Source organism: Brevundimonas pishanensis, from assembly GCF_022750635.1.
Taxonomy (GTDB): Bacteria; Pseudomonadota; Alphaproteobacteria; order Caulobacterales; family Caulobacteraceae; genus Brevundimonas; species Brevundimonas pishanensis.
Genome location: NZ_JAJKBG010000005.1, coordinates 167,417 through 223,388 on the forward strand (window position 1 = coordinate 167,417; position 55,972 = coordinate 223,388).

General features: G+C 62.4%; 54 protein-coding genes (2 of these 54 cut by a window edge). 24 read left to right on the forward strand and 30 right to left on the reverse strand.

Annotated elements, in window-relative coordinates; all coding sequences use genetic code 11:
* The 10 genes from ctaD to LOX95_RS11165 form a co-directional block, all read left to right on the forward strand.
* On the forward strand, positions 1-641 hold the final stretch of the coding sequence (ctaD, locus tag LOX95_RS11120; protein ID WP_242914590.1) for a cytochrome c oxidase subunit I. It extends 1,003 nt beyond the left edge of the window; 641 of the gene's 1,644 nt are visible here — the last part of the coding sequence; its start codon lies beyond the left edge, outside the window; the stop codon is at positions 639-641.
* 68 nt (positions 642-709) lie between these two features.
* The gene (locus LOX95_RS11125; RefSeq protein ID WP_242914592.1) at positions 710-1,678 is read left to right on the forward strand and encodes a heme o synthase; all 969 of its coding nucleotides are present in this window, start codon (positions 710-712) and stop codon (positions 1,676-1,678) included.
* Positions 1,679-1,683: 5 nt separating this feature from the next.
* The gene (locus LOX95_RS11130) at positions 1,684-1,950 is read left to right on the forward strand and encodes a hypothetical protein (protein WP_242914593.1); all 267 of its coding nucleotides are present in this window, start codon (positions 1,684-1,686) and stop codon (positions 1,948-1,950) included.
* Positions 1,950-2,510, forward strand: coding sequence for a cytochrome c oxidase assembly protein (locus LOX95_RS11135; protein WP_242914595.1), 561 nt, complete (start codon positions 1,950-1,952; stop codon positions 2,508-2,510). Before LOX95_RS11130 ends, LOX95_RS11135 begins: the two co-directional genes overlap by 1 nt.
* 84 nt (positions 2,511-2,594) lie before the next feature.
* A complete protein-coding gene (locus tag LOX95_RS11140; protein ID WP_242914597.1) occupies positions 2,595-3,467 on the forward strand; it encodes a cytochrome c oxidase subunit 3 in 873 nt (290 codons plus the stop codon).
* A gap of 72 nt (positions 3,468-3,539) precedes the next feature.
* Positions 3,540-3,908, forward strand: coding sequence for a DUF983 domain-containing protein (locus tag LOX95_RS11145; protein WP_242914599.1), 369 nt, complete (start codon positions 3,540-3,542; stop codon positions 3,906-3,908).
* Positions 3,908-4,651 (forward strand): SURF1 family protein, encoded by a 744-nt coding sequence (locus LOX95_RS11150; RefSeq protein ID WP_242914600.1) that lies wholly within the window; start codon positions 3,908-3,910, stop codon positions 4,649-4,651. The genes LOX95_RS11145 and LOX95_RS11150 overlap by 1 nt, the downstream gene beginning before the upstream one ends.
* Positions 4,648-5,940, forward strand: coding sequence for a M16 family metallopeptidase (locus LOX95_RS11155; RefSeq protein ID WP_242914855.1), 1,293 nt, complete (start codon positions 4,648-4,650; stop codon positions 5,938-5,940). Before LOX95_RS11150 ends, LOX95_RS11155 begins: the two co-directional genes overlap by 4 nt.
* A gap of 18 nt (positions 5,941-5,958) precedes the next feature.
* Positions 5,959-6,567, forward strand: a complete 609-nt coding sequence (locus LOX95_RS11160; RefSeq protein WP_242914602.1) for a GNAT family N-acetyltransferase — start codon at positions 5,959-5,961, stop codon at positions 6,565-6,567.
* A gap of 46 nt (positions 6,568-6,613) precedes the next feature.
* Positions 6,614-8,257 carry a putative bifunctional diguanylate cyclase/phosphodiesterase gene (locus tag LOX95_RS11165; RefSeq protein ID WP_242914857.1) on the forward strand — a complete coding sequence of 548 codons (1,644 nt, stop codon included), beginning with the start codon at positions 6,614-6,616 and terminating at the stop codon, positions 8,255-8,257.
* 4 nt (positions 8,258-8,261) lie between these two features.
* On the opposite strand, the gene LOX95_RS11170 is transcribed toward LOX95_RS11165, so the two are convergent.
* The gene (locus LOX95_RS11170) at positions 8,262-8,867 is read right to left on the reverse strand and encodes a YqgE/AlgH family protein (protein ID WP_242914604.1); all 606 of its coding nucleotides are present in this window, start codon (positions 8,865-8,867) and stop codon (positions 8,262-8,264) included.
* Positions 8,868-9,089: 222 nt separating this feature from the next.
* On the opposite strand from LOX95_RS11170, the gene LOX95_RS11175 reads away from it, so the two are divergent.
* A complete protein-coding gene (locus tag LOX95_RS11175; protein WP_242914605.1) occupies positions 9,090-9,578 on the forward strand; it encodes a peroxiredoxin in 489 nt (162 codons plus the stop codon).
* A gap of 52 nt (positions 9,579-9,630) precedes the next feature.
* Here LOX95_RS11175 and LOX95_RS11180 read toward each other — a convergent pair whose 3' ends face one another.
* From LOX95_RS11180 to LOX95_RS11200, 5 genes are all read right to left on the reverse strand, one after another.
* Positions 9,631-11,547: an ATP-binding response regulator gene (locus LOX95_RS11180; RefSeq protein ID WP_242914607.1), complete on the reverse strand. Its 1,917-nt coding sequence runs from the start codon at positions 11,545-11,547 to the stop codon at positions 9,631-9,633.
* Positions 11,548-11,631: 84 nt separating this feature from the next.
* A complete protein-coding gene (locus LOX95_RS11185) occupies positions 11,632-12,669 on the reverse strand; it encodes a quinone-dependent dihydroorotate dehydrogenase (protein WP_242914609.1) in 1,038 nt (345 codons plus the stop codon).
* Positions 12,670-12,675: 6 nt separating this feature from the next.
* Positions 12,676-13,023: a DUF952 domain-containing protein gene (locus LOX95_RS11190; protein ID WP_242914611.1), complete on the reverse strand. Its 348-nt coding sequence runs from the start codon at positions 13,021-13,023 to the stop codon at positions 12,676-12,678.
* A 23-nt stretch (positions 13,024-13,046) separates the two neighbouring features.
* Positions 13,047-13,544 (reverse strand): SixA phosphatase family protein, encoded by a 498-nt coding sequence (locus LOX95_RS11195; protein WP_242914613.1) that lies wholly within the window; start codon positions 13,542-13,544, stop codon positions 13,047-13,049.
* The gene (locus tag LOX95_RS11200) at positions 13,532-14,335 is read right to left on the reverse strand and encodes a class I SAM-dependent methyltransferase (RefSeq protein ID WP_242914615.1); all 804 of its coding nucleotides are present in this window, start codon (positions 14,333-14,335) and stop codon (positions 13,532-13,534) included. Before LOX95_RS11200 ends, LOX95_RS11195 begins: the two co-directional genes overlap by 13 nt.
* A gap of 46 nt (positions 14,336-14,381) precedes the next feature.
* On the opposite strand from LOX95_RS11200, the gene gloB reads away from it, so the two are divergent.
* The gene (gloB, locus tag LOX95_RS11205; protein ID WP_242914617.1) at positions 14,382-15,107 is read left to right on the forward strand and encodes a hydroxyacylglutathione hydrolase; all 726 of its coding nucleotides are present in this window, start codon (positions 14,382-14,384) and stop codon (positions 15,105-15,107) included.
* Positions 15,108-15,110: 3 nt separating this feature from the next.
* Here gloB and LOX95_RS11210 read toward each other — a convergent pair whose 3' ends face one another.
* The 10 genes from LOX95_RS11210 to LOX95_RS14230 all read right to left on the reverse strand — a co-directional run bounded on the left by LOX95_RS11210 (position 15,111) and on the right by LOX95_RS14230 (position 24,075).
* Entirely contained in the window at positions 15,111-15,974 is an 864-nt protein-coding gene (locus LOX95_RS11210; RefSeq protein ID WP_242914620.1) for a DUF4908 domain-containing protein, read from the reverse strand.
* A gap of 49 nt (positions 15,975-16,023) precedes the next feature.
* Positions 16,024-16,749 (reverse strand): acetoacetyl-CoA reductase, encoded by a 726-nt coding sequence (phbB, locus tag LOX95_RS11215; protein ID WP_242914622.1) that lies wholly within the window; start codon positions 16,747-16,749, stop codon positions 16,024-16,026.
* Between the two features lie 194 nt (positions 16,750-16,943).
* The gene (locus LOX95_RS11220; RefSeq protein ID WP_242914624.1) at positions 16,944-18,305 is read right to left on the reverse strand and encodes a glutamate--cysteine ligase; all 1,362 of its coding nucleotides are present in this window, start codon (positions 18,303-18,305) and stop codon (positions 16,944-16,946) included.
* 66 nt (positions 18,306-18,371) lie between these two features.
* Entirely contained in the window at positions 18,372-19,091 is a 720-nt protein-coding gene (locus LOX95_RS11225; protein WP_242914626.1) for a 16S rRNA (uracil(1498)-N(3))-methyltransferase, read from the reverse strand.
* A 31-nt stretch (positions 19,092-19,122) separates the two neighbouring features.
* On the reverse strand, positions 19,123-19,512 hold the full coding sequence (locus LOX95_RS11230) for a hypothetical protein (protein WP_242914628.1): 390 nt from the start codon (positions 19,510-19,512) through the stop codon (positions 19,123-19,125).
* A 121-nt stretch (positions 19,513-19,633) separates the two neighbouring features.
* A complete protein-coding gene (locus LOX95_RS11235; RefSeq protein ID WP_242914630.1) occupies positions 19,634-19,915 on the reverse strand; it encodes a hypothetical protein in 282 nt (93 codons plus the stop codon).
* 128 nt (positions 19,916-20,043) lie between these two features.
* Positions 20,044-21,207: an acyl-CoA dehydrogenase family protein gene (locus LOX95_RS11240; protein ID WP_242914632.1), complete on the reverse strand. Its 1,164-nt coding sequence runs from the start codon at positions 21,205-21,207 to the stop codon at positions 20,044-20,046.
* Positions 21,208-21,319: 112 nt separating this feature from the next.
* On the reverse strand, positions 21,320-23,101 hold the full coding sequence (locus LOX95_RS11245) for an acyl-CoA dehydrogenase C-terminal domain-containing protein (RefSeq protein ID WP_242914634.1): 1,782 nt from the start codon (positions 23,099-23,101) through the stop codon (positions 21,320-21,322).
* Positions 23,102-23,103: 2 nt separating this feature from the next.
* Entirely contained in the window at positions 23,104-23,592 is a 489-nt protein-coding gene (locus tag LOX95_RS11250) for a MerR family transcriptional regulator (protein WP_242914636.1), read from the reverse strand.
* A 96-nt stretch (positions 23,593-23,688) separates the two neighbouring features.
* Positions 23,689-24,075: a DoxX family protein gene (locus LOX95_RS14230; RefSeq protein WP_242914638.1), complete on the reverse strand. Its 387-nt coding sequence runs from the start codon at positions 24,073-24,075 to the stop codon at positions 23,689-23,691.
* A gap of 524 nt (positions 24,076-24,599) precedes the next feature.
* On the opposite strand from LOX95_RS14230, the gene LOX95_RS11260 reads away from it, so the two are divergent.
* Entirely contained in the window at positions 24,600-25,904 is a 1,305-nt protein-coding gene (locus tag LOX95_RS11260) for a DUF6270 domain-containing protein (protein ID WP_242914640.1), read from the forward strand.
* A gap of 10 nt (positions 25,905-25,914) precedes the next feature.
* Here LOX95_RS11260 and LOX95_RS11265 read toward each other — a convergent pair whose 3' ends face one another.
* Positions 25,915-27,321 carry a protein adenylyltransferase SelO gene (locus LOX95_RS11265; protein WP_242914641.1) on the reverse strand — a complete coding sequence of 469 codons (1,407 nt, stop codon included), beginning with the start codon at positions 27,319-27,321 and terminating at the stop codon, positions 25,915-25,917.
* A 229-nt stretch (positions 27,322-27,550) separates the two neighbouring features.
* Here LOX95_RS11265 and nhaA point away from each other — a divergent pair, with 229 nt between their 5' ends.
* Both nhaA and LOX95_RS11275 read left to right on the forward strand, forming a co-directional pair.
* Complete coding sequence (gene nhaA / locus LOX95_RS11270) at positions 27,551-28,741, forward strand: Na+/H+ antiporter NhaA (RefSeq protein WP_242914643.1); 1,191 nt, start codon at positions 27,551-27,553, stop codon at positions 28,739-28,741.
* 262 nt (positions 28,742-29,003) lie between these two features.
* A complete protein-coding gene (locus LOX95_RS11275) occupies positions 29,004-31,598 on the forward strand; it encodes a TonB-dependent receptor (RefSeq protein ID WP_242914645.1) in 2,595 nt (864 codons plus the stop codon).
* Positions 31,599-31,656: 58 nt separating this feature from the next.
* On the opposite strand, the gene LOX95_RS11280 is transcribed toward LOX95_RS11275, so the two are convergent.
* The 7 genes from LOX95_RS11280 to LOX95_RS11310 form a co-directional block, all read right to left on the reverse strand.
* Complete coding sequence (locus LOX95_RS11280) at positions 31,657-32,109, reverse strand: ASCH domain-containing protein (RefSeq protein ID WP_242914647.1); 453 nt, start codon at positions 32,107-32,109, stop codon at positions 31,657-31,659.
* Positions 32,110-32,177: 68 nt separating this feature from the next.
* Complete coding sequence (locus LOX95_RS11285; RefSeq protein ID WP_242914649.1) at positions 32,178-35,270, reverse strand: efflux RND transporter permease subunit; 3,093 nt, start codon at positions 35,268-35,270, stop codon at positions 32,178-32,180.
* A gap of 12 nt (positions 35,271-35,282) precedes the next feature.
* Positions 35,283-36,344 (reverse strand): efflux RND transporter periplasmic adaptor subunit, encoded by a 1,062-nt coding sequence (locus LOX95_RS11290; RefSeq protein ID WP_242914651.1) that lies wholly within the window; start codon positions 36,342-36,344, stop codon positions 35,283-35,285.
* 253 nt (positions 36,345-36,597) lie between these two features.
* A complete protein-coding gene (gene mnmC2, locus LOX95_RS11295) occupies positions 36,598-38,379 on the reverse strand; it encodes a tRNA (5-methylaminomethyl-2-thiouridine)(34)-methyltransferase MnmC2 (RefSeq protein WP_242914653.1) in 1,782 nt (593 codons plus the stop codon).
* A 107-nt stretch (positions 38,380-38,486) separates the two neighbouring features.
* Positions 38,487-38,750 (reverse strand): hypothetical protein, encoded by a 264-nt coding sequence (locus LOX95_RS11300; protein WP_242914655.1) that lies wholly within the window; start codon positions 38,748-38,750, stop codon positions 38,487-38,489.
* Between the two features lie 336 nt (positions 38,751-39,086).
* Positions 39,087-39,953 (reverse strand): flagellar motor stator protein MotA, encoded by an 867-nt coding sequence (motA, locus tag LOX95_RS11305; RefSeq protein WP_242914657.1) that lies wholly within the window; start codon positions 39,951-39,953, stop codon positions 39,087-39,089.
* 54 nt (positions 39,954-40,007) lie between these two features.
* Complete coding sequence (locus LOX95_RS11310) at positions 40,008-41,138, reverse strand: LysR family transcriptional regulator (RefSeq protein ID WP_345791449.1); 1,131 nt, start codon at positions 41,136-41,138, stop codon at positions 40,008-40,010.
* On the opposite strand from LOX95_RS11310, the gene LOX95_RS11315 reads away from it, so the two are divergent.
* Positions 41,025-41,795, forward strand: coding sequence for an SDR family oxidoreductase (locus LOX95_RS11315; RefSeq protein WP_242914661.1), 771 nt, complete (start codon positions 41,025-41,027; stop codon positions 41,793-41,795). The genes LOX95_RS11310 and LOX95_RS11315 overlap by 114 nt on opposite strands.
* Before the next feature lie 62 nt (positions 41,796-41,857).
* Here the strand turns inward: LOX95_RS11315 and LOX95_RS11320 are convergent, their stop codons facing one another.
* Positions 41,858-43,657, reverse strand: coding sequence for a long-chain-acyl-CoA synthetase (locus LOX95_RS11320; protein WP_242914859.1), 1,800 nt, complete (start codon positions 43,655-43,657; stop codon positions 41,858-41,860).
* A gap of 358 nt (positions 43,658-44,015) precedes the next feature.
* Between LOX95_RS11320 and LOX95_RS11325 the strand changes: the two genes are divergently transcribed.
* Positions 44,016-45,092, forward strand: coding sequence for a hypothetical protein (locus LOX95_RS11325; protein ID WP_242914663.1), 1,077 nt, complete (start codon positions 44,016-44,018; stop codon positions 45,090-45,092).
* Here LOX95_RS11325 and LOX95_RS11330 read toward each other — a convergent pair.
* Positions 45,089-45,487: a hypothetical protein gene (locus LOX95_RS11330; RefSeq protein ID WP_242914665.1), complete on the reverse strand. Its 399-nt coding sequence runs from the start codon at positions 45,485-45,487 to the stop codon at positions 45,089-45,091. The two genes, LOX95_RS11325 and LOX95_RS11330, sit on opposite strands and share 4 nt — an antisense overlap.
* Before the next feature lie 164 nt (positions 45,488-45,651).
* Between LOX95_RS11330 and LOX95_RS11335 the strand changes: the two genes are divergently transcribed.
* Complete coding sequence (locus LOX95_RS11335; RefSeq protein ID WP_242914667.1) at positions 45,652-46,017, forward strand: hypothetical protein; 366 nt, start codon at positions 45,652-45,654, stop codon at positions 46,015-46,017.
* Between the two features lie 15 nt (positions 46,018-46,032).
* On the opposite strand, the gene ppk2 is transcribed toward LOX95_RS11335, so the two are convergent.
* Complete coding sequence (gene ppk2, locus LOX95_RS11340; protein WP_242914669.1) at positions 46,033-46,773, reverse strand: polyphosphate kinase 2; 741 nt, start codon at positions 46,771-46,773, stop codon at positions 46,033-46,035.
* 104 nt (positions 46,774-46,877) lie between these two features.
* Between ppk2 and LOX95_RS11345 the strand changes: the two genes are divergently transcribed.
* Entirely contained in the window at positions 46,878-48,035 is a 1,158-nt protein-coding gene (locus tag LOX95_RS11345; protein WP_242914670.1) for a serine hydrolase domain-containing protein, read from the forward strand.
* Positions 48,036-48,215: 180 nt separating this feature from the next.
* Positions 48,216-48,419 (forward strand): cold-shock protein, encoded by a 204-nt coding sequence (locus LOX95_RS11350; protein ID WP_242914672.1) that lies wholly within the window; start codon positions 48,216-48,218, stop codon positions 48,417-48,419.
* A 75-nt stretch (positions 48,420-48,494) separates the two neighbouring features.
* Here the strand turns inward: LOX95_RS11350 and gluQRS are convergent, their stop codons facing one another.
* Positions 48,495-49,343, reverse strand: coding sequence for a tRNA glutamyl-Q(34) synthetase GluQRS (gluQRS, locus tag LOX95_RS11355; protein ID WP_242914674.1), 849 nt, complete (start codon positions 49,341-49,343; stop codon positions 48,495-48,497).
* A gap of 80 nt (positions 49,344-49,423) precedes the next feature.
* Between gluQRS and LOX95_RS11360 the strand changes: the two genes are divergently transcribed.
* The 3 genes from LOX95_RS11360 to LOX95_RS11370 all read left to right on the forward strand — a co-directional run bounded on the left by LOX95_RS11360 (position 49,424) and on the right by LOX95_RS11370 (position 51,536).
* Positions 49,424-50,086: a DNA-3-methyladenine glycosylase family protein gene (locus tag LOX95_RS11360; protein ID WP_242914676.1), complete on the forward strand. Its 663-nt coding sequence runs from the start codon at positions 49,424-49,426 to the stop codon at positions 50,084-50,086.
* Positions 50,087-50,170: 84 nt separating this feature from the next.
* Positions 50,171-50,824 carry a trimeric intracellular cation channel family protein gene (locus LOX95_RS11365; RefSeq protein ID WP_242914678.1) on the forward strand — a complete coding sequence of 218 codons (654 nt, stop codon included), beginning with the start codon at positions 50,171-50,173 and terminating at the stop codon, positions 50,822-50,824.
* Between the two features lie 142 nt (positions 50,825-50,966).
* Complete coding sequence (locus LOX95_RS11370; RefSeq protein ID WP_242914680.1) at positions 50,967-51,536, forward strand: HNH endonuclease; 570 nt, start codon at positions 50,967-50,969, stop codon at positions 51,534-51,536.
* Here LOX95_RS11370 and LOX95_RS11375 read toward each other — a convergent pair.
* The gene (locus tag LOX95_RS11375; RefSeq protein WP_242914682.1) at positions 51,509-52,684 is read right to left on the reverse strand and encodes a serine hydrolase domain-containing protein; all 1,176 of its coding nucleotides are present in this window, start codon (positions 52,682-52,684) and stop codon (positions 51,509-51,511) included. The genes LOX95_RS11370 and LOX95_RS11375 overlap by 28 nt on opposite strands.
* A gap of 228 nt (positions 52,685-52,912) precedes the next feature.
* Between LOX95_RS11375 and LOX95_RS11380 the strand changes: the two genes are divergently transcribed.
* Positions 52,913-55,255, forward strand: coding sequence for a TonB-dependent receptor (locus LOX95_RS11380; RefSeq protein ID WP_242914684.1), 2,343 nt, complete (start codon positions 52,913-52,915; stop codon positions 55,253-55,255).
* Positions 55,256-55,322: 67 nt separating this feature from the next.
* Here the strand turns inward: LOX95_RS11380 and LOX95_RS11385 are convergent, their stop codons facing one another.
* On the reverse strand, positions 55,323-55,972 hold the final stretch of the coding sequence (locus tag LOX95_RS11385) for a M1 family metallopeptidase (protein ID WP_242914686.1). It continues 1,051 nt past the right edge of the window; the window shows 650 of its 1,701 coding nt (coding positions 1,052-1,701); its start codon lies beyond the right edge, outside the window — the gene reads right to left on this strand; its stop codon occupies positions 55,323-55,325.

A 55,972-nucleotide genomic window follows, 5' to 3' on the forward strand; every position in this document is an offset into this window, starting at 1 on the left:
CTGCGACGATGATCATCGCGGTTCCGACCGGCGTTAAGATCTTCTCGTGGATCGCCACCATGTGGGGCGGCTCGCTGACCTTCAAGACCCCGATGCTTTGGGCTATCGGCTTCATCTTCCTGTTCACCGTCGGTGGTGTGACCGGTGTGGTGCTGTCGAACGCCGGCATGGACTACTCGCTGCACGACACCTACTACGTCGTCGCCCACTTCCACTATGTGCTGTCGCTGGGTGCCGTCTTCTCGATCTTCGCCGGTTTCTACTACTGGTTCGAGAAGATGTTCGGCGTGAAGTACAACGAGTTCCTGGGACAGCTGCACTTCTGGGTCATGTTCGTTGGCGTTAACGTCATCTTCTTCCCGCAGCACTTCCTGGGTCTGCAAGGCATGCCGCGTCGTTACATCGACTATCCGGAAGCCTACACCCTGTGGAACCAGGTCTCGTCCTACGGCTATCTGATCACCATCGTCGGTGTCGGCATCTTCCTGATCATGCTTCTGGAAGCCGCCATCCGTCGTCGTCCGGGTGAAGCCAACCCGTGGGGCGAGGGTGCCACCACGCTGGAATGGACCCTGTCCTCGCCGCCTCCGCACCACCAGTTCAACGAACTGCCGGTGGTGAAGGCGGACGACCACCACTAATCCCTCTCCCGGGATAACAAATGGAGAGGCCGCCCTTTCGAGAACCGGAAGGGCGGCCTTCGCCTTATATGAGTATGACCCAGCACCAAGCCCCCCTCATTTCGACCGCCCAGCCGGAAGACTTCTTCCAGCTTCTGAAGCCGCGCGTCATGTCGCTGGTCGTGTTTACGGCTGTCACCGGTCTGATCGCGGCGCAGGGCCATCTGGCTTTGCTGAACGCTGTCGTGGCGGTGATCTGCATCGCCGTGGGGGCAGGGGCTGCAGGGGCGCTGAATATGGCGCTGGAGGGCGAGACAGACGCCCTGATGCGTCGCACGCGTGGCCGCCCCGTCGCGGCAGGCCGCGTGCGCAAGAACGACGCCATGGCCTTCGGCGTCATCCTGTCGATTTTTTCGGTCATGCTGCTGGGCATGACCACCAACTGGATCGCCGGTGGCCTGTTGGCCCTGACGATCGTCTACTACGCCGTCTTCTATACGCTGATGCTCAAGCGTCGCACGCCCCAGAACATCGTCATCGGCGGTGCCGCCGGGGCCTTCCCGCCGGTGATCGGCTGGGCGGCGGCGACGGGTGATGCACCGTGGCAGGCGTGGTTGCTGTTCCTGATTATCTTCCTGTGGACCCCGCCGCATTCATGGGCGCTGGCGCTGTATTCGGCCGGTGACTATGCCAAGGCCGGTATCCCGATGATGCCGGTGGCACGCGGTGCCAAGTCCACCCGTCTGCAGATCCTGATCTATACCCTGGTCTTCGTGCCCGTAGCGATTGCCCCGACCTTTGTGGGTCTCGGAGGCGTGATCTATGGCGTCGTGTCGATCACGGGCGGTCTTTTCTTCCTTTATCTGGCGCTGCGTCTGTGGCGCTCGCGCGCAGGCGATCAGCCCGACAAGGCCGAGGCCGTGGGGCGAGAAGCCGCATTGTACGACGTGCGCGCCGAGGCCAAGCCTGCCCGCAACCTGTTTGCCTTTTCCATCCTGTATTTGATGGCGCTGTTCTCGGCCCTTCTGGTCGAGCAACTGCCGCTCATCGGAGCCTGAGTGCGATGACCCAGAACGATTCTACGCCGCAGTTCATCAAGCTGACCGACGAACAGGTGCGCGCCCGCAAGCGCCGCAACATTGCCATCGCCTGCGGCCTGCTGCTGTTCATCGCCACGGTCTATTCGATCACCGTGTCGCGGATGCATGCCAACAACGAGGCCCGCAAGGCGGCCGAGGCTGCCGAGAATGCAGCGGTGGGCGCAGTGCCTTCCAGGGCACCGGCTGTTGAAGCCCCAGCCGTCGAGGTCACCCCGGCGGAGCGTCCGTAATGTCGGGTGACGTGAACGCTAAAAAGGCGGCCCGCAAGAACTGGATCGCCATCGCCTGTGTATTCGGTGTGATGGCGATGACGGGCGCAGCGTTTGCCGCTGTACCGCTGTACCGTCTGTTCTGTCAGGTGACCGGCTTTGGCGGCACAGTGTCACAAGCGGTCGAAGCGCCCAAGGAGGTGCTGGACCAGATGGTGACGATCCACTTCGACACCAACGTCCGCAACCTGCCGATGACCTTTGTGCCCGAGCAGACCACCCAGCGCGTGCGTATCGGCGAGACGGGCATGGCCTATTTCAAGGTCAAGAACACTTCGAACGAACCTATCCACGCTACGGCTGCTTACAACGTCGTGCCTGACAAGGCCGGTCCGTACTTCCAAAAGCTGCAGTGCTTCTGTTTCGAAGGGCAGGAGATTGCCCCCGGAGCCGAGGTTGTGTTCCCTGTCCAGTACTTCGTGGCGCCCGAGATGGCGACCGACCGTGAAGGCCGCGGGATCAAGGAAATCACGCTTAGCTACACGTTTTACCCAACCAAAGGTTTCGATCCTGCGGTTTAAGCCTCAATAGGCATTGGCAAAGCCCGACTGGCAACGCTATAGCCCTGCATAACTCGACTCTTGCCTTAATTCAGAGACCCTGGAATGGCCCACGCGAAACCACAACACGACTACCACCTGGTTGACCCCAGCCCCTGGCCGCTCGTCACCTCGATGACCGTTGTGGTCATGCTGACCGGCGCCGTTATCTGGATGAAGGGCATGTTCGGCCTGCCGGAGGGCACCAAGTGGGTGTTCTTCATCGGTCTGGCCGGTGTTCTGTACTCCATGTTCGGCTGGTGGCGTGATGTCATCAAAGAAGGCCAGAAAGGTGACCACACGCCGGTCGTCCAACTGGGTCTTCGCTATGGCATGATCATGTTCATCGCATCGGAAGTCATGCTGTTTGCCAGCATCTTCTGGATGTTCTTCGACATGGCGATCTTCAACGAAGCCCGCACCCTGATCCCTGAATACGGCAACTGGACGGACACGGCTGCGGCCTGGTCGACCTGGCCGCCGAAGGGTGTCGAGGTCCTGGATCCTTGGAGCCTGCCGCTGCTCAACACCGTGATCCTGCTGCTGTCGGGCACGACCGTGACCTGGGCTCACCACGCCATTCTGAAGAACGACCGTCAGGCCGCCAAAATGGGTCTGTGGCTGACCGTTGGTCTGGGTGTCATCTTCTCGGCTGTTCAGGCCTATGAGTACTACCACATCATCCACGGCCACCTGTTCTTCAACGAAGAAGCCCTGAACTCGAAGCTGTATGGCTCGCTGTTCTTCCTGGCCACCGGCTTCCACGGCTTCCACGTTCTGGTCGGCACCATCTTCCTGGCGGTCTGCCTGCTGCGTCTGTATCTGGGTCAAATGACCCCGCAGAAGCACTTCGGCTTCGAAGCTGCCGCCTGGTACTGGCACTTCGTGGACGTGGTCTGGCTGTTCCTGTTCGCCTTCCTGTACGTCGTTTACGGCTGATAGGCGGACACCAAGTCTGATAATCAGGACGGCGCGGAGCTTCGGTTCAGCGCCGTTTTCTTTTGGATGACCATGAGCAGCAGCCATCAACGATTGCAGGGGCGCGCCGCCGTTTGGGCCGGAGTGCGCGGGCGCTGCCCGAACTGCGGGCAGGGGCGTCTGTTCGCGGGCTGGCTGAAGGTGCAGCCGCGCTGCGAGGCGTGCGGCTTTGCACTGAAGGATATCGAGACCGGTGACGGGGCAGCCACCTTCATCATGCAGATTACAGGCGCGACCGTGGGCATGGCCGCCGTGGCGTTCAATCTGGCGGTCCAGCCCCCGCTCTGGCTCAATCTGGTGATCTGGCTGCCGTTGGTGGTTCTTGTCTCGGGGGGCTTGATGCGACCCGGAAAGGGGTTGATGACAGCCCTGAATATGCTGCGTACCCGCAAGGACGGCTGATGTCTGATACCCGCTCCAAATCCAAGCCGCGCTTTCCCGTTGTTTTGACGGCGCTGACGGCGGTCTCGCTTGTGGCCCTGATCAGCCTGGGGGTCTGGCAGGTCGAGCGTCTGCAGTGGAAGGAAGGCCTGATCGCGGCCAGTGCCGAGGCAGAGGCCCAGCCGCCCGCACCGGTGGACGAGGTGCTGGCTTCGGCCGCGCCGGAGTTCCGCAAGGTTTTGGTTCTGTGTCGCGGGCTGAACACTGCCCCGTTTGTCGAGTTGCGCTCGATCGAAGAGGGGCAGCCGGGCTTTCGTTTGATTTCGGCCTGTCCGCTGGCGAACGGGCAGTCGATCCTGATCGATCGCGGCTTTGTCGGTCAGGATGTCACGGCGCGTCCGGTCGTCGGGAACAACGCCGCCATGCCCGTCTCGTTCACGGGGGTGGTGCGTAAGCCGGTCAAACCGTCGGGTATGACGCCGCCGCCCGAGGGCAATGTCTTCTTCGGGCGCGACCCCGCGGCCATGGCCGAGGTGCTGGGTGTGAAGACGCAGGTTTCGCCGTGGATCATCTATGCCGCCACGCCGATCAATCCGGAGATCGAGGGGCTGCACCCCTCGGTGCCGCCTGCGGCCTTCAGCAATAACCACGCCGGATATGCCGCGACATGGTTCGGCCTCGCTGTTGTCCTGATCGGCGTCTATATAGGGCTGCTGCGCCGTCGCCTGATGCGAACGGCCGACCTGCAAGGAAATACCCCCTGACTGTCCGCCTGCACACGCTGTCCAACGGCGTAAGACTGATTTGCGATCCGCTGCCCGGTCGTCGCACCTTTGCCCTGAATGTTGCCGTCGCAGGCGGCGCGCGTATGGAAAGCGAGGCCCAGTCGGGCTGGTCGCACTTCCTGGAGCATCTGGTGTTCAAGGGCGCGGGGGAGATGGGCGCACGCGATATCGTCGAGCGGGTGGAGGCCACGGGCGGCACCATCAATGCAGCCACCGGCTATGAGCGCACCAGCTTTGATATCCGTGGCGTGGACGGCTCGCTGGAGCTGTCGATGCAGGTGCTGTCGGACCTTGTATTCCGACCGGCGCTGGATCCCGTCGAGATCGAGCGCGAGAAGGACGTCGTGGCGCAGGAGATCGCTGAGGCGTTCGACACCCCCGATGACCATGTTTTCGAAATGGCGCAGGCGACGGCTTTCTTTGACCAGTCGCTGGGGCGTCCGATCCTTGGCTCCGTCGAAAGCCTGAAGCCGGTCACGCGCGAACAGATTTCAGCATGGCGTGCGGCGCTCTATTCCCCGGACCGGATGGTCGTGTCCGTGTCGGGCGGGGTGGACGAGGCCGAACTGTTGAAGCTGGCCGAGACATGGTTCGGTTCCGAAGTGGCCGGACCCGCACCGGTCATTGCCGAGGCGCAGTTCATCGGCGGCGAGGCCCGCATGGCCCGCAAGATTGAACAGGCCAATCTGGTATTCCAGATGGTGGCTCCGTCGGCGACGTCGGAAGACCTGCCGACCGCGCGTCTGTTCACCGAGATTCTGGGCGGAGGCATGGCCTCGCGCCTGTTCCAGTCGGCGCGCGAAGAACGCGGGCTGGCCTATGCGATCGACGCCTATATGGAGCCCTATGCCGATGTCGGCCTGCTCGGCATCTATGCGGGTGCGGCTGCCGAACGCTCGCAGGAGCTGGCCGAGGTCTGCGCCCAGCAGGTGGTGCAACTGGCGCTGGACGGGCCGACCGAGGCCGAGATGCAGCGCGCCAAGGCGGTGATGAAGGCCGGTCTGTGGATGTCGGACGAAAGCGCCGCCAGCCGCTCGGCACGCCATGCCACACAAGCACTGGTCTATGGGCATCTGGTTTCGTCGGACGATCTGGCTGATTCGCTTGAGGCGGTTACGACCGAGGGGATGCGCGCCTTTGGCGAGGGGCTGTTGTCCGACGGTCTCACCGCAACGGCGGTTTTGGGTCCCAAGGCGGCCATCAAGGCCGGAAAAGCCTTTGCATCCACAGTTGATGCCGCCCGCACGGGCTATCGCTCGCAGGCTTGAAGCGTTTAGAACAGGCGCATGGCCTTGTTTGACTGGAAATCGGAAAACGAGGGCCCGGTTCTTTACGGGGCCGGGGTCATGTTGCGACCGCCGCGTCCGTCGGACTATCGCGAGTGGGCCGAGATCCGCGAAGCCTCGCGGGACTATCTGCAACCGTGGGAGCCGGCATGGGCCGAGGATGACCTGACCCGCGGGGCCTATAAGCGCCGCTTGGCAGTCTATGCGCGCGAGATGGAACTGGGCACCGCCTATCCGTTCTTTGTGCTGGACCAGCAGACAGGCGGACTGGTCGGAGCGATCACCCTGTCGAACATTCGCCGCGGTGTCGCGGAAACGGGAACGCTTGGTTACTGGATCGGGCGTCCATATGCGGGCGAGGGACGTGCTACGGCGGCCGTCGGGGCGGTTCTGGACTTTGCATTCGGAGGCTTGGCGCTGCACCGCGTGGAAGCGGCATGCGTGCCATCCAATCATGCGTCGCGCCGCGTACTGGAGAAGTCGGGCTTCCGACACGAGGGAATGGCGAAGGCTTATTTGAAAATTAACGGCGTGTGGGCAGATCATCTGCTGTTTGGCGTTTTGGAGGCCGACCTCGGGGGGCGGAAGCAGCCAGAACGTGACCAATGAGGCAATATTGACCCAACGTTCCAGAGCGCATGCGTGGGACCCGACCATGGCCCTCGAGGCCTTGGCGGCCGCAGATTCTGCGTTGTGGGTCTGGACCCCGTCGCAGGACAGCATCAGCTTTAGCGGTGCGACTCCTTCAATCGGACTAGGCCCGTTGGCACCTGAGTGCACGGCGGCGACCTTTGTGGCCATGGCCCTGCCGCAGGACCGCGCCCTTGCGGAGCGGCTGCTGAAGCCCCGCGCAGAAGGTGCCGAGATTTCCGTGCGCCTGAGAATGCGCGGGTCCGAAACCTGCCTGTGGCGCGGGGTCTGGCTTGAGGACGGTTTGCGCGCGGCGGGCATTGTCACGCTGGAACACCGGATGATCGGAACGGGGCGATGCGACCTGACGCATCTGCTGGATCGCCGCTCCTTCCTTGGCCGTGTGAGCGAAGGTCTGGTCCAGCCCGGCGAGTTCGAGATGGTTATCGCCGATCTGGACCGCCTAAAGCGGCTGAACGAGGCGCTTGGGCCGGAGCGGGCGGACCTTGTCCTGTCGACGCTGGGCTCGCGTCTGTCGGCAGCCTTCCCCAATGAAGCCGCTCCCGCACGTATCGGCGAGGACGAGTTTGCTGTTTTCGTGCGACGGGACCGTCAGTCGGGGGCCGGGACGGCATCCACCGCCGAACGGATGCGCGGGGCGCTGGAACTGCCGATGTCGGTGGCCGGCTATGACATCTATCCCAGCGTGTCGATCGGTGCGGCAAGCGCCGAGGGCGGTGCCGATGCGCCTGCCGCAGGCGAGTTGCTGCGTCGGGCTTCCCTGGCGCTGGAGCGGGCCAAGACGGGCGGGCGCGGCGGTGCGGCGGCCTATGGTCGTGCGCTTGAGAATGACAGCCTGTCGCGGCTGGCGCTGGAAAGCGAACTTCGCAACGCCTTCAGCCGCGGCGAGATCGAACCCTTCTATCAGCCCATCGTGAATCTTTCGACGGGGGCTGTGGCCGGCTTTGAGGCGCTGGCGCGCTGGCGTCACCCGCAACGCGGACTGGTGCCGCCCGACGAGTTCCTGTCACTGACCGAAGAGATGGGTCTGATGGCGGAGCTGGGTTTGGTGATGATGCGTCAGGCGGCGCGTCAACTGGCCGAGTGGCTGTCGCGCCATCCGGCGGCGGGCGATCTGTTCTGCAGCGTGAACCTGTCGGTCGGCGAGATCGAGCGTCCGCATCTGGTTCAGGATGTTGCCGACATTATCGCCACGACCGGTCTGCCCAAGGGCGCCCTGAAGCTGGAAGTGACGGAAAGCGACATTATGCGCGATCCGAACAAGGCCGCCGAAGTGCTGGCCTCGCTGCGCGAGGTCGGGGCATCGCTGGCGCTCGATGATTTCGGCACCGGCTTCTCGTCGCTGTCCTATCTGGCGCGACTGCCGTTCGATACGCTCAAGATCGACCGCTATTTCGTTCTGACGATGGACAAGGACGAGGGCTCGGCCAAGATCGTGCGTTCGGTTGTGAACCTCGGGCGCGACCTGTCGCTGGAAGTGGTGGCCGAGGGCGTGGAGAACGCCAGCCTGGCCTATCTGCTGGTGCAGGACGGCTGCCACTATGGTCAGGGCTTCGGCTATGCGCCCGCGCTGCCTGCGCAGGAGGCAGAGGTCTATCTGAACGAGTCGCTGGTGGACGGCGCGGCACCGATCAAGGCGCGCAGCTAGTGCGTCAGGCGGTGCCGCCTTGCGATGACAAGCGGCCCGCATCGATGCCCAGCAGAGCCAGTGCGCGTTGCCATTTGGTGTCATAGGCTTCGTCGAAGATCAGCGACGGGTCGGCATCCATGGTCAGCCAGACGTTCTCGCTCAACTCTTCCTCGAGCTGGCCTTCGTCCCATCCGGCGTAACCGAGAACCAGCGTCGAGCGGGCGGGACCGGTAATCTCGCCCATGGCCGCCAGAGCTTCGCGTGTGCCGGTGACGGCCATGCCGCCAGTGACCCGAAGGCTGGTCTCCTCGCTGAACCAGTCGTCGGTATGAAGCACGAAGCCGCGCTCCTGCTCGACGGGGCCGCCGATGAGGACAGGGCGGCCGACCGCACCGTGGGTCGGGGCGTTCAGCTTTTCAAGTACGAAGGCCAGATCCACACCAGGAGCGGGAAGGTCCAGTCGCAGACCCATAGCGTGGTCGTCATCATGGGTGCAGACCAGAATGACCGCGTGCTCGAAACGCTCGTCATCGATACCCGGCATGGCCACCAACAGGCGACCGGCCAACGAGGGCCACTCCAGCGACGATGGCGGGGTCTGGTCATCGGGGGGTAAAACAGCACTCATAGCTTTATTGTTGGGTTTGGGACCTTCACGCGCAAGGGCCTTTAGGTCGCATATGGCTCCGCCACACCTCCGAGACAGGGCTTTGCGGGCGGCAGACGCAGAAATCGTCCGCTGGATGGTCATTAGGCGGGCGGCAGGGGTTGGCGTCAGGTCGGGTCGCATTATGTTCAAGCCGAACCGTTTTCCGGGTGAGCCGGGGTGCGGTGTCCGGAGGAAACACATATGACCATCAAAACCGGCGAGCGCCTTCCCGACGTCAAGCTGTCGCGCATGACGGCTGACGGCCCGCAACCTGTTCAAGTCGCCGACTTCTTCGGCGGCAAGACTGTCGCGCTGTTCGCTGTTCCGGGGGCTTTCACCCCGACCTGCTCGGCGCGTCACCTGCCGGGTTACAAGGACAATCTGCCGACCCTGTCGGACAAGGGTGTGGACGTTGTGGCTTGCGTATCGGTCAACGACCCGTTCGTCATGGGCGCATGGGCCGAGGCCAACGGCCTCAACGGCAATGACGACATCGTCATGCTGGCCGACGGCAACGGCGAGTTTGCCGAAGCGGTGGGTCTGGCTTTGGACGCAACGGGCTTTGGCATGGGCAAGCGTTCGCAGCGCTATTCCATGCTGGTGAAAGACGGTGTGGTCGAGAAGCTGAATGTCGAGCAGGGCGGCGAGTTCAAAGTCTCGTCGGCAGAACACCTGATCGCAGAACTCTAAGCCTTACACAGGCCGAGTTTTGAAAGGGGCATCCGGTCGGGTGCCCCTTTTGTTATGCGGCAGCCGAGGCCGAAGAAGCTTGGGTTTGCGCGGCGCTTTCCAGTGTGGCCTGTAACGTGGCGATCAGCGAAGCGGGCGTTAGAGGCTTGGCCAGATAGGCGGTCATGCCGGCAGCGGAGCAGGCCATCTGGTCCTCGGGCGCATTGTCGGCGGTGACGGCGATCACTGGCGTGGTGGCGTTCAGCCCGCCACCCAGACGCAGCCGGCGGGTGGTCTCGCGTCCATCCAGTTCCGGCATGCGGACATCCATGAAGATCACATCGAACTGGTTCTGGGAGGCCAGTTCCAGTGCGGTGCAACCATCGGCGGCCATGCTGATATCGCAATCGAACGGCTGAAGGATCAGCTGGATGGCGCGGCGGTTGATCTCGTGATCGTCCACGACCAGCACACGCAGGGGTGCTTCGTCCGGTTGGTTCTGCGGAGCGGCGGCCGCTTCCGGTTCGGGCGCAGGCTCAGAGGCGGGCTTGGGCGTTGTTTCGGCGGGCGCGTACGCTTCGGCGAGGGCCGGGGCGGGGATAGCGATCAGCGAGGGTATGAAGGGCATCGCAGCAGGGGGGCTGGCGACGACAGGGATGTTGTCTGCGGGCGGCAGAGTGACCGCCGCGTTGAATATCGTGCCCTTGCCAGGGCGGCTGCGGGCGGTCAGGCGACCTTCCATCAGGCGCATTAGATCGCGGCAAATCGACAGGCCCAGCCCCGATCCGCCGTGGCGTGCGGTGATGTCGTTCGACATCTGATCAAAGGGCGTGAACAGGCGGGCCAGTTGCGCCTCGGTCATGCCCGAGCCGGTGTCTTCGACCTCGATCATCAGCGAGTGGTTACCCGCATCGTCCAGCCATGTGCGGCAGCGCAGGGTGATGGTGCCCTGCTCGGTGAATTTGAGCGCGTTGGACAGCAGGTTGTTCAGCACCTGACGCAAGCGGACTTCATCGCCGAGGACGGTGCCGGGCAGGTTTCCGCCAGTATCCAGACTAAAGCGCAGACCCTTTGCGCGGATGGGGCCCTGCCACATGCGGACGGTCTGGGCGACCATGCGGCGCAGGTCGAACGCCTGCTCGCAGATGTTCAGACGACCGGCATCGATGCGCGCCTGATCCAGCAGGTCGTTGAGCAGCGAGTTCATCATCCGGCCCGCCTCGCCGATCATCTCCAACTGATGGCGAGCGTGGGCCGGGGTCTCCCCGCGTAGGGTTTCGGCACCGGTCATGATGGCGGTTATCGGAGTGCGCAGGTCGTGGGCGATAGTGGACAGGAAGCTGGTGCGTGCAGCGACGGCGGCCTCGGCCTCGACGCGCTTGCGCTCGGCCAGCTCGAAGGCGCGGCGCTGGTTGCGGTCGGACTGGTAGAGGCGGCGCGCCGCAGAGCCGCAGATACCGAGGAAGACGGCAACGGCGGTGGCTACAGCGACCACGGAGTTGGTGTCGGCACCCATGCGGCTGAGCAGCCATGGCGTGGCGATGAGCGCCAGCGCGCTGGGCATGCAGGTGAGGAGGGTAATGCGGAGCGAGCCCGCGCCGTTGATGATCGACTGCAGCATGCCTGCGGCCAGATACAGCGTCGCGCAAAGCCCGCCGTAGATGCCCGCGACAAACCACAACGGGACGACCACCCATGCAAATGTGGTGGCCGACATGACCAGAACGGCATCGCACAGCATGCCCTTGGCACCGCGCGGACCATAGGAGTCGCTACCCAGATCGGGCGACACCACGATGCGCTCGATGCCGATAATCAGCAGATAGACGGCCAGCCATCCAAGGATCGGGACGATGCCGATGATGGGAGACATGACCACAGCCGCGGCGGCGGCGGCGGCAATCCGGTGCACCATAGTATTATGGCGCGTGGTCATAGACTGTGCCCAGCCACCCGCGTTCGACTGCACCGATTGAACAGGTTCGACCATGTCCCCGCCTTTGTCCTGCCCGGCTGTTTTCCCCCCGGAAAAAGCGGACCGGAATGCCAGTACAGGAAGAGAGCTAATGGACCGTCAACGTAACGTGGGTATGGCGTCACTTAAAGTGACGAAACCGTCAGCGCGCAGATGGGCCAGCAGGTCGCGTTTGATCTCGTGGACCAGACGCGGGCCGCGATAGACGAGGGCGGAATAGAGCTGAACTGCCGAAGCGCCCATCTTGATGCGGTCATAGGCCTCTTGCCCGCTGTCGATACCGCCGACGGCAATCAGCGGCAGGCGACCTTGCGAGGCTTCGGCGGCGGCTTGCAGCGCGCGACGGGCGAAGGGTTTGATGGGTGCGCCGGACAGGCCACCTGCCTCGCCCTTGAATGACGATTTCAGGTGGGCAGGGCGCTCCAGCGTGGTGTTGGAGACGATCAGCGCGTCGATCCTGTGGGCCAGCGAGGCCTCTACGATCATGCCGATCTCTTCGCCGATCAGGTCCGGTGCGATCTTGAGGAAGACCGGAGCGCCGTCGCTCGGGCGGGCCTCGTTGATGCGGCCCAGCAGGTCGTCCAGCGCTTCGCGGCCCTGAAGCGCGCGTAGGCCCGGTGTGTTGGGCGAGGAGATGTTGATGGTGAAATAGTCGGCCAGACCGGCGAGGCGTTTCAGGCCCGCGACATAGTCGGCGGCCTTGTCCTCGGTGTCTTTGTTGGCCCCCAGATTGGCACCGATCGGCACGCTGCGTGGGCGGTCTTTCAGGCGGGCGGCAAATGGCTCCAGCCCGTCATTGTTGAAACCCATGCGGTTGATCACGGCCTGGTCTTCGGTCAGGCGGAACAGGCGCGGCTTGGGATTGCCAGACTGGGCCTTGGGCGTGACAGACCCACATTCGACCGCGCCGAAGCCCATGCGGGCCAGCCCATGCAGAGCCTCGCCATTCTTGTCCAGACCGGCGGCCAGACCGACCGGATTGGGGAAGGTCAGGCCAGCAATCGTGACGGCCAGAGCCGGATCGTCGGCGGCAGGCGTGGGCAGGGGTACAAGTCGGGCGGCCTGAACAGCGGCGCGGTGGGCAACTTCAGGGTCCAGTTGGCGGAACAGGCGCGTGCCCAGATCGGTCAGGGACATACGGGCTCAGCCTTGTTCGGGAAGGATCATCTCGCCGTCGTCGGTGACCGACAGCGGCTGGGGGTTGTTGGTGGCCGATACCGGAAGCGCACCATAGATGTGCGGGAAGAGTGCTCCGCCGCGCGAGGGTTCCCACACCAGAGTGTCGCCCAGCGCTTCGAGATCGACTTCGACGAGCATCAGGTCCGACTGGCCCGCATAATGTTTGGAGGCGGTGTCTTCCAACTGGTCCAGCGTGGACAGGTGGATATAGCCATCGGCCTTGTCGACAGCCGAGCCGTCATACCGGCCCTCGGCCACAGTCAGTTGCCAGTCGGCGACGGACAGGATTTTGAATGCCTTGGTCGGGAGCATGGGGCCGGCCTTTGAACTGGGGTTTACAGGGAGGCGGGGGTCAGCCAGCCTTCGTAGAACGGACGTCCGGCGACATCGACCGTAAATACAGCGCAGCCACCGGTGGGGAAGCCGCCGGAGAAGCGATCGAGCACTGCGGGGGATGCTGCGTTTTCGATCAGATACTCAACGGCCAGTTGGTGGATACCCGGATTGTGGGCGAGCACCAGAATACAGCCCTCACTGTCCTCGTTGATCTCGACCTCGTCGCGCAGGGTGCGGGCGTTGGCGTCATAGAGGTGATCGAGGAACTGGACCTCCACGTCGCCAAAGGCCTCCTGCACCTGTTCCCACGTTTGGCGTGTGCGGGTGGCAACCGATACCAGCGCCATATCAGGGCGGAAACCGCGCTGGGCCAGCGCCTCGCCCATGCGGGCGGCATCGGAGAGGCCTTGAGGCGACAAAGGGCGGTCGATATCGCCTCCACCTTGCGGGGGACGGCCCTCGGCCTCGGCGTGACGCATCAGGATCAGTCGGTGCATGGATCGCCCCCATAGAGGGGTTTGCCGCTTTGGGCCAGATCGGATGTGGTCGCACCCACCAGACGAGAGGCCGGCTTGAGGCTGGGCACTGGCTTGAGATTGGGCGCAGGAGCGAGAACCTTGAGAGTGCCGCGCGCCTTGGGGCGGGCATAGGTCAGACGTCCGGCTTCCAGCAGGATGAGACCCGCCGTACCCGGTGCGACAAGGCGGCCGAACTGTTCGATGCCGTCCGAGAAGGGCAGCATGGGTCGCCACGGCGGCACATAGAGCGCCTGTGACCACGCGCGCGGCTCAAGGCCGCAATGGCGCACGAGGCGTTCAAGCTGTTTGCGCGAGAAGGGGCGGCCATGACCGAAAGGTGTGGCCTCGGTGCGGGCCCACAGGCCACCGCGGGCGGCGGTGACGATGATGATACGGCCTGAGGGTGAAAGGACGCGGCTGACTTCGTTCAGCAGCGCCTGCGGGTCGTCCGCTTCTTCGATGGCGTGGACCAGCAAGACACGGTCGAACGTTCCCGAAGCGAATGGAAGGGCGCGATCATCAACCAGGGTCGTGCGGTTGCGGGCGGCGGCCACCCATTGTTCGGCTCCCTGACCACCGGGCATGGCAGCGATGAGGCGTCGGGCACCGTTGAACTGACCCAGCCACGGCGTGGCATAGCCAAGGCCCAGCACATCGCAGCTATCCGCTGTGCCCCATGCATCGGCCAGCCGTCCCGCCAGAATGCGCCGTACCAGCGCACCCTTGGGGTCGCCGTAGAAGGTCCGAAGCTCGTCGATACTGCGCCGCATGACAGCACTATAGGACGAGGCGGGGGGGATCGGCTAGGATGCGTCTATGACCCTGAGCATTCGACAGTTTCCGTGCCGCAGCGACAACTACGGCTTTCTCGTACGCGACGACGCGACCGGACAGGTTGCGGCGGTCGATACGCCCGATGCGCAAGCCATTCTGGATGATCTGGCGGAATCGGGCTGGGGCCGTCTGGATCTGATCCTGAACACCCATTGGCACCCCGATCACACCGAGGGCAACGAACGGCTGAAGGCCGAGACGGGCTGTGTGATTTATGGACCCGAAGAGGTGAAGCGGGCTGCGCCGCTGGATCGCGTGGTGCACGATGGCAGCGAGGTCAGGCTGGGCGAGACGGTGTTCAAGGTGGCCGAAGCGCCGGGGCATACGCTGGGCCATGTGGTGTTTCATGCCGTTCAGGAGCGGGTGGCTTTCGTGGGCGATGTGATCTTCGCCCTGGGCTGCGGCCGCCTGTTTGAAGGCACACCCGACCAGATGTGGGAGAGCCTGCAGCACATTGCTTCGTGGAAGGACGACACAGTGCTGTACTGCGCCCACGAATATACGGCGTCGAATGCGAGGTTCGCGCTGAGCCTGTCGCAAGAGCCGGAACTGGTGGCGCACTGCGAGGCTATCTTTGCCAAACGCGAGCGGGGCGAGGCAACGGTGCCGACGACAGTGGGCTTGGAGAAGCGGTTCAATCCGTTCCTGACGCCGGACGTCGAGACCTTTGCCGACCGGCGCGCTGCCAAGGACGGCTTTAGCGGCTAGGGATCAGTCCTGAGGGATGATGGCGCGGATGATGCGGGCCGAGGACGGGCGGCCCGCGACTCCGCGCGACGGGTCAACCACGATCCGAAGCTCGCCGCGTGAATAGGTCACCGCCGAGCGGTTGCCTTCAACGACAGTAATCACCCGCAGACGCTCCAGGAACGGTTTGGCGCTGGGCGAGCGGGCGATGCGAATGACGGTGTCGGTCGAAACAATCAGGGCCTCGACGCAAAGGGCCTCTGATTCATCGCCGTAAACATTGATCTGGACCAGACGGCCCACCGCATCACTGATGAGGCCTGAGCGGCGGGTCATCAGGTTGAACAACTGGATCGGGCCCAGCGACTGCGGTTGGAGGTTCGGAACCGTCCCCGACGCCATCGACACAGGCGATCCGCCGGGGCTGCGCGGCGAATACAATGTCATGCCGCCGCCCGAGGTGACGCGCAGTACCTGCTCGCCCGCATCGTTACGGTAGATGGTGTCGCCGCGCGGAGCCGACGACGGACGCAGAACCCACGTCTCGTTCGAGCGGTCAAAGCGCAGCAGCAGTTGCGATCCGGCATTGTCGACCACAAAACCCTGGCCCGTGGCGGCTTGATAGCGACCGGCGGCGGGGGTGGTGCGGGAGACGGACTGGCGACGGATCTGGCGGCTGTAGTCGGTCTGGGCGTTGTTGCGCTCTTGACCGGTGAGAACCTGAGCCTGGGCGGAAGGGGCAGGGGCCAGCGCGACAGCGGCTGCGCAAAGGCAGATCGCAGAAAGCTGGGCGACCCGTAGACGCGCAATATCTACGTCCGTAGCCGTTCGGGCTACGGGCACACTTACCGGCGGATTCTCCGCCATCGGCAGGGCCACGCTGTTCATGCCTGTACTCGTGTTCTCAAGGCGCGGCGGATTTTAGGCAGAGTCGTGGTCACCCTACGAGGTATTGGCCGCCATTGAGCGACAGAGTGCACCCTGTGACATATCCGGCACGCTCACCGGACAGCCAGGCCACCATGTCGGCGATCTCTTCGCCCTTGCCGAGGCGACCGACCGGAATCTGGGCGATGATGCCCTCGAGAACCTTGGGGTCCATCGCATCGACCATGTCGGTGTCGATATAGCCCGGGGCAATACAGTTGACGGTCACGCCTTTACGGGCGTTTTCCAGTGCCAGCGCCTTGGTAAAGCCGATCATGCCGGCCTTGGCGGCGGAGTAGTTGGCTTGGCCGATCTGGCCCTTCTGGCCGTTGATCGAGGAGATGTTGACGATGCGGCCCCAGTTGCGGTCGCGCATGCCGTTGATGACCTGACGGGTCATGTTGAACACGGAATCCATGTTCACGCGGATGACCTCGGACCACTGCTCGGGCTGCATCTTGTGGAAGAAGCCGTCGCGGGTGATGCCGGCGTTGTTGATCAAAACGTCGATGGGGCCCAGTTCGGACTCGACCTCCTGAACGGCGCGGGCGCAGTCCTCGAAGGAGCCGACATTGCCTTTGACCACCATCACGCCCAGTTCGCTGGCGGTTTGGCGTGCAGCTTCGTCATTGCCGGAATAGCCGGCGGCGACGTTGAAGCCGTCTTCCTTAAGGCGTTGGACGATGGCCTTGCCGATGCCTCGGGTGCCTCCGGTTACCAGTGCGGTGCGCGCCATGATCTGCCTCCCAGTGTCCCGTCCAGCTTCGTGCTGGCTCCCACGGGTAAAGACTTAGCGTGAGAACGCGGGTTGGGGAAGCGGCGGAACGCCACAGATCGTCACGGCTCTGATGAAGATGACGTGATGAGCCGCTGAGCGCTCAAGCGGGCAGAAGCGCCACAATATCCGACGCTTAGCCCGCCTGCAGGAAGTCAGTAGGCGAAGTCGCGGTAAAGGCGCGAAAGGTCGCCCTTCCATTCGCCGTTATAGAGGTCGAGCAGGCGTTCGGCGGGGGTAATGCCGCTGTCTGCGATCTCTTCCAGCTCGCCAAGGTAGCCGCGCTCGTCGACCATGCCGGCGGACAGGCGGTTGCGGTTCTTCAAACCTTCCTTGGCGATGGCGACCATATCGATTGCCACGTCGCGGACGCTGCGGCCATTGACCTGCGCCTTCAGGCCCAAACGTGTGACGTCCGAACGCAGGCGCTCGTGGTCCTCGATGGCCCAGTCCTTACACAGGTCCCATGCCGCCGTCAGCGACGGCGCGTCATAGAAAATGCCGGTCCACAGGGCGGGCAGGGCGCAGATACGGCTCCAAGGACCACCATCGGCACCGCGCATTTCGAGGTATTGTTTCAGGCGCACTTCGGGGAAGAGGGTGGTCAGGTGATCTGCCCAGTCCTTGATGTTGGCGCGCTCGCCCGGAAGAGCGTCCAGACCGTCACTCATGAAGGTGCGGAACGATTGGCCCGAAAGGTCGTGATAGGTGTCGCCGCGCTTGGCGAAATACATCGGCGTGTCGAGGGCGTAGTCGACGTAGCGCTCATAGCCAAAGCCGTCTTCGAACACGAAGCCGAGCATGCCCGTGCGGTCGGGATCGGTGTCGGTCCAGACATTGGCGCGGCTCGACAGGAAGCCGCTGGGCTTGCCCTCGATGAAGGGGCTGTTGGCGAACAGGGCCGTGGCGATCGGTTGCAGCGCCAGCGAGGTGCGGAACTTCATCACCATGTCGGCTTCGTCGGAGAAGTCGAGGTTGGCCTGAATGGTCGAGGTGCGCAGCATCATGTCGAGGCCCAGCTTGCCCTTCTTGGGCATGTAGGCGCGCATGATGTTGTAACGGCCCTTGGGCATGACAGGCACGTCTTCACGCTTCCACATCGGATCGAAGCCGACGCCGAGGAAGCCGAGACCGATCTGGTCGGCCACCTGTTTGACTTCCATCAGGTGTTGGCCGGTCTCGTTGCAGATGTCGTGCATCGTCAGCAGCGGTGCGCCCGATAGCTCGAACTGGCCACCCGGTTCGAGGCTGATGGAGGCCGTGAAGCCTTCGGCATTCTTGCGTTCCAGAGCGATGACGTGACCAGCCTCATAGACCGGAGCCCAGCCAAAGCGGGTAAGGCCGTCCAGCATGGCCTTGATGCCGTTCGCACCCTCATAGGCCGGACGGCGCAGGGTCGAACGGTCAAAGCCGAACTTCTCGTGTTCGGCACCGACGCGCCACTGGTCGGCGGGCTTGGCCCCGCGGCTGATGGTTTCGATCAGCTGTTCTTTGGTGAGCGGCGCGTAATCAGCCATGTGTAACCTCTGTTGTTGCAGGCTAGATGCGCAACCGTTGCCCGCTTCACAAGCCCCTTTGGAAACTTATCGTTCCCAATCCCCAACTGCGTACTGCCACAGGGTCATGGCGGATATAGCGGCGGTATCTGCGCGAAGGATGCGTGGGCCAAGCGAGACGGCGGTGGTGAAGGGCAGGGCGCGTAACATCTCGCGCTCTTCGGGCGAGAAACCACCCTCGGGGCCGATCAGGATGGACCATGCGCCGCTGCCTGCTTTGTGCAGGGCGTCAATGGCAGGCTCGCCGCCGGTTTCGTCGCAGAACATCAGCTTACGGCCCTCGGGCCAGTTGGCGATGATGTCGGCCAGCTTTTTGGATTCATGCACGCTCGGCACGTCGAGGCGGCCTGTCTGCTCGGCGGCCTCTTCGACGATGGCGTCGAGGCGGTCGAGGCGGATGCGCTCGGCATTGGTGCGTTGGGTGATCGTTAGTTGCACCGACTTGGCACCCAGTTCGGCGGCCTTTTCCACCACGGTTTCGACGCGGGCCTTCTTGATGCCGGCGAGGATGAGTTCGAGGTCGGGGCCATAGGTTTGCGGGCGGGTCTGTTCGACACAGCGCAGGATGACGCCCTTCTTCAGGACTTCCAGCACCTCGGCACGCCACTCTCCGTCTTCGCCGTTGAACAGCAACAGGTCGTCGCCCTGTTTCAGGCGCATGACCTGCGTCAGATAGCGGGACTGGTCGAGGGTAGGGGCAACGGCATGGCCTTCGGCCAGCGGGGCGGTAACGTGCAGACGGATCATGCGAGCGGTTTAGCGCCGGATGGGCGTTTCGTCACGATGCCGCTTTTTCGCGGAGGATATAGTCGGACACCGCGAGGGTGATTTCCTTTATGTCGTTATACAGGCCCGACTCATAAAGAGTGACGTCGAAGGTTCCGTCCTCATTGGTGACCCGCTTCATCTCCCGAAACCAAAACATTTGGTCGTCGCGTGCGATGACTTCGACGCGGCGGTCCCTGTCGAGCGCCTTGGTCCATATATTTTGGCGGGACTTAGGAAGACGCGAACCCGGAAACGGGGCGGGGGTGCTCAGGTCGGCCAACAGGCCCTTGAGCCAGAGTTTGAACTTCTCGAAGGGGCTGGGTTCGATCAATGCCATTGCAGGGCCGAGGTTAAAGAGCGCAACAGCTTGAAGAACGCGACAGCGCGCGTTCACGTTCAAAACCTGTGTTTTGCACACTGCGCTGCGCGGGCCGAAGAGCGCTCGCGCGGCAATCCGATCAGGCCCTCAGCGCCTTTTCGCGCCGGGGCCGTGATCGTTGCTGCGGTGGTCGTTCTTACGATTATTGTGCAGGCGGGACGGCGCGCTGGGCGGCCTCGCCGACGTTGTCTGCGGCGTTGCCGATACTTTGGGCGGCACCGGCGATAGCGTTGTCTTTAACCTGCTCGCTGCGGTTCATGTTCAGCAGGAAATAACCGATCACGGCGACGGCAATAAGCGCGACGATGATGCCAATGGCACCCGTGCCGCTGCCGCCGCGACGTTCAACCACAGTGGGGGACTCACTGGTGGTGACGTGTTCGACCGTACCGTCGGTGTGTTCTACGCGGCGCTCTGTGGTCATTGGAACCTCCTGATTTCCTAAGAAAAGAAAGCTGCCCCTTTGGGGGCGGGTTCCTAGTGTCCAAAAACAGCCAGACAGAAACGCCCCGCCGGTCCGGCGGGGCGACGTAGGCGGAGAGGATGTCTGGATCAGAGGGTGCGGGCGATCAGCAGCTTCATGATCTCGTTGGTGCCGCCGTAAATGCGCTGCACGCGGGCGTCCTTGTACAGCTGGGCGATCGGGTACTCGTTCATATAGCCATAGCCGCCGAACAGCTGGAGCATCTCGTCGATGGTCTCGCCCTGGATGTCGGACACCCAGTATTTAGCCATGGAGGCGGTGGCCGCATCCAATTCGCCCTTTAGGTGGCGCTCGATGCAGTGGTCGACGAAGACGCGGGCGACGGTAAGCTTGGTTTTGACCTCGGCCAGTTTGAACTGGGTGTTCTGGAAGTCGATCACGCGCTTGCCGAAGGCTTTGCGCTCCTTGACGTAGGCGAGGGTGGCCTCAAGCCCGCGCTCGGCGGCGGCGCAGCCTTGAACGGCGATGTTCAGGCGCTCTTGCGGCAGTTGCTGCATCAGTTGGATGAAGCCTTGGCCTTCGGAGCCGCCGATAGCGTTTTCGAGCGGCACCTTCACATCGTTGAAGAACAGCTCGGAGGTGTCGTTCGCCTCCATGCCGATCTTGTGCAGGTTGCGACCGCGCTCGAAGCCGTCGGCACCATCTGTCTCAAGGCCGATCAGGGTGATGCCCTTGCTGCCTTCTGACGGGTCGGTCTTGGCCACGACGATGATGAAGTTTGCCAACTGACCGTTGGTGATGAAGGTCTTGGAGCCGTTCAGGACGTAGTGGTCGCCATTCTTGATGGCGGTGGTTTTCACGCCTTGCAGGTCCGAACCTGCGCCCGGTTCTGTCATGGCGATGGCACCGACCAGTTCGCCTGTTTGCAGGCGCGGGAGCCAGCGGGCTTTTTGCTCGGCCGTGCCGTAGTGCCAGATGTAGGGCATGACGATGGCGTTGTGCAGCGAGATGCCGAAGTGGTCCGCACCCTGCCAGCCGAGCTGGTTCATCAGCACGACTTCGTGGCGATAGTCGCCGCCGAAACCGCCATCTTCTTCCGGCATGGACAGGCCCAGCAGGCCCGAATCTCCGGCGTCATTCCAGAGTTGGCGCGGGACCGAGCTGTCGGCGATCCACTGACTTACTTTTTCAGGCGGGGCGTGCTCGGCCACCCATTTGGTGACGCTGTCGTTGAACAGGATCAGGTCTTCGTCCTGCATGAAGGACGGGGTCGGAAGGTTCAGCGCTTTCATGTGGCATTCCTCTGGGGTGCTGCCCGCTCTTGTTCTGACGGCGGGCTAGCGGTGTTGGAGATAGAAAAAGGGCCTTTCCGCTGGGAAAGGCCCTTATCAGTTTCGACGAGGCTTAGAAGGCCGAGGCGTCCATATCCATCAGGACGTCTGCGCCGGTCTTCAGCTTGGTCAGGTGAGCCGCGGCATCCGGCAGGATGCGCTCGACGAAGTAACGGCCCGTCTTCAGCTTGTTGGCGTAGAACGGATCGCTTTCACCGGCGTCGATCTTGGCTTGGGCAGCCTTGGCCATCTGCGCCCAGATGTAGGCGTAGGCGGTCAGGCCGAACAGGTGCAGGTAGTCGGTCGAGGCGGCACCGGCGTTGTCCGGGTTGGCCATGCCGTTCTGCATCAGCCACATCGTGCCTTCTTGCAGCTTGGCCTTAGCGTCGGCCAGACCGTCGACATACGACTTGATGGCTTCGTTGCCCGAGTTTTCCGAGACGAAGGCGTCGATGTCGCCGAACCACGACATGATGGCGCGACCACCCTTGGCCGGCAGCTTGCGGCCAACGAGGTCCAGAGCCTGAATGCCGTTGGTGCCTTCGTAGATCATGGTGATGCGGGCATCACGCAGGTACTGCGAGGCCTGGAAGTGCTCGGTGTAGCCCGAACCGCCGTGAACCTGCATGCCCAGCGACGCGACGTGGAAGCCACGGTCGGTCAGGAAGGCCTTCAGGACCGGGGTGATCAGACCCATGTAGTCGTTGGCCTTTTGGGCCACGGCTTCGTCCTTGGAGTGTTGCAGGTCGGCTTGTAGCGCGGTCCACAGGATGAAGGCGCGACCGCCTTCGACGTAGGCCTTGGATTCCAGCAGCATGCGACGCACGTCCGGATGGACGATGATCGGGTCTGCCGGGCCGTCCGGGTTCTTCGGACCGGTCAGCGAGCGCGATTGCAGGCGGTCGTTGGCGAACTCAACGGCGTGCTGGTAGGCAGCGTCACCGATGGCCAGACCTTGCAGGCCGGTGCCAAGGCGGGCTTCGTTCATGACAACGAACATGTTGTTCATGCCGCGGCCTTCTTCGCCGATCAGCCAGCCCTTGGCACCGTCGTACTGCATGACAGCCGTGGCGTTGCCGTGGATGCCCATCTTGTGCTCGAGGCCCACGCAGGCCAGCGAGTTACGGTCGGTGATGTTGCCTTGGTCGTCCGCGTGGAACTTCGGAACGAGGAACAGCGACAGGCCCTTGATGCCCGGAACAGCGCCTTCAACTCGTGCCAGCACGGTGTGGACGATGTTGTCGGCGAAGTCGTGCTCGCCTGCCGAAATCCAGATCTTCTGGCCGGTGATGGCGTAGGAGCCGTCGCCGTTCGGCACAGCCTTGGTGCGGACCAGACCCAGATCGGTACCGCATTGCGGCTCCGTCAGGTTCATGGTGCCGGTCCACTCGCCGGAGACCATCTTCGGCAGCCACTTGGTCTTCAGTTCATCCGAACCGTTGGCTTCGATGCCGTGGATCGCGCCTGCGGTCAGGCCCGGATACATCGAGAAGGCAGCCGAGGCCGCAGCGGTGAACTGACCGATGGCCATCGAGATGATGGCCGGCAGGCCCTGACCACCGTATTCCGGATTGAAGGCCAGGCTGGTCCAGCCGGCTTCGACCATCTGGTGATAGGCTTCTTTCCAGCCGGTCGGGGTGGTGACGACGCCGTTGTCGAGTTTGCAGTGCTCGATGTCGCCGGTCTTGTTGATCGGGGCGATAACGCCGTCAGCGAACTTGCCGCCTTCCTCGAGGATCTGGTCAATCAGGTCGCGCGAGACGTCAGGGTTGGTGAAGTGTTCGACGTAGTTTTCGACTTGCAGCACATCGTGCAGCACGAACGAAAGGTCGCGGACGGGCGACTTATAGGCCATGGTCAGGCTCTCGCTTTGAAGGGCTGGTATTGGTTGTCGGGGTTGTTGAGGCGTTCGCTCAACAAATTGGCATAGGCATCCGCACCGGGCAGTAGGTCCGGCCGGTGTTCGGCCAGAGTCTGCTCCATCCAGGCACACGCTTCTTCGGCGGTTTCGATTGCGCCCTGGATATCTTCTAGCTGCTGTTTCAGCGCCTCTACGCGCGCACGGTGACGCGGCAGGGCAATCGCCATCTGATGGACGTTGTGTTCTTTCTTGTCATAGAGATCCATCATTTCCTGGATCTCTTGCAAGGTGAAGCCGATGCGACGTCCGCGCATGATGAGCTTCAAACGTGCCCGGTCACGCGCTGTATAGACGCGCGTTTGTCCCTTGCGTGCCGGAGTGAGCAGGCCCTTGTCTTCGTAGAAACGAAGAGCGCGGGCCGTCGCGCCAAACTCGCGGCACAACTGCCGGATGGAATATGTGCGGTGATCGTCAGCGGTCGCCATGCCGCTAGATAACTTTACGTCCGCGTAAAGTGCAAGGGGTTTACGCGCGCGTAAACGTAAGCTTTTTGTGATCAGCCCTCAGGGAGCCGGTATTGCTTAGCTTAGCGCCCTCTTTCGAATGAACCACACCGGTATCGTAAGGCCAAGAAGTATAGCGTTCACAAAGGCCAGAGCGGGCTCGAAGCGGGTCAGATGAACCACTAGAAATACGCTCTCGAGACCGATCAGGAACGATGCGGCGGCAACCACGCCGATGTGGCCGGATTTCCTTGCCAGTAAAGGAAGCAGCATCGACAGGGCAAGGGTGGCCTCTAACGCGCCAAGGCCACGAACCAGGCCGAGCGGGACCTGTTCGGACCAGCCGAGCAATATGGCCAGATGATCGGCCGGTGCGGTGAGTTTGGCATAGGCGGCACCTGCGAAAAACATCGCCAGCCAGCCTTGAAAAGTCCACGCCAGCGCATTGGTCCAGATGGCGCGCACCCTGAGTTCTCGTTCGGATTTGGGCCTGTCTGCTCTTTGAATAGTGGAGCAGCGGGTGACGTCCCTATCGAGCCGACGGGGCAGGAGACGTAAGTGCGCAGGGCGGTGTGAAGGGGAGGCGGGGCAGAGGGACATAATTGCAACCACGTGTGTTTCAGAACGTAGGTGGTGGCTGCGGCCAAGCTATGCAAGGCGGTAAAATCATTGTGAGTGAAATTCACTTCAGGCGGTGAATCCGAGCATGGGTAGCAAAGCTGGTCCAATATTGTGCGATATTCTCGTAACGCAGGAATCTGAACTTGAGATTTCTCTGAGTAATCTCTTTGAGTAAGTGCGCTTACCATTTGCGACGTTTGGATAACGTTTCGTACCTTTTTGTCATTCCGAAATGTTGGTATTCCGGCGATGTGTGCCGGGTCGGGGAATAATAGTCTTCGATTTTTGAGTATATTTGTACGATCGGAGGGGCTGTGCCGGATCAAGATCAAACCATACGAAGCGAACCTAATCCCGACTTGCCGGGTATGGTGACGCTTGGTGGTTGTGTCGTGGGGCATTTGGCGACGACGCTAAATGGCCATGTGATCCTGCACCGCCGTCACCTATGGCGCCGCCCTACCATTGCGATGATGAGCGACCCCGTCTCGCGCTTCCGCTTCGATTTCACCAAACTGCCGCCCGAGTTCGCCAACTATTGGGTGAATGACGCCGGTGGCATGCACCAGCCCGAGCTGAACTGTCGCTCTAACGACGAAGAACGTCTGTTCGTCTTTGACGTAACCCGCGACGTGTTCACCGGCGTGGTGGAGCTGGAGCCCGACGTCTGGGTCATGGACCCTGTCGATGCGATCAGCATGGTGGACGGGCTGACGCACGAGACGATGTCGACTGACATCCTCGAAGAACTATGCCGCGACAGCGTGCGGCGCGTATCTGCTGTCCGGAACTGGGATGACTGGTTCCCTGTCTGGAAGGCGGCATTCAAGAAGTTTGCCAAGACGATCGACGGTCAATACGAGCGTATTCTCATCGCCGAAATCTATCCGACGCTCGAACGCTACGACACGGTGGCGACCTTCTACGCGCTCAATGTCGCCGAGATGAACGAGCGGCTGGGCCACATGTATGCGTGGATCCGAGACAACTTTGACTTTGAATGGATTGGTGTTCCCAAAGAGCGCGCCATCACCGGGGCAACCGGCGTGCCATATGGCGGACCGACCCCTACCCACTTCATTGCCGAGTCACATTCGCTGTTCGCGTTGGACTTCATCCGTACACTGAACAGTGGTTTTGGTGACAACCATCCCAAGTTCGATCCCATCCGTCCGCTGATCGACCAGTCCTTCGAGCGTGCGAAGCTGCACGAGGAAGCTCTGGAAGAGATCGCAGGCCTCAAAGCGCAGATTGAAGACCTGACCACGCAGTTGTCGAACAAACTCAGCGAATTGGCGAACTACGACGCAGTTAAGACGGCTGAGCACGCGCAGCATCAAGAACGTATCGCAGCGCTGGAAGTGCAGTACCAACAACGTGTCGCAGCGCTGGAAGACGAGTTGAAAAAGCAGACGCAGGCCAGCGAGGCGCTTGCTGCGGAACTCGCGGCGGCTGCCGAACGCCAGTCCCAAGCCGATGCCACGGTGCACGCCTTCGTGCTGGGTCAGTATAACGACGCGCGCAACGCCTTGACGGCGTCGCGGGCGCGCATCGATGTGTTGGAACGCAGGCTCAGGGAGCAGGACGCGATTATGGCCTCTCCGCTAAAGGTCATTAAGCGGTCGCTGGCGCGCAAGACCAGCAAGATCCGTCGCGCCAGAGCGGCCACCTAAGGCTTAAGGGTTAGAAGCCCCACGCCTGACGGGCCGCTTCCAGTCGGGCCAGTTTGTCGTTCAGAGGTTGCCAGTCGTCGCGCTCGGCGATGGCGTCCCAGATGGCTTCGACCTCGTCGATAAGCATCTCTTCAGGCTCGGCCTTGCGGAACATCGGGTGCTCCAGACGCTCGGGGTTGTCCGGCTCGTGCTCCATCAGGGCATAGCGGAAGGCGTCGAAGGCCTCGCCCTGATAGCACTTGCCGCGCGGGCCGCCCAATGCGCGTGCCGACGACGAGAAGCCGCCAAACCAGTCGAAGAAGAGCGGCTCCCAGCGCAGTTCCTCGCCCTTTTCGCGCAGTAGCGCCAGCGTGCAGTCCATGAGGCGTTGGTCAGCGGCTTCCCCGACAGACTTCACACCAAGGCGCATCACGAAGGCGGCCCGCAGCTCGCGGATATAGGCGGGACCAAAGCCGTTGAGCGATGCCACCAGACCTTCGGAGTCGGCGATAAGCTTCAGGCAGCCTGCCAGTTGCGTCAGGTTCCAGAACACGGCTTCTGGCTGGCGCGCGAAGGCGTAGAGGCCGTCGTGGTCGAAATAGGCCGCGGTAAAGCCCGGCTCGTAGTGCGGCAGGAAGCGCCACGGGCCGTAGTCGAAGCTTTCGCCAGTCACATTCAGATTGTCGGTGTTCAGCACGCCGTGGACGAAACCTGCGGCGACCCAGCGGGCGCAGAGTTTGGCTTGCGCCTGTACGACTTCATGCAAGAAGCCCGCGGCATCGCCTTCGATCAGATGTGGATAATAGTTGGCGCGGGCGTGTTCCACCAGTTCGGTCAGCTCGTCGCGACGGCTGTAATAGGCCGCGCGCTGGAAGGTGCCGAAGCGGATGTGGCTGTGCGACAGGCGCACCATCACAGCTGAGCGGGTGGGGGACGGCTCGTCACCGCGCTCCAGTTCCTCGCCCGTCTCGACCAAGGACAGGATGCGGCAGGTCGGCACGCCAAGGCTTTCCAGCATGGCGGCGGCCAGGGCTTCGCGCATGCCGCCCTTGAGGGTCAGTCGGCCATCAGCGTGGCGGGAGAACGGGGTGATGCCCGAGCCCTTGGTTCCGAGATCCATCAGGCGGCCATCGGTGTCGCGCATCTGCGCGGCGAGGAAGCCGCGGCCATCGCCGATCTGCGGGTTGTAAACGCGGAACTGGTGGCCGTGATAAGCCATGGCGATCGGCTCGGGCTGGCCGGGCAGGGGCGCAAAGCGACCGAAGTGGGAAATCCATTCCTCGTCCGTCAGAGTATCCAGCCCGACCTCTGAGGCGGCACGGTTGTGGCGCAGGCGAAGTTCGGTCTTGGGAAACTCGGCGGCGGCAACCGTCTCGCCAAACTCGGTACCCAGTTGGGCAAAGCGGGGATCGGGGCGGTAGGTCGGGGAAACGGACATGAGGGGCAGATGGCCTATCCCATGGCGTTTCGCAATGTCGATAAGGGTTGAACCCCTGCGGTAGTGGGGTATTTATAGCGGTAGAGATCAGGCTCCGGTCCTGTGACGCCTTTGGGGCTGTCCGGATTGTGGGCCAGGCTGGCGCTTGTGCTTATGTGCGGCGAATCCGGTCCGGCGTCCGTCGATAACCTGACGCCACCCAAGTTTAACCGATTATCGGATCTCTGACGTGGCCAAGAAACTCACACTCGACTTCCTCAAGACGGAAGCCGCCTCCGGTGCCGCCCTCGGGCTGGCCGCGTTAGCGGCTTTGATCGTCGCCAACTCGCCCCTGTCGGCGGACTATTTCGCATGGCTGAAAAGCGTGCAGGTCCTGCAGATCGGGCCGCTGAGGCTGGAGGAGACGGTCGCCAACTGGATCAAGGAAGGCCTGATGGCGGTCTTCTTCCTCGTGGTGGGTCTGGAGATCAAATACGAGATATTAAAGGGCGAACTGAGCAACCCGAAGAAACTGGCCATGCCGATCATCGGCGCGCTGGGGGGTATGGTCGCACCGATCGGGATCTATTTGCTGGTCAGCAATCTGTTGGGTGGGCCGCATGAGGGCTGGCCTATTCCGGTGGCAACCGACATTGCCTTTGCGCTGGCTGTTTTCGGCCTGGTCGGGCGCGGTTTGCCATCGTCCTTGCGGGTGTTCTTGCTGACCCTTGCGATTGTCGATGATCTGGGAGCCATTGCCCTGATTGCCGTGCTGTTCAGTCAGGGCGTTCAGTTGGTGCCGCTGCTCGGGGCTGTGGGCGTGCTAGCCGTGATGGCGGTGCTGGGACGCTGGCGACTGGCGGCGGCCTTCTGGTGCATCGGTTTTGCCGCGATGTGGTGGCTGACAGTGAAATCGGGCCTTTCGACATCGCTGGCGGCTGTGGCGTTTGCCGCGGTGGTACCGGTCAATCCGCGCCGCGAGACGGGAGCCAGTCCTCTGCGCGACGCTATGCATGACCTGCATCCCTATGTTGCGTTCCTGGTCTTGCCGATCTTCGCCTTTGCCAAGGCAGGGGTCAGCTTCAGCGGGCTGTCTTTGGATCAGGCATTCGCGCCTCTGGTCATTGGCATCGCGCTGGGTCTGTTTTTGGGTAAGCAGATCGGTGTGTTCGGTGCGGCCTGGCTGGCCACGCGTCTGCGGTTGGCGGACAAGCCGACGGGGGCATCGTGGATGCAGCTTTATGGCGTGAGCATGCTTTGCGGCATCGGTTTCACAATGAGCCTGTTTATCGGCGCGCTGGCAGTGCCCGGAGCCGTGGATTCGCCCCAGCAGATCGAAGTGAAACTGGGCGTACTGGGTGGCTCCCTGTTGTCGGCCTGTGTGGGCGCGATCTTCCTTCATCTGGCGGCCCGCAGACGGCCAAAATCTGAACACGCATAGGTGGCGCGGGTCCGCTAAAGACCCGTGAAACCTAAGAAAAAGTTACGCTACGTCAGGTAATTGTGTCTCATTGAGGCCACAGTCCGCCAAGTGATTAGAAAAAACATCGTTCAGCTAACACTGTAGCTTGTCGCTCTATGAGGCTTGCACTACCCAATTCAACTGAACCCGCACCGATTAAATGAGTGGGGGTCGAATTTGGGACAGGAAACGAGCGCGGTCGCCATCGACGCGGCCGGGCTGAGAAGCCGGGAGCCGTACTATGAAATTTTCCACCAGACTGCGTTGCACTGCATCGATCGTTGCCTTCGGCGCGGCGGTCGGGGTCGCAGGTGCCGCATCCGCGCAAGATGCACCGACCTCGGTCGATGACATCATCGTCACCGCCCAGAAGCGCGAGCAGAGCCTGCAGGAAGTGCCGATCGTGGTCACGACCCTGTCGCAGGAAACCCTGCAAGGCGCGGGCGTGAAGGACATCAAGGACCTTCAGATCCTGACGCCGGGTATGACGGTGACCTCGACCCAGTCGGAAGCCTCGACCACCGCCCGTATCCGCGGCGTGGGTACGGTGGGTGACAACCCGGGCCTGGAAAGCTCGGTCGGCGTCGTGATCGACGGTGTCTATCGTTCGCGTAACTCGGTCGGCTTCGGCGACCTGGGCGAGCTGAACCGCATCGAAGTTCTGAAGGGTCCGCAAGGTACCCTGTTCGGCAAGAACACCTCGGCAGGCGTGATCAACATCATCACGGCCGCTCCGTCGTTCGTGCCGGAGTTCAATCTGGAAGCCACCGCCGGTAACTTTGGCGCATGGGGCGTGACCGGATCGGTCACCGGTCCGATCACCGACAACATCGCCGGTCGCCTATATCTGGGTACCCGCAAGCGTGACGGTTACTACGACGTGGTCACCGGCAATGGCCCGCGCGAAGCTACCGACGACCAGAACCAGGATTTCTGGACCGCACGTGGTCAACTGCTGATCCTGCCGTCGGACGATGTGTCGATCCGACTGATCGCGGACTATACCAAGCGTGACGAATACTGCTGCGTGGCCGTTCAAAACCGCGTCGGCCCGACCTATGCCCTCGTGCAAGCTCTGGGCGGTCAGATTGCCGCTCCGGTCGCAGGCTTCGGCGAAACGCCCTTCACCCGCACCGCCTATTCCAACCGCGGCACCGACCAGACCATGGAAGACATGGGCCTGTCGGCAGAAGTGAACATCGACATCCCGTCGTGGAACGCAACCTTCACCTCGCTCACCTCGTGGCGCGCGTGGGAAGGTACCAACGGCATGGACCTCGATTACTCCACGCTGGATAACATGTACCGCGAGAACAACGGCGGTTACGGCTATTCGCTGGACAACATCACGCAGGAAATCCGTCTGGCCGGTTCGACCGACAAGCTGGACTGGCTGGTCGGTGCGTTCGCTACCCGCGAGCAAATCCGCCGTGATGACTCGTACTACTATGGCGCGACCTACACGCCGTTCCTGTCGCTGCTGCTGACGTCGTCGCTGAATGCAGCCAATCCGGCCGTGCCGATCAGCCCGAACATCATCGGCTGCCTGACCCGTCCGGGCCAGACCGCTACGACGCTGGGCGGCTGCATGCTGACGGGCGGCATGGCACCTGCGGGTCCGACGGCTCCGACCGGTCCGGTCTTCGCACCGGGTCACGGCGTGCAGGACCTGTACACCCAGACCACCCAGTCGTTCGCGCTGTTCACCAACAACACCTGGCGCGTGACCGAGCAGTTCGATCTGACGCTGGGTCTGCGTTACACGCTGGACGAAAAGAACCTGAACGGCCTGCAGCGTAACATCGGCACCAATGGTCTGGCCTGCGCCAGCGCCATCGGTAACGCAGGCGCTCTGGCCGGCGTCGTGGGCGCTGCGGCGAGCACTCTGGTGGGCAACCTGTGCCTTCCGTGGGCGAACCCGCTGTATAACAACCGCACGATCTCGGAGAAGTTCGACGACGGCGAACTGAGCGGCACCTTCAAGGCCAGCTACAAGTTCAACGACAGCGTCATGCTCTACGGTTCGTACGCCAAGGGCTATAAGTCCTTCGGCTACAACATGGACCGCGTGCAGACCGGTATCACGCCGAACGCGTCGCTGCTGTTCCCGTCGGAAACGGTCGACTCCTTCGAAGTCGGTCTGAAGAACACCCTGTTCAACCGTAAGGTCCTGCTGAACGTCACCTACTTCGACCAGACGTTCGAAGACTTCCAGCTGAACACCTTCCTCGGCACCGCCTTTGTGGTGGAATCGATCCCGGAACTGACCTCGCGCGGCGTTGACGCCGACTTCGCTTGGTTCACTCCGGTCGAAGGTCTGGTCCTGGCCGGTGGTGTGACCTACGCCGAAACCAAGTACGGCGACTTCACTGCTGCCGATATGACGGTACCGGGCAACTTCCCGCAACTGTCGCTGCTGCCGGGGGCAACGGCATCGTTCGCTCCGGAATGGTCGCTCACGGGCTCGATCGCCTTTGACCGCGCCATCGGCAACGGTCTGCGCGCAGGCTTCAACCTGACCGGCAAGTACATGACCGAGTTCAACACCGGTTCGGACCTGCTGCCGTGGAAGATGCAGGATGCGTTCGGTGTCGTGAACGGTCGCATCACCATTGGCTCCGAGGATGACAAGTGGGCGCTGGAGCTGTGGGGCCAAAACATCACCGACACCGAGTACAAGCAGGTGTCGATCAACCAACCGCTGATGGGTTCGGCCTTCCAGACCAGCCTTCAGTCGAACGGCTCCTACTATGATCCGGCACGGGACACCCAGACGTACGCTTCCTTCCTTGGGCAACCGCGTACCTATGGCCTGACGCTGCGCCTGCGTTACTGATCCCGTTAAACTATCGAGCAACTGGCGGCCGGAGCGATCCGGCCGCTTTTTTCTTTGCCTAGAGCGCGAGTTCGAACTGCTCGCAAACGATCAGCAGATCGCCGTCGACCGTGATACCGCTGCCGGCCAATGCACGGCGGTAATAGGCCTCATGGGCCTGACGCCACCATGCGAGCGTCTTGTCGCCTTCGCCCTCGCGCATTGCAAAGGCCTCATCCACATCGTCCAGTCGCCGGATTTCGACGTGTGTGGTGCGAATAACGGCGACGGCCTTGCCATCCCATCGCGTCACGATCGAGACGTCGCCGACGACGGGCTGGCGCATACCGGACAACTCCAGTTCCGCGACCGATGCTGCGGTGGCGCGCTTGATCCCGGAAACCACCAGATCGGCGCACATGTCGGCGTCCTCGCGGTTGTCGCAGAAGTGGAAGCACTCATAGGGCGCTTCGGGCGCATAGGGATGGCAGGCCCGATACCGGCCCCACATCTGTCTGGCAGAAGGTGTCATGCCTCACGGCCTCGGTAAAAAGAAAGCCCCCGACCAGCTGGGCGGGGGCTTTCGGAGTTAGGTCAGGGTCAGTATTTGCTGATCGATTGTCCGTCAGCGCCCTGTTTCTGGCTTGCGAACGCGCGGTTCAGCAGGCGGCGGAAGAAGTGGGCGATGTCATCCACGATTGTAAACACTGCCGGAATGTAGAGCAGTGACAGGAAGGTCGAGGAGATCAGGCCAAAGAGCACCGCCACGGCCATGGGCGAGCGGAACTCGACGTCGGCACCGATGCCGATGGCGATGGGCACCATACCCGCGCCCATGGCGAAGGTGGTCATCAGGATGGGACGCGCCCGTTTGTGGGCGGCGTCCATAATGGCTTCATATCGGGTCAAGCCGTCGCGTTCGGCCATGATGATGTAGTCCACCAACAGGATCGAGTTCTTGGCGGCAATACCCATCAGCATCAGCACGCCGATCAGTGCCGACATGGAGAAGCTCTTGTCCATCATTACAAGGCCGAGGATCGCACCACCGATGGCGAGAGGCAGCGCCGCCATAATGGTGATCGGATAGGCGAAGGATTTGAACAACAGGGTCAGCACCGCATACATCAGCAAAATACCGCTGAGGAAGGCGATGCCGAAGCCGATCAGCATCTCCTGGATGAACTCCTGATCGCCTGCGGGAATCTGGCGGACGCCATCGGGCAGGTTCCTGACGGACTCCAAACGCTGCACGGCCTGGGCTGCTGCACCGGTTGTGATACCGTTCAACTCGGCCTTGATAGAGACGACGCGAGAGCGGTCGCGACGCGCCACACTGGCGGGACCGGCACCGAACTCGACATCGGCCACGGCGCTCAGTGGCACGGTAGCACCGGAGGCGGTCGGAACACGCAGATTCTGGATCACCGACAGGTCTTCGCGTGCCTGTTCGGTCAGTTGCAGGCGGATCGGGATCTGGCGGTCGCCAAGGTTGAACTTGGGCAAGTTCTGGTCGACGTCGCCGATGGTGGCAACACGCACCGCCTGCGAGATCGAACCTGCGGACACACCCAGCAAGGCGGCTTCGTCAGGTCTCGGTGTGACAACGATTTCAGGACGCGCAATTGCCGAGGTGTTGACCACATTGGCCAGGCCGGGAACGCGTTTCATATCGTCCTCGACTTTGCGGGCGACCTGATCCAATACGGCAGGATCGTCACCGAGAAGCGCGAACTCGTAGCTGGTCCCGTCACCCGGACCGCCGCCCTGCTGGGCGATGCCCGCGCGTACACGAGCGCCCGGAATCTTCTTCAGCTCGTCGACCATGACGCGCTGGAACTCCTGCTGGCTGAGTTCGCGGTCGCCCTTGGGCACCATGTCGGCGAAGACATTGGCCTGCGTCACTTCCTGACCGCCGATGGCGGCGTAGACCGAGACGACCTCCGGGCGGGCGTTCAACTGGCGGCTGACGTTCTGAACGATGGCGTCTGTCTGGCGCAGGGTCGAGCCGGGTGGCAGTTCGATCTGGAACGCCGCGCGGCCTTCGTCGGCCGGCGACATGAACTCGAACGACATCTTGGTCACGATGGCCGTAGCGAACGAGCCGACGAGGAACAGCGCCCCGAACCCAAACACGGCCCAGCGGAACTTCAGGCACCATTCCAGTGCGCGCAGATAACCCGGCATCCACTTGGGATCCTTGTCCTCGTGCTTGGTGTGCTTGAGCAGATAGGCGGCCATCAGCGGGGTCAGGGTACGGGCGACCACCAGCGAGAAGAAAACCGAGATACAGGCTGCCAGAGCGAACGCCTTGAAGAACTGTCCGATGATGCCGGGCATGAAACCGACAGGCGCGAACACGGCGATGATGGTGCCGGTGGTCGCGACAACGGCCAGACCGATTTCGTCAGCGGCCTCGAAGGCCGCGTCATAAGGCGGTTTGCCATCGCGCATGTGCCGTACGATGTTCTCGATTTCCACGATGGCGTCATCGACGAGAATGCCGATGGTCAGGGACAGCGCCAGCAGCGTGACCACGTTCAGTGACTGGTCCATCGGGGCGAGGAAGGCGAATGTGGGGATCAGCGACAGCGGCATGGCCGTGGCGGCGATGAGCGTCGCACGCCAGTCACGCAGGAAGATGAACACCACCAGCACAGCCAGAGCCGCACCCAGTGCCAGTGCCTCCAGGGAGGCCATATAGGATTCTTCGATATATTTGACCGAGGAGGTGACCTCTTCGATGGTCAGCTGGCCTTTATGCTCTTCGTTGAGCTTCTCGATTTCCTGACGGACTTTTTCCGAGACCTTGACCTCGGAGGCGGTGCGCGAGCGCAGGAAGCCGAAGGTGACCGCTTCTTGTCCGTTGTAGCGGGCCAGACGGCGCGGCTCGCCCCACTTGTCGACAACCTGACCAAGGTCTTCGAGACGCACGCTACGGCCATTGCCGAGCGGGACAAGCGTGCCGGCCAGTTGCTCCAGCGAGGTGGCCGAACCGATGGTACGGACAGAACGCTCGGAGCCTGCGACGGTCACACGGCCCCCGGGCAGGTTGTTGTTTACGTTGACCAGTGCCTGACTGACCTGCGCGGCGGTGACGCCGTAGGCTGCCAGACGTTGCGGGTCCAGTTCCACGCGGATTTCGCGGTCCACACCGCCCGAGCGGTTCACTTCGCCGACGCCGCCCAGACCCAGCAGGCGCTTGGAGACATCGTTATCGATGAACCAGCTAATCTGCTCGGGCGACATGGTGTTGGAGCGCACCACATAGGTGATCAAGGCGTCACCGGTGATGTCCACGCGGGTGACCGTCGGCTCCTGCATGTCTTGAGGCAGGGTGCCGCGAACCGTGCTCATGGCGTTGCGCACGTCATTGGTCGCGCGCTCGGTGTCGGTGCCCAACTCGAACTCGATCATGGTGGTCGAGACGCCGTCGGAGACGTTGGAATAGATGTTCTTCACGCCCGATAGACCGGCCAGCGAGTCCTCGATGACGCGGGTGACCTGGACCTCCATTTCGGACGGCGCGGCACCCGGACGGGCGGCCACGACGTTCACCAGCGGGAAGTCGATGTCGGGGTTGTTGTTGATCCGCATCGACGAGAAGCCGACGATCCCTGCGAGGGTCAGCAGGGTGAACAGCAGGATGATGGGGATCGGGTTTTTAATCGCCCAGGACGAAATCTGGTTCATCGGTGTGATGCCTTAGTTCGTGGCCTGAGGGCGTACGGCGGGGGCGGCAGCGGGCGCAGGTGCCGCCGCCGGACGGGCATTGGTACCCGCGGCGATCTTGACCGTGTCTCCGGTGTTCAGGAAGCCGGCACCTTCGACGACGACGCGCGCACCGGCGTTCAGGCCCTCAACCGACGACTGGGTGTCGTTGCGCTGGATCACGCGGACCGGAACGAAGGAGACCTTGTTACCGGTGCCGACCACAAACACACCGGCCTTGTTGTCGCGATAGAGGATGGCAGGGGTAGGAACGACGGTGGCTTCACGTGTGCCAGCGTCGATTTCGGCACGGGCGAACATGCCCGGCTTGAGGCCGCTACCGGAGGCAAGGCTGATGCGGGCGACGCCGAGACGGGTCTGGGCATCCACTTCGGGGGTAACGATGCGGACGGTGCCCGTGGTCGGAGCCGCCTGTGACGAAGTGATGGCGGCGGTCTGACCGGCGCGCAATGCGCCAAGCTGCGTCTCGGGGACCTGTGCGTCCAGTTCGAGGCGACCGTCACGGACCATGCGGAATAGCTCGGTTCCCGCGGCAATGATCTGGCCCTTGGTCACGCTGCGGCTGATGATCTGGCCACTTACTGGAGCGCGGATGGTGGCTTGGGACAGGCGGGTGCGGGTCTCGGCAAGGCCTGCGCGGGCGGAAGCCAGATTGGCTTCGGAAGCACGCTGGTTGGCCAGTGCTGTATCCAGCGAGGCTTGCGAGAGGAAGCCGCGTTCCTTCAGTTCTTGGGCGCGGGCCAACGCCGCGTTGTCGCGTGCAGCATTCGCCTCTGCGGTTTGGACGGCAGCCTGCTGCTGGCGCAACTGGGCTTGGAGCAGGGCGTCATTCATCTGGACCAGCGGTTGGCCCTGACGCACGTAACTGCCTTCGTCCACGAAGATGGAGACCGCTGTCAGGCCACCCGTCTCGGCACCGACGGGCACTTCTTCCCAGGCGCTGACGTTGCCGGAGGCGACGACCTTGAAAGGCAGGGTGGCGGTCGAGGCATCAGCGACGCTGACGGTGATGCTGCTGTCAGGCTTTTCTTTCACCTCCTTCTCGCCACACGCTGCCAGTGAAACGGCAGAAAGGCAGGTCAGAAGGATTGCGTAGGATCGCAGTACATTCATCGGGAGGTGCTTTGGAAAAGAAAAATGGGACGGGGGGATTGCGGACAACACACGGACTCTCCGCGCGGCGATGAAGCCGGACGTTCTGACAGAACGCAGGGATATACAGACTGTTCAATACGTCAAATGAACAGACGGTAAGCTGTGTTACTTAATCGAAACGGCGGGTGCCGTATCAACGGGGCTGAAGGCGGCGACCCCATGTCGCAGGCAGGGGGGACGGCGCATCGACGATGTGGCTGATCAGGTGCTCGGCCAGCAGTGGAGCGGCGCAAAACCCGCGCGAGCCCAACCCTGTCAGCACATGCAGGCCGTCTTCGACGGTGCCGCAGATCGGAAGCCGGTCAGGGGTGGTGGCGCGAACCGCTGTACGGCGGTTCAACGGCGCGTCCGCATGGCGGCTCCACCGAACGGGAAGAACTTCGGACAAGGTGGCGCGGTTACGCTCCGATGCCTCTTGCGAGGGTTCGGGCGCATCGACACCGCGATCGTGGGTCGCGCCGAACAACAGGCCGTTGCCTGTCGGGACGCTATAGCCGCCCCATGCCACGGCTGGCTCGGGCGTCGCCTTGTCGTCGGTTGTCCAGTCGGCCTGTCCTGCGACCGGCGCGAGCGACAGGCCTGGTCTGAGGTGTGCAGTTCCCCAACCGGCGGCCAAAACCACATGGTCGAATGTGCCCAGAGACTGACCCTCGTCGTCGGTGAGCGTCCAGCCGTCTTCGCTGCGGGTCAGCGCCTCGACCCGGGCCATGACCAAGGGCGTATCCGACAGCCACGCTTCGAGAGCTTTGGCCGGAGAAAGGGCAAAGGCATCGGCCATCATCAGGCCGCCCATGGGCATCTTCTCATTGAGATGTGCGGAGGCGTCAGACGCGGAGAGGCGGATCATCGCTCCCTCGGGCCAGAGCGGTTGGGCGGCGATCTTGTCGTAGCGGTTGGCATCGCGTTCGACATGTTCCAGTTGCAGGACGCCTTGAGCGAGGATGGCACTGGGAATGCGCCGGTAAAGCTGGTTTGCGCGCTCGAGGGCCTGTGCATAGAGGCCGCTGATAAAGGCATCGCCGGCGTCCAGTCGCGGAGTAACCAGTGCGGCGGGAAAGCCGCTGGCTTCGGCACCGGGATGGCGGGCCTCTATCACGACGGGTGACAGTCCCTGGGCGCGGGCGGCGCGGGCGAGGGCGCTACCGGCGATGCCTGCGCCGATGATGGCGATACTGGGCGGGGCAGCGGTGGGACGCACGCCTTCCTTGCGTGCTTCGAGCCGTTCGCGCTTGCGGCCATGACCGGGGCATTTGGCGACGCTAAAGCCGTTGGCCGCCAGTGCGCGACGTACCGCACCGGCGACAGTGAAGGTCGCCAGATGGCACCCGTCTGCCGAGTGCTCGGCCACAGCGGCCATGATGTCTTCGGACCACATGCCGGGGTTCAGTGCGGGGCTGAACCCGTCAAGGAACCACGCATCGGCCTTGCCCTGCCATTGCGCCAGTGCCCACTCCACCTCGCCGATGGCCAGATCAATGGTGACGCCCCATTGGGGCAGGTCCAGACGATGAAAGCCGGGGCACTGGCTGGGCCATTGCTCGAGCAGGGCGGAGGCGGTGTCGGCTACATCGGGCCACGCGGCCAGAGCGCGCTCGGCCTCGGCGCGGGTGAGGGGGTAGCCCTCTACGGAAAAGACGTGGAGCAGTCCGTCGCCGGGGCGATGCCGTCGCCACAGGTCGATCAGGGTGATGATGTTCAGACCGGTGCCGAAGCCCAGTTCGCCGACAGTGAAACGGGTCCGGCCCTGCCACACCTCGGGCATGTTGCAGCCGCCCAGAAACACGGCGCGGGTTTCGGACAGGCCGTCATCTTTCGAGAAATAGACGTCACCGAACCGGCCGGATCGCGGGGAGCCATCCTCGGCCCAGAGCAGTTGCGGAGAAGAGGGGTTCGCGTCGGGAGCGTCGTGGGTCATCAGACGGGTGTGTCTAGACCCGAAACGGGCACGAAAAAAGGGGCCACCCTGAGGTGACCCCTTTCTCGCCAGCGAGGCCGAAGCCCCGCGAGCCTAAGATATAAATCTTAGTGAGCAGCAGCCGGAGCTTCAGCAGCCGGAGCAGCAGCAGCGTCAGCAGCCGGAGCAGCCGGAGCAGCAGCAGCTGCGTCGGTGGCTTCAGCAGCAGCGTCGGTTGCAGCAGCAGCAGCGTCGGTTGCTTCAGCAGCAGCGTCGGTGGCTTCAGCAGCAGCAGCTTCAGCAGCCGGAGCTTCGGTGGTTTCAGCAGCCGGTTGGCAAGCAGCCAGGGCCAGAGCAGCGGCCGAAGCGGCGATCAGGGCAGTGATGCGCATGTTAGTCTTCCTTGAGAAGGTTGAGGCGGGGCCGAAAGCCTCGCTGACCGACAGATAACGGGATCGTGAGCGGAATCGCAAGCGAAATTCTCACGCCTTCGTGAAGTCGTGCACAGGGGGCTGTTGAAATGGCTGTGGGGATTGAAAAGTATGGGAAAAATTCTTCATAAAACCTTGGTCTTAGCCTAAATTTCTGGTCGAATTTCCGCTGTAGCGTTTGATTTCCCGATCACATTTTTTGTTTCAAAGGCAATCACGAGCTTTGTAAAATAGCCCGGAAACGACTCGCGGGGCCCGCTGTTTCGAGCCCCGCTATGATATCGGCCGGTGTATTGTTTAGTCTGTCGGGGCTGCCGCCAGTGCCTCTTCCATTTCAGCGAAGCTGGGCTGAATGGTCGAGGGAATATCGCCGCGACCGATCTCGACCGAGATCTGGGCTGCGTTACCGTGAAGGTGGGCGACCAGCACGGACTGGATGATTTTGTAATAGGCCGCTTCCTCGTCCACGATGGCTTTGAGGCGGGCCGCGAAGGGGCCGACTAGACCGTAGGCAAGGAACACGCCGAGGAAGGTACCGACCAGAGCGCCGCCGATCATACCGCCCAGAACCTCCGGCGGCTCGGTGATGGAGCCCATGGTTTTGATGATGCCCAGAACGGCGGCCACGATGCCCAGAGCCGGAAGGCCGTCAGCAAGGTTTTGCAGCGCGTGTGCAGGCTCGCCTGCTTCGTGGTGGTGTTTTTCCAGCTGTTTTTCCATGGCGTCCTCGATCTGGTGCGGATCTTCGAGGTTCATGGTCATCATACGCAGGGTGTCGCAGATGAAATCGACAGCGAAATGGTCCTTCAGCACCTTGGGGTACTTCTGGAAGATGGGGCTCTCGGCGGGCTTTTCGATGTGGCTTTCCAGAGCGATGACGCCCTTGGACTTCATGGTCTTGGAAAGCTGGAACAGCAGGCTGAGCAGGTCCTTATAGTCCTGCTTCTTCCATTTCGGGCCGGCAAAGCATTTGCCCAGACCGCCCAGCGTGCCCTTGATGACCGGCATGGAGTTGGAGATCAGGAAGGCGGCGATGCCCGCCCCGAAAATCGCCATCAGCTCGTAAGGCAGCGAGTACAGGATGGTCGCCATCTTGCCGCCGTGCAGCAGGAAACTGCCGAACACCATGGCGAATAGCATGATGATGCCGATAATCTGGAACATAGGCCGAGGGGTCCGCGAGATGGAAAGCTTCGCCCTTCTTGTGACGGTTAATGCTTAAGGTGAAGTTTCGACCTGTGCAGTTGCGCGGGCGATCTGGTCTGCCAGCCAGTCACTGAAAATGCGGATGCGGCGGTTGGAACCGGAGCGACCGGGATAGACGAGGCTGAAAACCATGTCTTCGGGACGGTGGTCATCCATGACGGGAACCAGTTCCCCGGCCGCAATGTGGCGGGCCACATCGTAGGCAGGTATCTGGATCAGGCCGAGGCCGGCGAGGGCGCAGGCAATATAGGCCTCGGCATTATTGGCGCTGACCTGCCAGCGCACGGGACGGTGGTGGGTCTTTTCGCCGTCGAACCATTCCCAGTCCAGCACGCGGCGAGTGGAAGGCGAGGTGTAGGCAACCTGCAGATGGTGATCCAGATCGTCGGGTGTGGCGGGCGTGCCGTGGCGCGCCAGATACGACGGGCTGGCAACATTGATCTGGCGGACCTTGCCGACCCTGCGGGCTTTCAGACCGGAATCGACGAGGGGGCCAGCTCTCAGGGCGATATCGACCTGTTCCTGGATAAGGTCGACGGGTCGGTCGCTAAAGCCCAGTTCGATTTGCAGATTAGGCCACGATGCAAAGAAGTCGGGAAGGGCGGGGGCGATGATCTGACGGCCGATCCGGCTGGGAGCGTCGACCTTGATCCGTCCGGCCAGTTCGTGGTCGTCGCGAAACATGCTGTCGATATCCTCGGACGAGGCGAGCAGGTCGAGGCAGCGTTCTAGTAAAGCTTCGCCTTCATAAGTAAGCGAGACGTTACGCGTGGTACGGTTAAGCAATCGCACACCCAAGCGGCGCTCCAGATCGGATATTGCAGCCGATACGCTTGATCTTGGAATGTGAAGTCGATCCGCGCTTTTGGTAAAGCTTCGTGTTTCTGCCACATGTGTAAATATGCGGTACAGGTTAAGCCTGTCCATTGATCGACCGATCTGACAAATGATGTCGTTAAATGGCGCTTTATTGGCCTTTAGGCAAACATTACTCCGATATGTGTAACCGAACACATAGGGAGTGACCGCATGGAGCGGACTATTAAGGACAAGATCGTCGTGATTGCAGGCGGTGCCAAGAACCTCGGAGGTCTGGTGGCTCGTGACTTTGCCGCTCGGGGAGCCAAGGCGATCGTGGTCCATCACCACAGCGCCGAAACGGCCAAGGACGCCGCCGATACTGTGGCGGCGATCGAGGCGACGGGGGCAAAGGCACTGACGGTTCAGGCCGATTTGACGGTGGTCAGCGAGGTAGAGCGTCTGTTTCGCGAAACCGAAGCCGCGTTTGGTCGCCCCGATATCGCGCTGAACACTGTCGGCAAGGTCTTGAAGAAGCCAATGCTGGACATCAGCGAGGCCGAATACGACACCATGAGCGACGTGAACGCCAAAACGGCCTTCTTCTTCCTGAAAGAGGCAGGCAAGTCGGTGAACGACAATGGTGCCATCTGCACCTTGGTGACGTCCCTGTTGGGGGCCTATACGCCCTTCTATTCCAGCTATGCGGGGACCAAGGCTCCCGTCGAGCATTTTACCCGCGCGGCGTCCAAGGAGTTCGGTGATCGGGGAATCTCGGTGACGGCAATCGGGCCGGGGCCGATGGATACGCCCTTCTTCTACGGTCAGGAATCCGCCGAGGCGCAGGCCTATCACAAGTCTGCTGCGGCGCTGTCGCCGATCAGCAAGACGGGGCTCACCGACATCGAGGACATTGCCCCGTGGATCCGCTTCCTCGTCACCGAGGGCTGGTGGATGACGGGCCAGACTATTCTGGTCAACGGCGGCTACACCACCAAGTAAGGCGTATAAAAAAGACGGCGGGGTTTGGCCCCGCCGTCTGATTTTTACCTCGATGTCGCCGCTTACAGGCGGATCGAGCCGGTCAGGATGGCCTGACGGATTTCTTCGGTGAGAGGCTGATAGCCGTCCTCGCCACCGCGGACATAGAGCTGGCCCTTCACCTTTTCCGGATCGAAGCCGTCGCTGACGAGATCGACCTTGCGGTATTTGAAGGTGCCCGTGGTCGAGGCCGATTCCAGTACGCGTACGAAGCACGGACGCGCATACGGCGGTAGGTTGGCGTCTGCGTGGGCGGCAAAGGCCTTGCCGTCGAACGGACCTTCCAGCACCAGACCGACCATACCGGCGCGGCCTTCCTGACCCGGGATTTCAACGCCGTAGGCGATGACTTCCTGAACGCCCGGCGCTTCGGACAGATGCTGTTCGACTTCGGCGGTCGAGACGTTTTCACCCTTCCAGCGGAAGGTGTCGCCCAGACGATCCATGAAGTAGATGTAGCCTTCCTTGTCCTGACGCATCAGGTCGCCGGTGCGGAACCAGCGGTCGCCCTTTTTGAAGACGTCGGTCAGGATTTTCTTCTGCGTCGCGGCCTTGTCGGCATAGCCGGTGAAGTCCTGACGTATGGTGTTGCCGATCACGCCGATGGCTTCACCCGTCTCGCCGGTACGGACCAGCTTGCACAGGCCGTTGGGGCCACGCACCGGCTCGCCGGTCTCCGGATCCAGTTCGATGATGCGGATGTTCAGCTGCGACTTCAGATAGGAAGGCACGCGACCGATCGCGCCCGGCTTGCCGCCAAAGTTGAACAGCGAGACGTTGCCTTCGGTCGAGCCGTAGAATTCGAGAATGACCGGCACTTTGAAGCGCGACTGGAACTCTTCCCAGACGTCGGGGCGCAGGCCGTTGCCGAAGGCGAGGCGCAGCTTGTGCGAGCGTTCGTCGGCATTCTCCGGCGAGTTCACCAGATAGCGGCACAGCTCGCCGATATAGACGAACATGGTCGCGCCCGACGACTTTACGTCCGGCCAGAAGGTCGAGGCCGAGAAGCGGCGTCGGGTGACCATACGGCCACCGTTCAGCAGCACCGAGCCGACGCCCACAAGGCCGCCGGTCGAGTGGTACAGCGGCAGGACGTTGAACAGGGTGTCCTTCTGGGTCGCGCCGGTGCCGCCTGCGAAGGCGCGCATATAGGTGCGGGCACGCGAGTGCGGGATGCGCGCGGCCTTTGGCAGGCCGGTGGTGCCCGAGGTGTAGATGTAGAGCGCGGTATCGCGGTTGGTCAGGCCCTTGCGCAGGCCGCGATCCGGACGGACCGACGAGGCGCTGCGGACGGCATTGTCGAAGTCGCGGCGGGTGTTGGTCTCGTTCTCTTCGCCCAGACCCAGAACCCACAGCATGATGTCGCGGTCGATCAGACCGCGGCTGTCCTCGGCGGCCTGCCAGCAGTCTTCGTCGGTGACGACGTTGAACGCGCCCGAAATGTTCAGGCAGTGGGCCAGAGCCGAACCGTTGAGGTTGTTGTTGATCAGGGCCGTTGCCACGCCGACCTTGGAGAAGCCGAACCATGCCGCCACGTATTCAACACGGTTGTGCATCAGCAGGGCGATGGTGTCGCCACGCTTGAGGTTACGGCTGGCGGCCCAGTTGGCGTAACGGTTCGCGAGCGCTTCGAACTCGCGGTAGGTCAGGCGACGGGTCTCGTCTTCTACGCAGATGTTGTCCGGGTATTTGTCGACGGCTTCTTCGATGTCGTCGCAGATCAGAACATCACTATCCAGAGCGATCGGCTTGATGCGCTTCAGGAGGCGTATAAGCCCTCCCAGAAAGCGGATTTCGCTCTTGATGTTCGCCACCATACCCATGAGTGCGCAGCCTTTCCCCATTGAATATTTTCTTTGTTGATGAACGGCATGGGGGCGCGGGTCAACTGCTCGAAAGGCCGCATTGGTCCATTGTTCCCGAAAACTGCACAGTCTCGGGTCGATTTGTATGACGCTGGGTAAAGTTAATAGGCGACCTTACGTCAACAATAGCACCGCACCGATATTGGATTGCGCCGGTTGTGTAGTGAATCAGACTTGTTGGACTGGTCGCCCAACCGTGATTTTATCGGATAGGCGCAGGGCCTGCGCAGGTGATGTGAAACATGCATCGTCAGGCCATAGATTTGTCCCCATATGCTGATGTCCTGATTGTTCGATCTAGGATGCTGGAGTTCGTATGTCGTCCAAAGCGTCAACCCCACCCGCCGAAAACACCCCGCGCGAGGGCCAGTCTGTGCCGCCGCCGGCGCGTATTCCTGCCGTCGGCGAAGGGACATTCCAGAAGGGCCGTGTCGTATGGGGACGTCCTCCCCAGGTCACGTTCCGGGCCGGACCTCTGCCGAGAGATGAGGGGCTGGCGCGTCTGATGGCCATGCCGCCCCATCCGCAGCCCCCGCGCGCCCAGTCCGCCACGCCACGCGTGACGGGTTCTGCGGCTGCCGGTGCAGGCATGGGTGGTTTCTCCAATGTCCCGTCGCCCAAGCCTTCGGTGAGCGAGAGCAAGGGTGCGGTTCCGCAGGCCAACGACTCCGGCATATTTGGCAATACTCTGGTTCCGCCGCCGCCCACCAAGCCGAAGGCGTCCGAACCTGTGACGACTGCGCCCGCAGCGGCGTCTCCTGTGGTCGCTGCACCCGTGGCGACTGCTGTGCCGGAAGGAGGCGATGTCCTGAACGCACCGGTTGTGTCGTCCCCCGAGCCGGTGATTGCTGCGGCTCCATCGCCAGTTAAAGGCAATCGCGGGATCGGGACTTGGGTGGCTGTGGGCGCGATTGCCCTTGCCGCAGGCGCGGCAGCGCTGGTGTGGCTCAATCGCGAACCGGCCACTGTGACTGAAACGCCCGCTCCGCCGGTGACGGCAGCAGAAGAGACGGCAACCGCGCCGGTGGAACTGCCTGCCGGAGCGCCCGTCGAAGCGCCTGGCGATGCGCCTGCGGAAGCGGATGTTGCTGCGACCTCGACCCCGCCCGTTGCTGCGCGTCCTGCACCGGTCGCACCGGCTCGCGCTACGACTGCTCCCGCGCGTGAAGCCGCTGCAAGGCCCCTGCCTGTACCTGCAGAGCCTGCACGCACGACAGCGCATGTGGCCCAGACGCGTCCGGCACCCCAGAGCACCGCTCCGGTCGTGGTGGTCACGCCGCCTGTGGAGGCGGTTACGCTGCCCGTTGTTCAGGGGGCGCCGCCCACCGCAGCGCGTCCGCCGGAAACCGATCCTAACGCGCCTGTCGTCACGCGACCGGCGAGACTGGATTAAACCGGCGGCGGCGGGGCTGGCTTGAGTGGCACATAGCCCCGCTCGACCATCCGGCGAAGGGCTTCATAGGCCTCGGCCAGTTCTTCATAGGCAAGGCGGGCCGAGGACAGTCGCGCCACCTGATCGGGTGTAGCTGGCGAGCCCGACTGGCTGAGGCGCAGAGCTTCAGCCGCCCAGCGCGCGCGGGCCTGTGCCGTCATGACGGCCAGCTTTTCGAAATGGACGGGATCGGCCTCGCCCAGCATCTGGCCGATGACCTCGCGGTTTGCCAGCCAGGCGGTGTAGTCGATCTGTTCCAGCAAGCCGCGTAGCCGACGCTGGTCCTGCGGGTCCATGTCTTCCGGCTGGAAGTGATCGCGCGGGCGGCGGTAGTTCTGGGTCAGGATGGTGGACATCGGCGACCTTTCACTGTGCTGGGGCAAACAGGGTTGTGCAAACCAAGCTGGGCCATAGGGGTTAACTCCGCGTTGAGGACGGAACCGGACAGCGGCTGCGCCCATTTCGAATAGGAGAGTTCCCGCCAGCGTGTCGGGGACGATGCTACGATGGAGACGCTGAAATGGCTGATACTCTGACTACGCCCCAGACCCCGGCGAATGCGAACGACGAACGCTCGTGGGAGGAAGCGCTGGAGGAAGCCATCAACCTGTTCGAACAGGGCGAGTCGCTTAATCAGGAGCGTTTCGCTGAGCTGCTCGAAGAGTTGAAGCGCGGCAAGGTTCACGCCGATCACCTGCCCGCAGATGATCCGCGCCTAGAGATGATGGCAGCCCTGCGGGAGCGGGCGTCCAAGCTGGAAGCCAGTGCAGCACTGGGTACTGGTCCGACCGACCAGATCAGCAGCCTGCTGGGCGGTCTGACCGGCCAGCCCAGCAAGACGACGGCCCCCGCCGTCACCGAGATCGAAGGCCGCGACGAAGACTGATGATTACAATGGCGGTCAGGGGTTCAGCTTGCCCTTGGCTGACTTTGCCGACAGGACGACATCGCTGTCCGGCTTGTCCACCTTTATGGGGGACTGGGCGGCGGCATGCAGGATGTGGCGGATGATGTTGAGACGCGCCGTCTTTTTCTTGTCGGTTTTAATCGCTGTCCAAGGGGCGAAGTCGAAGCTGGTCTTGGTCAGCATTTCGTCGCGGGCCTTGGAATAGAGGTCCCAGCGCGCTTGAGCCTCCTTGTCCATGGGCGAGACTTTAAAGCGTTTGATCGGGTCGCTTTCTCGTTCGGACAGGCGTTTGGCCTGTTCCTCGCGGCTGATGTCCAACCACAGCTTGATGATGGTGATACCCGAGTTGGCCAGCAGGCGCTCGAAGTCCTCGACGTCGCGCAGGAAGTCGGCGTGCTGTTGCGGCGTGCAGAAGCCCATTACGGGTTCGACGCCGGCGCGGTTGTACCATGAGCGGTTGAAGATGACTGTCTCGCCCGCCGCCGGCAGGTGCGGGACGTAACGTTGGAAGTACCACTGGCTGCTTTCACGCTCTGTGGGCTTGGGCAGGGCGACCACGCGGGTCAAGCGCGGGGCCATATTCTCGGTCAGGCGTTTGATCGCGCCGTCCTTGCCCGCCGCATCGCGACCTTCAAAGATGATCAGCGTCTTGCGGCCCTGTTCGATGCCTGCCGCTTGGATCTCGACGATTTGGACCTGAAGGGCTTCCAACTGGGCTTCATAGTCTTTGGACATGGCGTCTCGCTTCTCGCATTGGGGACAGGGCCAAAACCGCTGTGATTTGCCGCATTACACGCTCGTAACTTTGCTTATCTGCGACGAGGGTCAAGCATGGCGATATGCAAAACACCGACCAAGCCCGAACCGTTGCTGCCTCTGTTGGCCCAGATCGCCGCGTGTTTCTTGTCGCGGGGGCTTCGGCTTCCATGACGGGGGTGATGCCTGCATTTGCGCGGGCGCAGGCGGCTGCGTCACCATTTGAGGCAGGGCTCGAACGGGCGTTCGAAGCAGCCAAGCCTGTGGCGCTGGCGGGACGGGTCTGGAAGGACGGGCAGACGCTTTGGCAAGGGGCCAAAGGCTTGCGGCGCGCCGATGGTGAGGCTGCCGTGACCCAAGACGACCGCTGGCATCTCGGCTCCAACGGTAAGGCCATGACGGCGGCGCTATGGGCGCGACTGGTGGAGCAGGGCAAGGCCGCGTGGGACATGCCGCTGCCCCGCGCTGTGGAGGCTGCCTATCCGGGGATGGCCATTCATGCGGGGTGGTCGGATCGCAGTGTCGACGATTTCATGCGTCACCGCGCAGGGCTTTATGACGACACCTACATCACGCCGCTCTGGTTGATGGCTTCGCGGATGAAGCCACAGCCCCTTCCGGTTCAGCGGCGCGAGTTGGTGCAGGCGGTTCTTGCGGCACCTCCGAACGGTCCTCGGGGAACCTATACCTATGGAAACGCCAACTACATATTGGTGGGCGCGCTCATGGAGGGGCTGAGCGGACAACCGTGGGAAGAGCTGATGCGCAGCGAGGTTTTCGCCCCGCTCGGCATGGTGACGGCGGGCTGTGGCGCGCCGCAGGGAGAACAGCCGTGGGGGCATGGTGCACAGCTCAAACCGGTGAACCCTGAAAGTGCGGGTTCAGACAATCCTGCGGTGATGGGTCCGGCGGGAACCATCCATATGGGATTGGCCGACTATGGACGGTTCCTGAACGCCATGATGACGGCGGGCTGGCTGTCGCAGGACAGTTTGTCGCGGCTGCTCACTCCGCTGGATGGCGAGCAGTATGCCTTGGGCTGGATGGCACCCGGATCAAGGGCCTGGGCGGGCGGTCCGGCTGTATTACATAACGGTTCCAATACGATGTGGTTTGCGACCGTTGTTATGGCTCCGGCGAAAAAACTCGCCTTTGTGTCTGTGGCGAACGATGCCGAACACGGCGGAGAAGCCTGCTCTGCGCTTATGAGCGAAATGATCTCTGCGGCCGCGGCGAGTTGAAATAACGGAATCATTTCAGTTGACCGTTTGCGAATAGCAAGGGACAACGTTTGCGCAGTCCGGATATCGCGTGAGGTCCAAACTCGCGTCTCGCTCCTTAGTCGAACGAGGTTGTCCAGATGGACTGACGGGTTCTCTTCGGGGAATTCGACTGGAAAACGCGTTCAATGGAGACGCAACATGGCGACCGGCACGGTCAAGTGGTTCAACCCGACCAAGGGTTATGGCTTCATCCAACCTGATGATGGTGGTTCGGACGTTTTCGTCCACATCACTGCTGTCCAAAAGGCCGGCCTTGCGGGCCTGGATGACAACACCAAGGTCGAGTACGAACTCGAAAACCAGCGCGGCAAAACCGCTGCTGTGGAACTGAAGGTTCTCTAAGAACCCCGGCTCCCGGACCTAAAGGTTCAGGAAAACGCGGAAGACCTTTTGGTCCTCCGCGTTTTTTTGTGCCCGCTAGAAACCGATCTCGGCGCGCAGGTCCCTGGCGGTCATGCCGTCTTCGCGCAAGGCTTGCAGGGTGACCGAGCCATCCCGTTTGGCATAGCGTCTGCCGTCCGGACCCGTCAGCAGCCGGTGGTGGCGGTAAATTGGTTCCGGCCAGCCGAACAGGCTCTGGATCAGCCGCTGGATGTGGGTGGCTTCGAACAGATCGACCCCGCGTATAATGTGGGTCATCCCCTGCAGGGCATCATCGTGAACGGCGGCCAGATGATAGGCGGCTCCGGCATCCTTTCGCGCCAGAACGACGTCGCCGGCCGTCTCGGGGCGGGCCTTGATGCGACCATTCTCGCCCTGCGGCCCTTGGCCTTCCTCGAAGAAGGAAAGGCTGTCCCACGCTGCGCCGCCCAGTGTGTCACGCGCGGCATCCAGAGACAGTCGCCATGCGAACGGCCTTCCGGCCCTTAACAGTTCGGCCTCTTCATCTTGTGGGTGCGGGCCGGGGCGGACGGCTTCGGCAGCGCCATGCGGGGCGTGGCCGATGGTGTCCAGAAACTCTTTACGGGTCCGGAAGCAGCGATAGACCAGTCCGCGTTGTCGCAGGTCCTCGACCGCCCCTGCGTAGTCGTCCAGATGATCGGACTGCCGCCGGACCGAGTGCTCCCAGTCCAGACCCAGCCATTGCAGGTCTTCATAGATGCCGTCTTCGAATGCAGGCTTGCAGCGGGTGGGGTCGATATCCTCGATCCGCAGCACAAATCGCCCGCCCGCTTCGGAAGCGGCTTGGCGGGCGGTCAGCGCGGAAAAGGCATGGCCTTTATGAAGGCGGCCGGTCGGAGAGGGGGCAAATCGGGTGGCAAACACGCTGGGCAAGCTAGTCTTGCGCGGGGTGGGTGTCGAGTTTGGGTCTGTGCATCGCGCACGCAGTGAACCATGGTGTGCCAATGAGCGAACCGGATTTGCAAAAGGCCGGAGCCCTGACCGTGCACATGGCGTCGGCGCGCGAGGCTTTGGCGGGCATGGATGCCCGCTTGGCTGTGATCCATAGCCAGACGCCGCCGATGGCGTGGCGGCTGCGGACCGGTGGGTTCGAGGGGCTGTTCCGGATGATCGTGGAGCAACAGGTGTCGGTGGCGGCGGCGGCCTCGATCTGGCGTCGGGTAGGCGAGGGGCTGGGGGCAATCTCGCCCGAGCGGGTGCTGGCGCTGGACGTCGAGGTGCTGCGGAGCTTTGGGCTTTCCGGACAAAAGGCGCGCTATGCCCACGAGATTGCGCGGGCGCATAGCGACGGACGGATCGATTTCGACCATCTGGAGCGTCTGGATGATGCGCAAGCTGTGGCTGCACTGACGGCGATCAAGGGTGTCGGGCGGTGGACGGCGGAAACGTTCCTGATGTTCTGCGAGGGCCGTATGGACGTGTTTCCGGCAGGCGATGTGGCATTGCAGGAGGCGTGGCGCTGGGCCGACCGGCAGGAGGCGCGGTTGAAAGAGCGCGACTTCTATAAGGTGTCGGAGGGGTGGCAGCCGTATCGGTCCGTAGCCGCTCAGATGCTGTGGCACTGGTATGGTGCGGTGAAGCGCGGCGAGATCACGCTCGAACCATAGCAAACCTTTGGCGAGGCAGGACAAACGCAAAGGTCGTGTTATGGATGGGGTTGGCGCAGATGTGGCCCGCGCCGGAGGATCGATGTGACACCGCTGACTGCGACGGCCGAACTGGCGCGACCGGAAAATGTACTGCCCCTGCTGGATTTCGCGGGTGTGGCTGTGTTTGCCGCGACCGGTGCGCTGGCCGCTGCACGTCAGAAGCATGATCTGGTGACCTTCGCCTTCTTCGCCGCCCTTACGGGCGTGGGCGGGGGGACGGTGCGCGATCTGTTGATCGGTGCGCCGGTCTTCTGGGTCAAGGACTGGTGGTACATCGCCATCTGTCTGGGCGCGGCGCTGGGCGTATGGGTGATCGGTGCGCGTACGTGGCGCTTTCGGGCCCTGCTTTGGCTGGATGCGATCGGGCTGGCGGCTTATGGCGTGCTGGGTGCGGCCAAGGCAGCGTCCTATGGCGCGGCTCCGCTGATCTGCATTGTCATGGGCGCGCTGACGGCCTCGTTCGGCGGTATTGTGCGTGATGTGTTGGCCCACCAGCCGTCGATCCTGCTGCGCCGCGAGCTTTACATCACTGCGGCCTTACTCTCGGCGACGCTGTTTGTGGCGCTTAAGGCTATCAATCTCCCGACATTGGTGGCGGTGCTTTTGGCCATTGCCGCGGGTCTGGCCTTGCGGGCCGGTGCGATCCTCAAGGGCTGGAGCCTTCCGGCGTTTCCGAGTGCACCGCAACGCTTCTGAAGCTTTGCTGTAAAAGAACCATGATCTTTCAGTCGTGGTGATTGCAGGGAATCAGGTTTAACTTTCTTCGTCCTGACAAGGGAAGGAGAAGTGTCTTCAGTCCTCTTGCGTCGATAGTTTGCTGTGTCGGAGGGCCTGCGCGATGCAGGTGCTGACTGGTGCGCCCTCGGGGTTTCCGGCCCTCGTGTTGAATGCCGACTTCCGGCCTCTTTCCTATTTCCCGCTGTCGCTATGGTCGTGGGAAGAGGTCATCAAAGCCGTGTGGCAGGACAGGGTCGAGGTGGTGGCTACCTATGACAAGGTGGTGCGAAGCCCCTCCATGGAAATGCAGCTGCCCAGTGTGGTCTGCCTCAAATCCTATATTGATCAGGACCGTAGTCCTGCGTTTACGCGGTTCAATCTGTTCCTGCGCGACGGTTTTAGCTGTCAGTATTGCGGACAGCCGGGCACGTCACAGGACCTGACCTTTGACCACGTTCTGCCGAGGTCGCAGGGCGGGGTGACATCGTGGAAGAATATCGTCACCGCCTGCGGGCCGTGTAATCTGAAGAAGGGCGGTCGCACCCCGCTTCAGGCGCACATGCCGCTACGCCGCAAAGTCGAACGCCCGACCGCATGGCAGCTTCAGCAGGCCGGACGGAAGTTCCCGCCCCACACCCTGCATAAGAGCTGGCTCGACTACCTCTATTGGGATGTGGCGCTGGAGGCTTGAGGTGATGCGTCCACGGCGGCGGCGACCTGCTGGAGCAGGCGGCTACGCTGGGGCGAGCGTCCGGTCGCGGTGGGCCATGCGGACAGGATGACGACGACGGTGCGGCGGTTAGGGTCGATGGTGATCGATTGGCCGAAGATGCCGTAGGCGCCGAAGCGGCCGTTATCGTGCGTCCACCATTGGAAGCCGTAGCCTTCGACGGGTTCACCGATGTCGGCCTGTTTGGTGGTGGCTTGTTCCAGCCAGCCTTCGGGCAAGACGTCGCTGTCGCCGATCTTTCCGCCGTCGAGGATGAACTGGCCCACGCGGCCCCAGTCGCGAAGGGAGGCCATCACGCAGCAGCCGCTGGCTTCTTGGCCTACGGCGTCGATCATCCAGCCCGCGTCCTGCTCCATGCCGTAGGGACCCCAAAGCTTTTCGGACAGATAGTCGGCCAGCGGCTTGCCCGTGGCGCGGGTAAGCAGGACGCCGACCAGATTGGTTTCGCCCGTGGAATAGTGCCAGCGCGAGCCCGGCTCTGCGGCGCGTTTCAGTTGGCGCATGTAATGGAGCGTCGGGTCCATGCCGTCCGTCTCGTGCGGCTCGAAGAAGCGGGCTACGTCGGCATTGGGGTCGGTGTAGTCTTCATTCCAGTCAGCCCCCGAGGTCATGGTCAGCAACTGGCGCACGGTGACGCCGTCATATGCGCTGCCCTCCAGTTCGGGCAGATAGCGCATGATCGGGGTTTCGAGGCTTTCGATATAGCCGTCGGCGATGGCGGCACCAACGAGGGTCGAAGTCAGGGATTTGGCGACCGAGAAGGAGGTCCAGCGGCCTTCCGGTCCAAAGTCGAGGCCATAGCGTTCAAACCGCACGCGGCCATCTTGCAGCACCAATATCCCCGCCGTGTGCTCGGCCTGCATATAGGCGTCGACGTCGAGAGACAGTGGTGTGCCCTGCGGCAGTTCACGGGCATGGGGACCGGCCTTGATCACCCGATGGGGCACGATGCGGTCCATGGCGCGAAAGCCGGCCTCGCGGGCCTCTTGAGACCAGAACAGAACCTGCGACGGCTTTTCCAGAGTGGGCAGAGCGGTTTGTGCCGATGCGGGCAGGGCCACGGAGAAGGCCAGAGCCGCCGTGCCGATCAGGCCGGACAAGTGTCGCATGTAATCCCCCTCGGAAAGATAGTGGCAACGTCACAGTGAAGCGCGTTACGAGCGGCGTCTAGGCTGTAACATCGCCGCTTTATGACGATTGATCCGGTTGCGGAAGGATCGTCGCGAGCCTGAATCCAAACTGTATTTTTGGTGCCGCCGATCGGTCGTCTCTCATTCGCAAACCCTCGTTAGACCGCCTCTCGCTCGACGCCTGATGCGCGAGACAAGGGATATGCGATGAAACGTTTGATGGCGGCTGTCTCGGTGACGGCCCTTTCTTTGGCTATGGCGGCGCCGGTTCTGGCTGCGGACAACAATGAAGAGCCGGTACCGGTCTCGCCGGCCGATAGCGAGGGTCCGTCGCGGCTGTCCGATATTGTGGTGACCGCCACCAAGCGCGCGACCAACCTACAAGACACGCCGATCTCGATCTCGGTGGCCTCGTCCGAAGACCTGACCAACCGCAATGTGCAAAGCCTGATGGACCTGTCGGATGGCAGCGTGCCGGGTCTGCGCATCACGACCTTTGAAGCGCGCCAGTCGGCTTTGACGGTCGGCATTCGCGGCATCGTGCCGAACGATGCGAACCAGCCCGCCCGTGAACAGGGCGTCGGTGTCTATATCGACGGCGTCTATCTGGCACGTCAGCACGGTCTGGCCGCGGCGCTACTGGACATCGACCGCGTGGAAGTGCTGAAGGGTCCGCAAGGCACGCTGTTTGGGCGTAATACCGAAGGCGGTGCCCTGTCGCTGATCACCAAGAAGCCAACGGGCGAGTTTGGTCTGCGGGCCGTGGCCGGTGTCGGCAATCTGGATTCCTATAACTCCGAAGTTCACGTCGATTTTCCGGCGTTCGGCGACTTCGCCGTCAAGCTGGATGGCGTGATCTCGGTACAGGGTCCGGTGACCAAAAACCGTCTGTCGGGCGAGCAGGGCTTTGGTGAATATGACCGTCGCGGCCTGCGTGGTCAGGTGCGCTGGACGCCGAGCGATACCTTCACCGCTACGCTGGCGGCGGACATCAGCAAGGACAAGAACACCCCCTTCTATAGCCAGTTGCTGAACTGGAACTATTTCAACCTGCCGGTGGTGCCGTTCACCTCCGCCTCGATCCCGTCGGGCAGCATCCGTGACCTGTCACCGCTGGTCGAGGTTGAGGGCGAGGAGCGTATGCGTGTGGCCGACATCGGTGTGCCGCAGCAGTGGAACATCAACGACACGCGTGGCATCGACCTGCACCTGTCGTGGCGTCCGAGCGACAATCTGGAAATCCGATCCATCACCGCCTACCGCGATCTGGATGTGGACCAGTGGGACAATATCGGCGGGGCGCACCGTCCTCCGGTCGTCGGCCCGAATGCGAACTTCAGCCGCTATTCTCTGGCCGGTTTCTGGCAGCATCAGTTCAGTCAGGAGTTGCAGGCCGTCGGTAACATCGGTGACCGCATCGAGTACGTCGCGGGCCTGTACTACTTCAAGGAAACCGTGTCGGACGATGCCGCGACCCCGACGACCAACCGCTGGAACGCGGACGGTACGGGCTACACCATTCTGGACCCCACGCCGACGCTGCGAGGTTCGCGCTTTATCGACCGCGCCTCGACCGCCCATTCGGAATCCAAGGCCATCTATGGTCAAGCGACGTGGACGCCGAACATCCTCAATGACGCCCTGCACCTGACGGTCGGTGGTCGTTTCACCTGGGATGACAAGGACGGCACGCTGGAGATCGTCAACAATGCGCTGCCGGTTGTGAACGGCGTCGCAGGCGAACTGCACTTTGCCTCCTCGGTCGAGCGCTTCGATCCGCTGGTGACGGTGGCCTATGAGGCGAGCGAGAACGTCAGCGTCTATGCCAAATACTCGACCGGCTATCGTGCCGGTGGTGCATCGTCGCGCTCGTTGACCTATCGTTCCTTCGATCCGGAAGAGGTCGAGGCCTATGAGGTGGGCGTAAAGAGCGATCTGTTCGACAACCGTGTGCGCCTGAATGCGGCCCTCTATGCGATGGACCGCACCGACAGCCAGTTGGACTTCAGCCTGATCACTGGCACCCGCAACACGCTGGAAACGGTCAATGCGCCGGGCACCACCAAGATCCGCGGGCTTGAACTGGAAGGCCTGTTCCAGGCCACGGATAACCTGCGTCTGTCGGCATCCTATACCTATACGGATGCTCAGGTGCCGGACACTGCCAACCCGTTCACGGGCAATATGCAGAAGGTGTTCATCGCCTATACGCCCGAGAATGCTGCCAACTTCGCCGCCGACTGGGAATCGCCGTTCATGGGGGCGACGCTAAAGGCCCACCTCGACGCCAACTATGCAGACGCCAGCTACAGCTTCGAGCAGTTCGACGTGCAGAACGACAGCTCCTTCATCGTGAATGGCCGTGTCGCTATCGCCGATATTCCCACCAAGCCGGGTGGTCCGAGCATGGAAGTGGCCCTGTGGTCGCGCAACCTGCTGGACAAGACGTTTGTGTACCGCCGAGACCCGTCCAACCGTCCGACCTTCGGTGACTATGGCAACTTCAACATGCCGCGCACCGTGGGGCTGCAACTGACGGTGAAATACTAGGAAAAGCGACCCCTTCCGCTTTCTCCCGAAACCTTGGCTCCGCAGTTTGGCTGCGGAGCTTTTTTCGTTAGCGGGCGGTGGCCTTCCACTCCTCGATATAGGGCAGGCGGCGCAGAACCTTGGATTTAGGATCAAGGATGATGTGCGCGTTCTCAGCGGCACCGAAGACGACGGTGCCGTCCTGCATTTCCAGCGTGCGGGTGACGCCGTCGATCTCGACGTCCACGGGCATGTTGAAGGGCTGATCGGAGCCTGTCTGCCACGTCAGGCGGACCTGATCGCCAAGACGCGTCATGACCAGATCGGGCAGGGCGGCGTGATACAGATAGGCTTCGAAGAACCATCCCATGTCCTTGCCGGTGATGTCGTTGACGATGGCGATGTAGTCGGCGGTGGTGCGGTAAACGGGCTTGAAATTGCCGGGCTGAGGAGCGGCGCGATCATAGACCAGACGGCGCAAGGACTGTTTGAAAGCCTCGTCGCCGATGTAGAGGCGCAGGGTGTGGGCGATCAGCGCGCCCTTGTAATACAGGTCCAACGCGGGGCCGGTGGCGGCCTTATAGACTGTGCCCGCGGCCTGAGGTTCGCCTGACACCATTGGGTGTTGGTTGGCCAGTGTGCGGCGCATGGTTTCCAGCTCCGCCTGCATGGCGCGCTCGCCGTTCAGCCAATAGGCGTAGAGCGGCTGCATATAGGTGCCGAAACCTTCGTGCAGCC

What these genes read in the sequence shown, in the direction of transcription:
- LOX95_RS11125 (WP_242914592.1), top strand. Translation starts at nt 710, where the DNA reads ATGAGTATGACCCAGCACCAAGCCCCCCTCATTTCGACCGCCCAGCCG.
- LOX95_RS11130 (WP_242914593.1), top strand. Translation starts at nt 1,684, where the DNA reads ATGACCCAGAACGATTCTACGCCGCAGTTCATCAAGCTGACCGACGAA.
- LOX95_RS11135 (WP_242914595.1), top strand. Translation starts at nt 1,950, where the DNA reads ATGTCGGGTGACGTGAACGCTAAAAAGGCGGCCCGCAAGAACTGGATC.
- LOX95_RS11140 (WP_242914597.1), top strand. Translation starts at nt 2,595, where the DNA reads ATGGCCCACGCGAAACCACAACACGACTACCACCTGGTTGACCCCAGC.
- LOX95_RS11145 (WP_242914599.1), top strand. Translation starts at nt 3,540, where the DNA reads ATGAGCAGCAGCCATCAACGATTGCAGGGGCGCGCCGCCGTTTGGGCC.
- LOX95_RS11150 (WP_242914600.1), top strand. Translation starts at nt 3,908, where the DNA reads ATGTCTGATACCCGCTCCAAATCCAAGCCGCGCTTTCCCGTTGTTTTG.
- LOX95_RS11160 (WP_242914602.1), top strand. Translation starts at nt 5,959, where the DNA reads ATGGCCTTGTTTGACTGGAAATCGGAAAACGAGGGCCCGGTTCTTTAC.
- LOX95_RS11165 (WP_242914857.1), top strand. Translation starts at nt 6,614, where the DNA reads ATGGCCCTCGAGGCCTTGGCGGCCGCAGATTCTGCGTTGTGGGTCTGG.
- LOX95_RS11170 (WP_242914604.1), bottom strand. Translation starts at nt 8,867, where the DNA reads ATGAGTGCTGTTTTACCCCCCGATGACCAGACCCCGCCATCGTCGCTG.
- LOX95_RS11175 (WP_242914605.1), top strand. Translation starts at nt 9,090, where the DNA reads ATGACCATCAAAACCGGCGAGCGCCTTCCCGACGTCAAGCTGTCGCGC.
- LOX95_RS11180 (WP_242914607.1), bottom strand. Translation starts at nt 11,547, where the DNA reads ATGGTCGAACCTGTTCAATCGGTGCAGTCGAACGCGGGTGGCTGGGCA.
- LOX95_RS11185 (WP_242914609.1), bottom strand. Translation starts at nt 12,669, where the DNA reads ATGTCCCTGACCGATCTGGGCACGCGCCTGTTCCGCCAACTGGACCCT.
- LOX95_RS11190 (WP_242914611.1), bottom strand. Translation starts at nt 13,023, where the DNA reads ATGCTCCCGACCAAGGCATTCAAAATCCTGTCCGTCGCCGACTGGCAA.
- LOX95_RS11195 (WP_242914613.1), bottom strand. Translation starts at nt 13,544, where the DNA reads ATGCACCGACTGATCCTGATGCGTCACGCCGAGGCCGAGGGCCGTCCC.
- LOX95_RS11200 (WP_242914615.1), bottom strand. Translation starts at nt 14,335, where the DNA reads ATGCGGCGCAGTATCGACGAGCTTCGGACCTTCTACGGCGACCCCAAG.
- gloB (WP_242914617.1), top strand. Translation starts at nt 14,382, where the DNA reads ATGACCCTGAGCATTCGACAGTTTCCGTGCCGCAGCGACAACTACGGC.
- LOX95_RS11210 (WP_242914620.1), bottom strand. Translation starts at nt 15,974, where the DNA reads ATGAACAGCGTGGCCCTGCCGATGGCGGAGAATCCGCCGGTAAGTGTG.
- phbB (WP_242914622.1), bottom strand. Translation starts at nt 16,749, where the DNA reads ATGGCGCGCACCGCACTGGTAACCGGAGGCACCCGAGGCATCGGCAAG.
- LOX95_RS11220 (WP_242914624.1), bottom strand. Translation starts at nt 18,305, where the DNA reads ATGGCTGATTACGCGCCGCTCACCAAAGAACAGCTGATCGAAACCATC.
- LOX95_RS11225 (WP_242914626.1), bottom strand. Translation starts at nt 19,091, where the DNA reads ATGATCCGTCTGCACGTTACCGCCCCGCTGGCCGAAGGCCATGCCGTT.
- LOX95_RS11235 (WP_242914630.1), bottom strand. Translation starts at nt 19,915, where the DNA reads ATGACCACAGAGCGCCGCGTAGAACACACCGACGGTACGGTCGAACAC.
- LOX95_RS11240 (WP_242914632.1), bottom strand. Translation starts at nt 21,207, where the DNA reads ATGAAAGCGCTGAACCTTCCGACCCCGTCCTTCATGCAGGACGAAGAC.
- LOX95_RS11245 (WP_242914634.1), bottom strand. Translation starts at nt 23,101, where the DNA reads ATGGCCTATAAGTCGCCCGTCCGCGACCTTTCGTTCGTGCTGCACGAT.
- LOX95_RS11250 (WP_242914636.1), bottom strand. Translation starts at nt 23,592, where the DNA reads ATGGCGACCGCTGACGATCACCGCACATATTCCATCCGGCAGTTGTGC.
- LOX95_RS11260 (WP_242914640.1), top strand. Translation starts at nt 24,600, where the DNA reads ATGGTGACGCTTGGTGGTTGTGTCGTGGGGCATTTGGCGACGACGCTA.
- LOX95_RS11265 (WP_242914641.1), bottom strand. Translation starts at nt 27,321, where the DNA reads ATGTCCGTTTCCCCGACCTACCGCCCCGATCCCCGCTTTGCCCAACTG.
- LOX95_RS11275 (WP_242914645.1), top strand. Translation starts at nt 29,004, where the DNA reads ATGAAATTTTCCACCAGACTGCGTTGCACTGCATCGATCGTTGCCTTC.
- LOX95_RS11280 (WP_242914647.1), bottom strand. Translation starts at nt 32,109, where the DNA reads ATGACACCTTCTGCCAGACAGATGTGGGGCCGGTATCGGGCCTGCCAT.
- LOX95_RS11285 (WP_242914649.1), bottom strand. Translation starts at nt 35,270, where the DNA reads ATGAACCAGATTTCGTCCTGGGCGATTAAAAACCCGATCCCCATCATC.
- mnmC2 (WP_242914653.1), bottom strand. Translation starts at nt 38,379, where the DNA reads ATGACCCACGACGCTCCCGACGCGAACCCCTCTTCTCCGCAACTGCTC.
- LOX95_RS11300 (WP_242914655.1), bottom strand. Translation starts at nt 38,750, where the DNA reads ATGCGCATCACTGCCCTGATCGCCGCTTCGGCCGCTGCTCTGGCCCTG.
- motA (WP_242914657.1), bottom strand. Translation starts at nt 39,953, where the DNA reads ATGTTCCAGATTATCGGCATCATCATGCTATTCGCCATGGTGTTCGGC.
- LOX95_RS11315 (WP_242914661.1), top strand. Translation starts at nt 41,025, where the DNA reads ATGGAGCGGACTATTAAGGACAAGATCGTCGTGATTGCAGGCGGTGCC.
- LOX95_RS11310 (WP_345791449.1), bottom strand. Translation starts at nt 41,138, where the DNA reads ATGGACCACGATCGCCTTGGCTCCCCGAGCGGCAAAGTCACGAGCCAC.
- LOX95_RS11320 (WP_242914859.1), bottom strand. Translation starts at nt 43,657, where the DNA reads ATGGGTATGGTGGCGAACATCAAGAGCGAAATCCGCTTTCTGGGAGGG.
- LOX95_RS11325 (WP_242914663.1), top strand. Translation starts at nt 44,016, where the DNA reads ATGTCGTCCAAAGCGTCAACCCCACCCGCCGAAAACACCCCGCGCGAG.
- LOX95_RS11330 (WP_242914665.1), bottom strand. Translation starts at nt 45,487, where the DNA reads ATGTCCACCATCCTGACCCAGAACTACCGCCGCCCGCGCGATCACTTC.
- LOX95_RS11335 (WP_242914667.1), top strand. Translation starts at nt 45,652, where the DNA reads ATGGCTGATACTCTGACTACGCCCCAGACCCCGGCGAATGCGAACGAC.
- ppk2 (WP_242914669.1), bottom strand. Translation starts at nt 46,773, where the DNA reads ATGTCCAAAGACTATGAAGCCCAGTTGGAAGCCCTTCAGGTCCAAATC.
- LOX95_RS11345 (WP_242914670.1), top strand. Translation starts at nt 46,878, where the DNA reads ATGCAAAACACCGACCAAGCCCGAACCGTTGCTGCCTCTGTTGGCCCA.
- LOX95_RS11350 (WP_242914672.1), top strand. Translation starts at nt 48,216, where the DNA reads ATGGCGACCGGCACGGTCAAGTGGTTCAACCCGACCAAGGGTTATGGC.
- LOX95_RS11360 (WP_242914676.1), top strand. Translation starts at nt 49,424, where the DNA reads ATGAGCGAACCGGATTTGCAAAAGGCCGGAGCCCTGACCGTGCACATG.
- LOX95_RS11370 (WP_242914680.1), top strand. Translation starts at nt 50,967, where the DNA reads ATGCAGGTGCTGACTGGTGCGCCCTCGGGGTTTCCGGCCCTCGTGTTG.
- LOX95_RS11375 (WP_242914682.1), bottom strand. Translation starts at nt 52,684, where the DNA reads ATGCGACACTTGTCCGGCCTGATCGGCACGGCGGCTCTGGCCTTCTCC.
- LOX95_RS11380 (WP_242914684.1), top strand. Translation starts at nt 52,913, where the DNA reads ATGAAACGTTTGATGGCGGCTGTCTCGGTGACGGCCCTTTCTTTGGCT.